Below are 57,671 nucleotides of genomic sequence, written 5' to 3'. Positions count from 1 at the left end.
GGTCATGGCCGACGACGTACGGGCGCACGGCGGCACCATCCACACCGGCTCGCACATCACCAGCCTGCGCCAGCTCGACCACGCGCGCGCCGTCCTGCTCGACACCACTCCGACCCAGCTGCTCACCCTCGCCGAAGGGCGTCTCCCGGCGGGCTACGCACGGCAGTTGAGGCGTTTCCGCTACGGGCCGGGTGCGACGAAGGCCGACTTCCTCGTCTCGGAGCCCGTCCCGTGGACCAATCCGGACGTGGGCCGCGCCGGCACCGTCCACCTGGGCGGCAGCCACACCGCGATCGCCCGCAGGGAGCGGCTGGCGGTACGGGGCGAACCCACCGACGAGCCGTTCGTGCTGCTCGTGGAGCCGGCGGCCACCGATCCCGGGCGTGCGCACAAGGGCAAGCGGCCAGTGTGGGCGTACGCGCACGTTCCGAACGGCGACCCGCGGGACCCGGTGGCCCTTCTGCGCTCACGCATCGAGAAGTACGCCCCGGGCTTCGGCGACACCGTGCTCGCGGCACGCGGCGTCGCGGCGCGCGACTACGAGTCGTACAACCCCAACTATGTGGGCGGCGACATCGGAGCCGGTGCGATGACGCTGTACCAGTCGCTGGCGCGGCCGGTTCCCAGGCTCGACCCCTGGCGCACCCCGCTTCCGGGCGTCTTCCTCTGCTCCGCCTCGACGCCGCCCGGGCCCGGCGTGCACGGCATGTGCGGTCATCTGGCCGCGCTCTCCGCGCTGCGGAACCGCTTCGGCGTGCGTGAGGCACCGGCGCTGGGGCCGACCGCGCCGGGCGTACGGGCCTGAGACCGGCGCCGGGCCCCCGTCCCGGAGGGGGAGCGACAGCGGCGCCGGCCCCGCCGCCACCGCCTCCGGCCCTATGAACCACCCGGCGAACCGGCCCCGACGCGACCGCCCGTCAGACCCAGCCGCGCTCCCGCGCCAGCAGCGCCGCCTGCGGACGGTTGCCGGCGCCGAGCAGCTGCATCAGGTCCGCGATGTAGCGCCGGTAGGTACGAACCGAGACACCCAGGTCGCGCGCCCCCGCCTCGTCCTTGCCCCCGGAGCACATCGCTCGCAGAACCATCCGCTCCAGCTCGGAAGGCGCGTCCTCTTCGGATCTCCACTCCCCCAGCAGCGTCGCCAGGTCCTCCGACTCCGCCCAGATCGACTCGAAGAGGGCGAGGATGTTGGAGACCAGCCCGCTCTCCTGCGCGAACAGCGCGCCGGCGGCGGTCTCTTCGGGGTCGACGGGTACGACGGCGGTGCGGCGGTCGTACATCTGGATCTTCGCCGTGGTGTGGGTGACCAGCCGCACCCGTGCCCCGTACGACTCCAGTTCACGCAGATACGCCACTGTCGGCTCGTGGTCGAGGGCCTTGCGGACGAGAACGGTGCGCACCGTCAGCCCTCTTCGCAGGCAGCGCAGCACACGCGGGCGTGCCTCGTCGATCTCCTCCTGCCGCAGCGCGACGGCCGGCTCCACGAGAGCGACCTCTTCGCGGGCGAAGAAGGCCAGGTCGTCGATGCGGTCGCGGATCTTCGCGGGGTCGGTGACCTGCTCGATGCCGAGGGCGGCCGGCTCTCGCTCCTCGCCGCGCTCCGCGCGCAACGACGCCACCAACGGCTGGAGCTGCGTGACGCGTTGCAGCTTCTCGTGCAGTTCGTGCAGGCGCAGGTCGAGCAGCCTGGCCACTGCCACGTCCGGGTCCGCCGCGGCGAGTCCGTCGGCCTGTCTTCGCAGCAGGCCCAGTTCACGCAGCCTGCGCAGCTCCCTGCGTGCCGCGTTGGGCGGCAGCCGGAGCTGGTCTATGAGGCCGTCGAGTCCTATGCCGGGCTCACGCAGACAGAGCCGGTACATGTGTTCCTGCTCCTCGGTGAGGCCGAGATAGGACATCTCGTTCGTACCCAAGGTGAATTCCCCCTGTCCGGTCACCCCGCCTGGACCCCTGCACATGGGCGGTGGTCAGAACTTGGGCACCCACATGCGGAACAGGTCTCCGAGCATAGAAAAAACGAAGGCGACGAACACCCCTCAAAGGGAGACCTTTTCGAAAGGGCCCTTCGTATGGTGCGCATCTGCCCCCGTATGCACCGTCCCGGACGGAGGATTCAACTCCGGAAATCGCGCCTCGCGTTCGGCTCGTGGATCACGACGGGTCTTCCGGCGGCCCGCACCGGCGCGTCAGCGCAGCGGCCAGAACCACTCGAGCCCGGTGAGCATCCGGTACGCCTCCGCATACTTCGTGCGGGTCTGTTCCACGATGCTCGCCGGCAGCGGAGGCGGAGGCTCCTCACCGCTCCTGTCCCACCCGGACTCCGGCCCGGAGAGCCAGTCCCGGACGAACTGCTTGTCGAAGGACGCCTGCGCCTGCCCTGGCTCCCACTTGTCCGCGGGCCAGAAGCGTGACGAGTCGGGAGTGAGCACCTCGTCGCCGAGGACCAGGCCGACGTCCGACTCGGCCTGCACGCCGATGCCGTCCTCGTCACCCGTCCGGTACCCGAACTCGAACTTCGTGTCGGCGAGGATGATGCCCCTGTCGAGGGCGACGTCGCGGGCGCGCTGGTAGACGGCGAGCGTCAACTGCCGCAGCTGGGCGGCGGTCTCGGCTCCGACCTCGCGGGCGACCTCCTCGTAGCTGACGTTCTCGTCGTGGTCGCCGACGGCCGCCTTCGTGGCAGGCGTGAAGATCGGGCCCGGCAACTCCGAGCCGTCGGTGAGCCCTTCGGGCAGTGCGAGTCCGCAGACCGTACGGGTCTGCTCGTACTCCGCGAGACCCGAACCGGTCAGGTAGCCGCGCGCGACGCACTCCACCGGGATCATGCGCAGCGAGCGGCACACCATGGTGCGCCCCTCCCAGTCGGCAGGGGCGCCCTCGGGCACCTCGGTGCTGACGACGTGGTTGGGGACGAGGTCCGCGAGCTGCTCGAACCACCACAGGGACAGCTGGGTGAGGATCCTGCCCTTGTCGGGGATCTCGGTCGGCAGCACCCAGTCGTATGCGGAGATGCGGTCGCTGGCCACCATGACGAGGTCGCCCGCCTCGTTGCGGTACAGATCGCGCACCTTGCCGGTGTGCAGATGCAGCAGGCCCGGGACCTGCACGGGGTCGGGCTTCTCCACGAATCCGGACACGGGTCCTCCGGGGTCGGTCAGGGTCTCCCTCCGGTGCCCCCGGCGAACAGTGGGGGAAAGGGGGGAGCGCTTCAGCTCCCGATTGTCCCGTACGAGGGGTTCGCACACCTCTCGGGGGCGGGTGGAACGCGGCGGGCCAGGGCCTCTGCCTGCGGCTCCCTCAGCCCTTCTTGCTCACCCGGTCGAGGAGGTTGGCCGTCGCCCGCTGGATGCGGGGGTCGACGTGGCCGGGACGGTCGAGCGCCGGCGACCAGGCGAAGGTGCCGGAGCAGAAGACCAGTGCCCCGGAGGGAGCCCGGTAGAGCGACGTCTCCTGGTGGCGGTGGACGCCCCGCACGTCGCTGTACGGGGAGTGCGCGAGCAGCGCACGCTCGGAGTGCTCCGGCAGGCTCGTGCGGGGGAAGTAGCAGTCGGCCTCACCGGCGACCAGGCCGGGCAATTCGTCTCCGTCGGCCGCACCGGTGGACTCCCACAGCCAGTGGTCGCTGTTGCGCACCACCAGCGGGTACGGGCGGGGCACCTGCCCGGTGTACTGGATGCCCAGCACGAGCTGTTCGGGTTCGCCCATGGTGCGCCACTGGGCGGCGCGGCCGGGGCCCCGGCGCTTGCGGCACGTCAGCAGCCGGTCGGGGGAGCCGCCGGGCAGCGGGTCCAACTGGACCTGCCAGAACATGGTGTTGGCGGACAGGAAGACCAGCGAGGTCCCCGAGTCGCGCGCCCGTTCCACCGCACGGCGCATGGGCACCGTCCAGTACTCGTCGTGGCCGGGGAAGATGACGCCTCGGCAGCGGGACGGATCGACGCGGCCCGCATGCAGATCGCGGGCATCGGCGTATGCGAGCTCGTAGCCCTGGCGCTCGGCCCAGCGGATGAAGTCGTAGGCGTGGCCGACGTGCAGGGGCAGGCCGGCTCCGGCATAGGGGCGGTCGAAGGAGACCGTGACGGCGGCGTCCTCCTCGCCCAGCAGCCGGCCCTCCTCGTCCCACGCGTGGTACAGGCTCGCGCCGGTGCGACCGTCCTCGGGGAAGAGGTTGTAGGCCTGCCAGGTGATGTCCGGCATGACGAGGAGCAGGTCCCCGGGCGTGCGGTCGCGGACGGTGAAGGGGATGTGCGAGCGGTGGCACCCGTCGGCGGTGGTGAGGACGGCGACGTAGGCACCGGTTGACCAGTCTTCGGGGATCTGCAGGCGCCAGGAGAGCCACCAGTGGTGGCAGGAGACCGTCTTCCCGGCGGTGAGCGGGGCCGGCTGGCGGATGCCCGACAGACGCGGGCTGGTGGTGATCTTCCTCGCGCCGTCGCCGTCGTAGTGGCCGATGCGGTAGATGTCGACGCCGAAGGACTGCGGCGGGTCGACAGTGATGCGGAAGTCGAGCGACTCACCCGGGGCCGTGCCGCCGTCGCTGCCCGCGAAGCCCTTGATCTGGCAGTGCAGGTCGTCAGCGGTGCGGGGGCGGCCCACCCCTGGGCTGCGCGGGATCCGCTCGCCGGAGAGCACATCCTCGAGGCCGGTGTGGTCCACGTACCAGGGGACCATGCGGCCGTTGTCGAAGTACTGCTCGCCGAAGCGCAGCCAGGGCAGCGGCCCTTGGCCGAACGGGTCCGTGACCGCGTGCGCAAGCGCCCCGGACTCCCAGCGCCGGATGTCTGCCTGGCCCACTTGTGACTCAACCCCCCTGCTCGTCGACACCCCCGACAGAGCCACACCATCACATTACGCGAGCGGTGCGTCACCGCCCGGCATCATACGAGGCGAACGGGCTTGTCCGGCCGGACTCCCACCGCGGCCATCCACTCCCGGAGCGGCTGGGGGTCGCCTGCCTCGACGAGTTCGAGCACGGGGCTCGTCAGGTCGGCCGCGCGCGCACCGTCGACGAGGAGCGCCGGGCCGTCGAGCCAGTCGAGACCGGGGACGGCGCCGGCCGTGTCCACGGCCGCGCAGCAGATCACGGCGGTGATGTGCTCCAGCATCAACTCGCGCCCGCTGCGGGGAGCCTGGAGCGGGAGGCCCATGGGCGAGACGCCGGCTCCGTCGCCCACGCCGGCTATGAGCGGCGCCACGAGCGCGTCCTCCCACGATTCGGGCGAGGTCTCACGGGCGACGGCGGCACCTATGCGGGCCGCGAGCTCTTCCGTACGGGCCACCGGGCCGCCCGTCAGCCACTCCATGATCCGGGCCGGGGTCGCTCCGCCGTCCACAGAGCCGCTGCCGGGACGGTCGAGCGCGGTCAGGTGCGTGAAGAGCCGGGAGGCGCGGGTGCGCCAGATGCGGTCGACGACCTCCTCCGGGTACTCCTGCCAGTCCACGGGCGCCCAGTCGGGCCCCGGCTCCGGCGGTCCTCCGTGGAAGAGGCGGGCGGCGAGCAGCGAGACCGCTTCGTCGACGGTGCCCGGCTCGTCGAGCAGATCGCAGGCGGGGCGCTCGCCCAGGCGCGAGGTGAAGCCTTCCGCGAGCCTGTCCCGGTGTGAGAGGTCCGTCAGCGCCGAGACCACCCCCGCATCGAGACGGGCCGGCCACCGGCCGATACGCCAGGCGGGCAGGGCGACCCGCGTCAGCAGCCTGTCCCAGCCCGCGTATGCGAGGCCGACCTGTTCCTGCGCCGCCGTACGCAGCGCGTGATCCACACCCTGTGCACGGGCGGCGGCCGCGGCGGCGACCCCGCGCTCCATCTCGGCCGCGTGCGGCCCGCACGCGCGGAGCATCAACCGGGAGCAGCCGCCCGCGAAGCGGAGACCGGCCCGGCGCACCGCCGCACCCGGCCCTGACGTGCCGGACCGCCCGGCGCGTGCCTTGTCGGCCACGGCGACCGCCGCGTCCAGCCCCCGGACGAACCGGCGGGCCGCGGCTATGTCGGGATGCAGGGAAGGTCCGGTGCCCGCGACCACGGGTGCCAGCAGGGCGCGCAGTTCGGCCACCCTCATCCACCACAGGAAGGGCGAGCCGATGACCAGCACGGGAGCCACGCGCCCGCGGGTGCGGTGCGAGCGGTCCTCGAGCCAGCTGTCGCAGTCCGGGGTGAGGGCCACTGCGGAGGGCACCGGGACCTCCAGCCGCTCGGCCAGATCCCGCACCAGGTCGTACAGGTCGGTTGCGGAGCTCTCCTCGACGGGGACGGTGGGAGAGACGGCAGGGCGCGACCGTGCGATCACGGCAGCGACGCCCCCGGCCACCGCCAGGGCCAACAGCGCGACACCGCTGACGGCGAGCCGCACGCCCGCCCAGTCGGAGCCGATGCGGCCCGTCGTCTCGGCGGCGAGGAGTATCACGGCGGCCGCGGCGGGCAGCAGCGCGAGTGCGAGCGCCGTGCCGCGGATGCGGAGCACGGAGAGAGCGTGCGAGCGCGCGGAGCGCGTCCCTGCCTGGCGGCCCACCACGAACTGCTCACCCCCATCATGACGTGTCCGGTTTCCCGGGTTTCGGTGGTCCCACTGTGGCACCGCGCGCCGACACCGCAACGTGCGCAGGGCCACTCGGGACACAGCCCGGCACAGGGCCGCGGACGCCCATGCGGCTTGCGCGGAACCCTAGTTGGGGGCCGTTCAGCCGTCAGCCGCTCCGCTGTCCGGTCACTCGATGGAATGGCTTTGGGTAGAGCTCTTGCGTCATAGGGGGGTGAGAGGAGTGTCCGTCCTGTCCCCCTGTGTCCCTTATGGGTGCGCGGTCCGGCCGGCCGCCGGCCGGGCCCCCAGGCGGGCCACCGGGACCGCGACACCCGAATCGCCTACTCGGCCGCCCTGGCCGCGATGTCCGTGCGGTGGTGGGAGCCGTCGAGCCGGATGCGTCCGAGCGCCTGGTACGCCCGTTCGCGTGCCCCCGAGAGCCCCGGTCCCGTCGCGGTGACGGAGAGCACCCGGCCGCCCGCGCTGACCACGCGGCCCTGCGAGTCCCGCTTGGTGCCCGCGTGCAGTACGTACGCCTCGGGAGCGTCCTGTTGCGCCACCGCGTCGAGCCCTTCGATCACATCGCCGGTGCGGGGCGCCGCCGGGTAGTCGTGCGCCGCGACGACGACGGTGACCGCGGCCTCCTCGCTCCAGTTCAGCGGCGGGAGGTCGGCCAGCCGTCCGGTGGCCGCGGCGTGCAGCAGCCCGGCCAGCGGCGTCCGCAGGCGCGCCAGCACGGCCTGGGTCTCCGGGTCGCCGAAGCGGGCGTTGAACTCGATGACGCGCACGCCGCGCGACGTGATCGCGAGCCCCGCGTAGAGCAGCCCCGAGAACGGCGTCCCGCGGCGCCGCAGTTCGTCGACGGTCGGCCGGAGCACCGTCTGCTCGATCTCCTGCACCAGCTTCGGGTCGGCCCACGGGAGTGGTGAATAGGCGCCCATCCCACCGGTGTTGGGCCCCTCGTCGCCGTCGTAGGCCCGCTTGAAGTCCTGCGCGGGCTGGAGCGGCACGACGGTCTCGCCGTCCGTCACCGCGAAGAGCGAGACCTCCGGACCGTCCAGGAACTCCTCGATGACGACCCGCTCACAGGCGTGTGCATGGGCACGCGCCACCTCGATGTCGTCGGTCACGACGACTCCCTTGCCGGCGGCGAGCCCGTCGTCCTTCACCACGTACGGAGGACCGAAGGCGTCCAGCGCCTCGTCGGCCTCCTGCGGTGTCGTGCACAGGTGGCTGCGGGCCGTGGGCACGCCGGCCGCAGCCATGACCTCCTTGGCGAACGCCTTGGAACCCTCGAGGCGTGCCGCCTGCGCCGACGGCCCGAACGCGGCGATGCCGCGCGCCCGTACGGCGTCCGCGACACCCGCGACGAGTGGTGCCTCCGGCCCGATGACGACGAGGTCCGCGTTCACCTGCGGCGTCTCCGCGAGCGTCGCGACGGCGGCGCCGTCCGTCGCGTCCACGGCGTGCAGCGTGGCGACCTCGGCGATTCCGGCGTTGCCGGGCGCGCAGTGCAGCGCGGTGACCTCGGGGTCGAGCGAGAGAGAGCGGCACAGGGCGTGTTCGCGGGCGCCGCCGCCGATGACCAGAATCCTCACGGGAGCAGCCTAGACGTCGGGCTCCGAGCGCTTCGCGGGGCACTCTTTCGAGTGAGAGCGGAATCCGTCCTATACCTGAGCAGTGCACAATTCGGTGGTAGTTCGGCCGCAAAGTGGCGTTGCGCCCCCACTTATGGCGGTAGGAAGGGCCCTTCGAAACGGTCGTCGTCGTGGCGCGTGTGTTGTGGGGTGTGGCGGTGAGCAAGCCGAAGATGCGACCCGGGGCGGGACGGGCGTTCCCGCTCGGTGACTGGGGCGAGCCGGGGGAGCGCCTCGACGAGCTGTACGTATGGGTGGAGCAGCGCGCGCTGTTCATCGCCGACTGGTATCTCTCCGACCGCACCTTGAAGCAGTGGGGTGCGCGTGCCCTGCGCACCGGTGTGTCGCTCGGGGCCGCCGGCGCCGCGGTGCTGCCGCTGCTGACCCTGACCGGGACGCTGCCGGTGCGGCATGCCGTGTGGGGCTACTTGGCGCTGCTCGGCGCCCTTGCCTGCATCTGCGCGGACCGGTACTTCGGGCTGACGTCGGGCTGGATCCGCGACGTCGCGACGGCGCAGGCGATCCAGCGCAGGCTGGAGACGCTCCAGTACGACTGGGCCTCGGAGTCCGTGCGCGAGATGCTCGGCCCGACGGAGGGCGGGGCGAGTGAGGCGGCCGAACGCGGACTGTCACTGCTGCGCCGCTTCACCGAGGACGTCTCGGAGATCGTCCGGAGCGAAACGGCAGACTGGATGCTGGAGTTCAGGCCCGGCCCGTCACCGCTGGCCTCGCAGCCCGTGGCCGTTTCGGCGGCACGTCCCGCGGAGATCTGCGCCGCCGGGCACAACGTGCACCGCTTCCCCGCGCCGCCCGGCTTCCGCCCGAGCATGCCCCGCCAGCGTCCGCCCGAGGGGCCTCTGTGACGTCGCGTTGCGGTCCCCGTCCTGACGGCGGGCGCCGTGTACCTCCCGTCAGCTGAAGACGATCATCGATCCCTGGGCCAGGCTCCGGGTGGCCGCCGCGTGCAGCCCGAGCCACACGTGCCGCTCCCGCGCGAACGGCCCGTCCTCGGGAGCCACCGGCATCTCCGCCGGCTCCTCCAGATCCGTGGGGCGCGAGGGGGACTGCGGGGCCGGCGGCGGTGCGGCCGGGTCGATGCCCAAGTACGGGGCGACGGCCTCCAGTTCGCGCAGCAGACCGTGGCTGGAGCCCAACGGCCCGCCGCCGTCGATCAGTTCGTCGTTCGCGAGCGGCACGGGGAAGTCGAGGGGGACGTACGCGCCCGCGTGGTCGTAGTGCCACACCAGATGCGACTGCTGCACCGTCGTCTCGAACATCTCCAGCAACTGCTCGTAGTCGCCGCCCAGTTCGTCGACGGGCGTGACCTCGAGATTGCACATCTGCAGGATGTGCGCGCGGCGCAGGAAGTGCAGCGCCTCGTAGTCGAAACCCGCGACCGGCGCGACCTCTCCCGAGAGGCCCGGCATGTAGTTGTAGACGGGGACGGGCGGCAGCCCCGCTTCCGTCAGGGCCTTGTCGTACGCAGCGATCTCCTCGGCGAAGGGGTTGTCGGGGCTGTGGCACAGCACGTCGACGAGGGGAACCAACCAGAGATCACATGCCAAGGGATTTTCTCCAGCCTCGCTTCGCCGGGGGACACCCCCGGCCCGGTCGCAACAGCGTAATGCCGCCTGCCGGGGCCGTGTTGAAGAGTGCGGGACGCACGGCGCCGGTCACCGTGCCTGTCAGCGTGCCGGTCACTGCGCGGGACGGGCTCACGGGCCCGACCGCATGGGCTTCTCCGCGAGCGCCAGCGCATGCTGGTGGTAGTCGGTAACGAGCCGCTGCGTGGCCTCCGCGTCGTCCCGCTCCACCGCGTCCACCAGCTCCCGGTGCCCCGACCACAGCCGGTTCGCCAGGTCCCGCTCGGCGCGCAGGCAGGGCACGCTGAAGACCCAGCACTGCACGCGGAGCCGGTCGAGGAAGTCGCAGATGTACCGGTTCCCGATGACGTCGCCCAACTCCCGCCAGTAGCGCAGGTCGTAGCCGATCAGCACATCGAGGTCGCCGGCCCGGGCCGCCCTCACCGCGGCCTCCGCCCGGCGCCGCACGGAGGCGAGGACGGCGTCGTCGAGCGTGAGCATCGGCACCGGCCCGTCGTCCGCGAAGTAGCCGTGGAAGAGCCCGTCGAGGACCACCATCCGAGCCTTCACCATGGCCCGGTAATCGTCGATGGTGAATTCGTGGACGCGGAAGCCCCGGTGCTGCTCCACGTCCAGCAGACCCTGCGCGGCCAGGTCGACCAGCGCCTCGCGCACGGGTGTGGCGGACACCCCGTACTGCTCGGCGATCTCCTTGACCGTGAAGTGGCTCCCGGCCGGGAGTCTCCCGGCCAGGATCTCGTCCCGCAGGGCGCTGGCGATCTGCGCCCGCAGCGTACTTCGCTTGATCATCGGCTCGACTCGAATCTGCTCGCGAGACGAACTCGCCCGGACCCGGCCTCAGCCCCGCCCCGAGGTCGTGTGCGCGTCGGCGGCGCCGAGTGCCTCGTCCAGGACCGCCAGACCCTCCTTGACCTCCGCCTCGCTGATCGTGCACGGTGGCACGACGTGGGTGCGGTTCATGTTGACGAAGGGCCACACGCCGCCGCGCTTGCAGGCGGCCGCGAACTCGGCCATCGGCGCGTTGTCCGCGCCGCTCGCGTTGTAGGGCACGAGAGGCTCGCGGGTCTCCTTGTCCCGTACGAGGTCCAGCGCCCAGAAGACGCCCATGCCGCGCACCTCGCCGACCGACGGGTGGCGTCCCGCGATCTCCCGCAGCGCCGGGCCGATGATGTTCTCGCCGATCTGCGCGGCCTGTTCGACGATGCCCTCCTCGGCCATGGCGTTCATCGTCGCCACGGCGGAACCGCACGCCAGCGGGTGCCCGGAGTAGGTGAGCCCGCCCGGGTAGGGACGCTTGTCGAAGGTGGCCGCGATCTCGGCGGAGATGGCCACGCCGCCCAGCGGCACATAGCCGGAGTTGACGCCCTTGGCGAAGGTGATCAGATCAGGGGTGACGCCGAAGTGGTCCGCGGCGAACCAGGCCCCGGTGCGCCCGAACCCGGCCATCACCTCGTCGAGGATGAAGACGATGCCGTGGCGGTCGCAGATCTCGCGGACCCCGGCGAGGTACCCGGGCGGCGGCACGAGGACGCCGGCGGTTCCGGGGACGGTCTCGAGGATCACCGCGGCTATCGTGCCCGGGCCCTCGTAGACGATCGTCTCCTCGAGGTGGGCCAGTGCGCGTTCGGACTCCTGCTCCTGCGTCTCGGCGTAGAAGTGCGAGCGGTACAGGTGCGGGCCGAAGAAGTGCACGGCGCCCGCCGAGCCCGTGTCGTTGGCCCAGCGGCGCGGTTCGCCGGTGATGTGGATCGCCGCCGAGGTGTGGCCGTGGTACGAGCGGTAGGTACTCATCACCTTCGGGCGGCCGGTGTGCAGCTTGGCCATGCGGACGGCGTTCTCGACGGCCTCCGCGCCGCCGTTCGTCCAGAAGATCTTGTCCAGGTCGCCGGGGGTGCGCTCCGCGACGAGCCGCGCCGCCTCTGCACGTACGTCGACGGCGAACCCGGGCGCCATCGTGCACATGCGGCCCGCCTGCTCCTGGATGGCGGCGACGACCTTGGGGTGCTGGTGCCCGATGTTGGTGTTGACCAGCTGGGAGGAGAAGTCCAGGTAGCGGTTGCCGTCGTAGTCCCAGAAGTACGAGCCCTCGCCGCCTGCTACGGGCAGAGGCTCGATGAGCCCCTGCGCGGACCAGGAGTGGAAGACGTGCGCCCGGTCGGCGGCCCGTACGGCCTGGCCGGCGGCCGGGTCGGGGACGACGGCGGGGGTCGACGGGTTCGTACTCGTGCTTGTCACGTGCTGGCTCCTCAGCTCGGGGAAGGCGCCGGGTGGGACGGCCACAGCCTAGGGGGTGCCCCAGCAGGGCAATCAACACCGCGGCATCGCCATGCCCTGGGCCGTTCCGTGCGACGGCCCCTCAGCACCCTCTGAACGGCTGCCCCGGGCTCGCGTTCTCATGACCCCGGCGGGCGCCGCGTCCTCGGCTCTGTCACCGTCGGCAAGGCCCGGCGCCGCCCGCACCGGGGTCCGTCTTCCGACGGATCCCGCCCACCGCACGGACGACGTATGTACTTGCCGGGGCTGCTCGACCACGAGTACGTCCTTGCTTGCGGCCGCGGGCGCGGGCGGCAGGTCGGCGGTGGGCTCGGCCAACTCGCCGAGCGTGCGGGCCGAAAGCGCGCTCTCCGGCAACATGCCGCGTTCCTCGGCGTCGAGTCCGGCCGTCACCGGGGGCGACCCGCAGTGCGTCCACGCCCTGGTCGCCATCCTCGTGCCATGCCCGCACGCCGGGCAGGTCATCCGCCATGGCAGCCACGTCAGCGGCACCGCGCAGTGGCCACCGAACACGACGAACTCGCCGTCCGGACGCCCTCAGGAAGGGATGGTCTCCCCCGGGGACTCCCGCGGTCCGCGCGGCCGCGGCGGCCGCACCACCGCGCGCAGCCTGCGCCCTCCACCGTGACGCGCGTTGCCCGGACGCCGGTACCGCACGTCGACGACTGTGAGGTCACGTCCGTAGTCGACCTCCTGGATCTTCCACGAGAGGGGTTCCCCCAGCCGTTCGCGTACGAAGGTCTCGATGGCCGCCGGTTCGGTGACCGCCTCGTCGACCGTGACGAGGGCACGCAGCGTACGGGCGAACAGCCGCGGGTGGCCTGCGATGTAGACCACCACCAGCGGCAGCGTGCACAGCAATGCGGCGAGCATCAGACTCACGTTCGGCAGGCCGGAGATGAGGCCGAGGACGAGGGCCGTGAAGTAGTAGGCGATCTCCTCGCTCTGCATGGAGTCCGAGCGCAGGCCGACGATGGAGAGCACCCCGATCAGACCGAAGCCGAGGGCGATGCCGCCTTGGTCGCCGCTGCGGCCGAGCACCGCGGCGAGCGCGAACAGCGCCACGTTCAGCGCCAGATACCCGGGGATCAGATCCCGTCGCCGGTGCCGCGGATAGTAGATGGCGAACGTCAGCACGCAGACGGAGACGAGGTCCAGTGCGAAATGGATGAGGATCTGGCTGATCGGGTCCATAGCGGGAAAATAGGGGAGCCGGTCAACGGCGGTGCCTCTACGCCCCTCACCCCACCGATAAGGGCGAATTGAGAGCTTGTCATCTCAATTCAGGCCCTCGAGGTGCGCCCCCGTGCCGGGCGTACGGGCGTTATCGGATCGGATTCGGGGCTCCGATCCATCCGCGACGCCCGCCACTCTATTCTCGTGGCAGCCAAGCACCCGGGGGGAAGAGGTACCAAGATGAAGCGGCTCAGCGCCGAGGACCCACGCTGGATCGGTGACTACCGGTTGCTCGGCAGGCTCGGCGAAGGGGGCATGGGCCGGGTCTATCTGGCCCGTTCGGGGCGCGGCCGCACGGTTGCGGTGAAGGCCGTGCAGGACGAACTCGCCCGGCAGCCCGACTTCCGGCGCCGCTTCGCCCAGGAGATCACCGCGGCCCGCAAGGTCGGCGGCGAGTGGACGGCACCCGTTCTGGACGCCGACACCGAAGCCGCGACGCCGTGGCTCGCCACCGGTTACATCGCCGGGCCCTCCCTCTCCGAGGTCGTGGACGACCAGTTCGGGCCGCTGCCGCACCCCACCGTGACGGCGCTGGCCTCCGGGCTCGTGCGCGCGCTCAGCGACATCCACCGTGCCGGGCTCGTCCACCGCGACCTGAAGCCGTCCAACATCCTCATCACCATCGACGGTCCGCGCGTCATCGACTTCGGCATCGCCCGCGCCCTCGACTCCGCCGTGCAGTCGGCGGGCGGGCTGACGCGGACGGGCGCGCTCGTGGGCTCCCCCGGCTTCATGTCGCCGGAGCAGGTCCGCGGCATGCAGGTCACACCCGCGAGCGATGTCTTCTGCCTCGGTGCGGTACTGGCGTACGCGGCGACGGGGAGGATGCCGTTCGGCACGGCGGACAGCGGTGTGCACGCGCTGCTGTTCCGCATCGCCGAGGAGGAGCCCGAACTGTCCGGGCTGGAGGGTCCGTTGAGGGACCTCGTCGCCGCCTGCCTCACCAAGAACCCGGCGGACCGGCCCACGGTGGAGATGCTGCTGCAGCAGACCGAGGGCGAACTGAAGGGCACCTGGCTCCCGGGCGAGGTGCTCGCCGAGCTCGGCCGCCATGCCGTGCAACTGCTGGACAGCGAGGACCCGGAGAGCGTCGAGCAGCCACGCGCCGAGGCCGTGAGCACCGCTGGGCCCGTGGTGTCCGGTCCCCTCGCGCAGCCCACGCCGTCGACGCCGCCGCCCTCCGCACCCCAGGGACCCTCGACGCCGCCGCCTTCTCCTCAGCAGGGGCCGTCGACGCCGCCACCCTCGGGGCAGTCGGCCCCGTCCACCCCGCCGCCGCCAGGGCTCTACGGCCCGCCCTCCGGCTCCCCGTACTCACCGCCACGGCAGCAGCAGTGGCAGCCCGGCTTCCCGGGGCAGCACGCCGGTCCGGCCCCGGCTCCCGGTCCCGCTCCTGCAGGTCCGGCCCCGGCTCCCGGTCCCGCTCCTGCCGGTCCGGGCGGGCCCGGCGGCGCGCGGCCCGCACAGCCGCTCCGCCCGACTGCCTCTCCCCGCAGGAGCGCGCAGGCCCTCACGGTGCTCTTCAGCCTCCATCTGCTGATCGGGACGATCGCCGTGGTCGTGGACGGCCTCGTGATCAACAAGCTCGACAGCGTGCAGGCGAACACCGGCTTCGCCGACGAGCTCGAGGACATCAACGGCTACGGCCGCCTGCAGGGCGCCACGGTCGGAGTGGAGGTCATCGAATCCCTGCTGGGGATCAGCGTCATCGTCCTCTGGCTGATCTGGTTCTGGCGGGTCCGGGTCAACTCGGAGCACTTCGCGCCCGGCCGCATCCGTTACAGCTCGGCCATGGCGGTCGGCTCGTGGTTCATACCGGTGTGCAACCTGTTCATGCCCAAGCAGGTCCTCAACGACGTGTGGACGGCGAGCGATCCGGCCGCACCGCAGTGGCAGGGATACGGGCCGAAGCCGCGCGTACGGCGGGGCATCGTCAACGGCTGGTGGACGATGTGGCTCGTCTATTTCTTCTTCTTCCTGCTGGACTACGAGAGCTGGTACGGCGAGGACAGCCTCGAGGCGGCCCAGCAGACCATCTCGGTGGCCGTCTTCACCGACTTCTTCGGCATTCCTGCCACGATCCTCGCCCTCGTCCTCGTCAGCCGGCTCACCTCCATGCAGGACGGCCGCCTCGCCGGCCGGCTCAACTGAAGGACCGGCGCCCGTCATCGGGCCGCGACCATCAAACGGGAACGTGTTGGCAGCCGGGCTGTGACCTTTGCGAAAGAGAGTGAGAGGGTTCCAGCGCACCGGCTGGAACGACCGACGTGGGGGATGCAATGGCGGAGCTGGCGGCGGACGACCCGCAATCCATCGGCCGTTACCGGCTGTTGAGCAGGCTCGGCTCCGGCGGTATGGGCCGGGTCTACCTGGCGCGGTCCGAGGGCGGACGTACGGTCGCGGTGAAGCTCATCAAGTCGGAGCTGGCGGCCGAGGCGGAGTTCCGTACCCGCTTCCGCCTGGAGGTGGAAGCGGCACGGCGCGTGGGGGAGCGCTGGACGGCACCCGTGCTGGACGCGGACACCGAGGCCGAGAACCCCTGGGTGGCGACCGGTTACATCGCCGGGCCCTCCCTCGAACAGGTCGTGTCCACCCGGATGCAGCGCGGGACCTCCACAGGCTCGACCGGCGGTGCCGGAAGCGGGGGAGGCGGCCCGCTCCCCGAGAACTCCATCCGCACGCTCGCCTACGGACTCGCCAGCGCCCTCCTCGACATCCACGGCGCCGGGGTCGTGCACCGCGACCTCAAGCCGTCCAACGTGCTCGTCACGATCGACGGCCCGCGCGTCATCGACTTCGGCATCGTGCGCGCCCTGGACGCGCTTCCCGACTCGACGGTGACGGGGACCGGCGTGATCGTGGGCTCCCCCAGCTACATGTCGCCGGAGCAGATCCGAGCACAGCAGGTCACCCCGGCCAGCGACGTCTTCTCCATGGGATCGGTGCTCGCGTACGCCGCGACGGGCCGCACGCCGTTCGGGAGCGAGGGCGGCGGCATGCACGCCGTGATGTTCCGCATCGCCTCCGAGGATCCCGATCTGGAGGGGGTCGAGGAGCCGCTGCGCGGTCTGATCGCCTCGTGCCTGGCCAAGGACCCGGCGGAGCGGCCCGCGCCGGAGGACGTCATCGCGGGAGTGCAGCCCATCTCCACGGGCACCGCCGCCGCGCCCTGGCTGCCCGCCACGCTCATCGCCGAACTGGGCCGTCACGCCGTGCAGTTGCTGGACACCGACACCCCGCCCTCGGGGTCCGGGGCCCCGGACGTGCCCGGTGGCGGTGGGTCCGGGGAGTCGCACACGTCCGCGCTGCCCCCGCCGCCGGCCCAGCAAGCACCGGAGCAGCAGGCGCCGCCTGCTCCCGCTCCCCGGCCGCGCAGGCGGCTGGCGATCGGCGCGCTGGCGGCGGTCGTCGTGGCGGGTGTCGCCTTCGCGGCGTCCGGGGCCGAACTCCCGCTGCTGAACTCGGACAAGACCACGGGCACCGGCGAGTCCTCGGACATCCCGGAGAGTTACGTGGGCACCTGGAGCGGCGAGGTCGAGCGGGACGGCGAACCCACGGGCCAGTACCGGCGCTTCGTCGTCACGCGCGGCAAGATCGGCGAGGTCGTGGCCAACAGCATCAGCCTCGGCAAGACCTACGAGTGCAAGAGCGACGGCAAGCTCGTCTCGGCCGGCGATTCGGTCGAGCTGGACACCAAGGTCGTCAAGAGCGTGCCCGAGGGCAAGTGTTCCGCTCTGGGCTCCCACAAGCTCAGCAACGCCTCCGACACGACGCTGAAGTGGGAGGCGGCGGGCCGCAGCGCCACCCTGCACCGCGTCACGGAGCCGGAGAAGCTGGCCGAGGAGTATCTCGGCACCTGGCAGCGCCAGTTGCCCGCTGGCGGCACCCAGCGGATCACCGTCAAGCAGGTGGCGGCGGGCGCCATGTCCATCGGCATGGTCTCCGAGGCCCCTGACGAACACTGCGAGGCGAAGGCCGATGTGGTCTCCGTCGGGGGGCGGGACGAGCCCGTACGCCTGGGCCCGCCCCGCCTCGACAGGACCGCCTCCTCCGGGGCCTGCCGTACCGGGCCGTCCGCGACGCTGAGTGTCGAGAACGGGGTGCTGGAGCGCGGTTTCGCCACGGGGTCCGTCAAGTCGTTCACGTATCAGCGCGTCGACTGACCCGGCCCCGCCCCGGCCGCACCGCGGTCGCCGGGGTCACTTCGTCTCCAGGTCCCTGCGCCGGAAGCCGGCCAGCCCCGCGGCGATGAGCGCGGCCGCGACCGCGGTGAGCACCGCCATCGGCGTCCAGTCCATCTCCTTGGCGGGCAGCTGCGGAACGTGCCCGAAGGGGGAGAGGTCGTTCATCCAGTCCGGGAACTGCAGGATGCGGCCCAGGTATCCGACGAGGAACGCGTACACCGGCACGAGCCACGCCGCCGCCGTGGCGCGCGGCAGCCACCCGAAGAGCAGCGCGGCGACGCCGGCCGTGACCCACAGCGCGGGTGCGTACGCCAGTGCCGCACCTGTCAGCGCCAGCACCAGACCGCCGTCACCGGTTGAGGCCGCGCCCGCGATGCCGAAGCCGAGCCCGGTCATCAGCAGCGTGAACGTGCCGCCGACGAGCGTCACCGACAGATGGCTCCAGGCCCACCGCGTACGGGAAAGGCCCGTGGCCAGCAGCGGTTCGGCCCGGCCCGCGGTCTCCTCGGCGCGTGGACGCAGCGCCGCGAGCACGACGTAGACGCCGGCGATGACCGCGTTGACGATCATGACGATCGAGGCGAAGGACTCCACGAACGAGGATCCCCCGGCCTTCGCCAGGACCTGGTCCATCATCTCGACGTCCTTCAGCATGTCGTCCACGTCGCCGAGGATCGACCCGTACATCGTCCCCAGCAGGATCACCCCGGCGGCGAAGCCCGCGATCATGCCGCGGTGCAGCCGCAGGGCGAAGCCGAAGGGCCGCACCAGCGCCGCCGAAGCCGTCCGGCGTCCCGCGGGCGGAGTGCGCAGACCCTCGCCGACGTCGCGCCGCACGCTGAGCGCATAGCCCGTCCCGCCGGCCGTGACCGCGGCGGCGAGCGTGAGCAGCAGCGGCCACCACAGGTCGTCGACGAACGGATAGCTGCGCTGCGCCCAGCCGATGGGCGACAGCCACGACAGCGTGCCGTCGCCGACGTCGCCGGCCGCCCGCAGCACGTACGCGAGCCCGATCACGCCCAGCGCCATGCCGGAGGCGCCGCGCGCGTGCTCCGTGATCTGCGCGGTGATGGCCGCGACGCCGGCGAAGACGATGCCGAGGCCCGCGAACACCGCCCCGTACAGCAGCGATCCCTCCCAGTTGACGCCCGTCATGCCGGACCCGCCGAGGCTGACGGCCAGCAGCGCGCCGAGCGTGAGCGATGCGGCCACGGCGACGGCGAGGGCGGCGGTCAGCGCGGCGTGCCGGCCGACGACCGTGGAGCGCAGCAGCTCCGCGCGGCCGGTCTCCTCCTCGTCACGCGTGTGCCGCACGACGATCAGCACCGCCATGAGGCCGGTGAGCACCCCGTAGAAGCCGATCACCTGATGCCCGAGCATCGCGCCCAGGCCGTAGCCGCCCTCCAGGTAGTGACGCGGCCCGGTCATGGCGAGCGCGGCGGGGCTGCCCATGGTCTTCGCGACGGAGACACGCTCGGCCGCTCCGGAGTAGAGCCCTTCGAGCTTGGCGACCGTCGACAGGTTGGCCATCAGCAGTGCCGCGATCCAGACGGGGATGCGGATGCGGTCGCGGCGCAGGGCGAAGCGGATGAGCGTGCCGGTGCCCGCCAGCAGGCGGTGGGGAGCACGCGGGCCACCCGCGCCGTCCGCCGCCGGTGCTGTGCTCCGCGGCCTCTTCCGGGACTCTTCCGTGGAGCCTCGCGTGGGGCTTCCCGCGGCTCCTGAGCCGGTCTCGGTCCTCATCGTGCCGCTCCCCCGGCGCCGTTGAGGTGCCCGTTGGCGGCGAGCTCGTCGCCGTAGTGCCGCAGCATCAGCTCTTCGAGCGTCGGCGGATGGCTGGTGAGGCTGCGGACGCCGAGCCCGCTGAGGTGGCGCACGGCCTCGTCGAGGTGGGCGCCGTCGACGGCGAAGTGCACCCGCGCGTCGTCGGTGCGTACGTCGTGCACGCCCGGCAGCGCTTCGAGTCCCGTCACGGGCCGCTCGGTCTCGGCCTCGATCGTCGTGCGCGTCAGGTGCCGCATGTCGCTCAGCGTCCCGGACTGGACGATCCTGCCGAGCCGGATGATGCTCACGCGGTCGGCCAGCTTCTCGACCTGGGCGAGGATGTGGCTGGAGAGCAGCACGGTCTTGCCCGCCGCCTTCGCCTGGAAGACGACGTCCTGGAAGACCACCTCCATCAACGGGTCGAGTCCCGCGGTGGGTTCGTCCAGCAGCAGCAGCTCCGCGTCGGAGGCGAGAGCCGCGATGATGGCGACCTTCTGCCTGTTGCCCTTGGAGTAGGTGCGGCCCTTCTTCGTCGGGTCGAGGTCGAAGCGCTCGATCAACTCGTCCCGGCGTGCGGTGTCGAGGCCGCCCCGCAGGCGGGCGAGCAGATCGATCGCCTCTCCGCCGGTGAGGCCGGGCCACAGCTCGACGTCGCCGGGGACGTAGGCGAGACGGCGGTGCAGGGTGACGGCGTCGTCCCACGGGTCGTGGCCGAGCAGCCGGGCGGTTCCGGCGTCGGCGCGCAGCAGGCCGAGGAGGACGCGGATGGTGGTCGATTTCCCGGCTCCGTTGGGCCCGAGGAAGCCGTGCACCTCGCCGGTGCGGACTTCGAGGTCGAGCCCGTCGAGTGCACGTACCCGGCCGAAGGTCTTCACGAGACCGGTTACCGAGATCGCGGTGGCGGATGTGTCCATGGACAGGAAGCTACGCTTGTTTCATAAATTTGTGAAGTTAAGGAAGCGTTAGGATCTGCGGTACGCAGCTGAGCAGGGAGGGAGCCGAGCCGGTGACTGGAAACAGACCGGACCCCGCGTCCGGAACCGCCGGAACCGCCGGAACCGCCGAGGACGACGCGGGATACGACGCAGCGGCATCCGCCTTCGTCGAGCGCTTCGCCGGCGACATGACGGAGGCGGGCATGCAGCGCATGGCCGCCCGCGTCTTCGCATGCCTGCTGGCCTCCCGTGACGGATGGCTCAACTCGGCACAGCTCGCGGAGCGGCTCCGCATCAGCCCGGCCGCGGTCTCGGGCGCCGTCCGCTACCTCTCCCAGGTACACATGGTCAGCCGCGAGCGCGAGCCGGGATCGCGCCGCGAGATCTACCGCGTGCACGAGAACGTCTGGTACGAGGCACTCCTGGACCGCGACCAGCTCCTGAGCCGGTGGACGGCCACGCTGCGCTCGGGCGAGGAGGCTCTGGGGCCGGAGACTCCCGCCGGACGCCGGGTGAGGGACACCCACGACTTCCTGGAGTTCATGCAGGGCGAGCTGGAGGGAATGCTGGAGCGCTGGCGCGCCCACCGCGCCGCCCGCAACGGCGAGGGCCCGTAGGCGTATTGACCTGTCCGGCCGCCCCACGAGCCATCGGAACGCGGGGGTCTGCGGGCGAGGACGGCGTGAGGCACGTACAGGTTCGACGCGACCGAACGCGCACCGGCGGAACGGTCAGGCCTCCGGCAGCGCCCCGCGCAGGCGGACCTGGGCGCGGTGCATCCGCTCACCCTCGATCGCCAGGTCGGGCGCGAGCAGCGTCTGGATCAGCAGTCCGTGGAAGAGAGCCAGCGCCAGACCGGCCGCGTCCCGGCCCTCCTCGTCGTCGCCGAGCCCCAGGAGCGCGGCGACCTCGGGACGCGTGCGCCGGAAGCCCTCGGCGAGGGTGTCCTTGATCGCGTCGTCGTGCTGCGCTCTGGCAAGGGCGGTGACGTAGTGCCTGGCGAGGCCCGAATGGCTGTCCCGAGTACCCGTGACGGCCTCGGACGCGGCTCGGTAGCGCTCCTCGGGCGTCCGGTCGGCCAGGTCGCCGAGCGCTGCCGCGACTTCGGCGAGCCACCGGTCGAGGCCCGCGATCGCCGCCTCGGTCACCAGGGCGTCCTTCGAGCCGAAGTGGTAGGCGATCGACGCGAGGTTGGCTCCCGACTCGTCGGCGATCGCCCGCGCGGTGATCCGCTCGGGGGGCAGCCGCTTCAGGCAGCGCAGCGTGCCCTCGATGAGCTGTGAACGGTTGCTGCGCTGCGGACTCATGATCTCCCCGACCCTGTCGATTGCCAGGGAAACTATACAGATGTTTAGATTGGAGCTCAGCCAGACGGCACGTCATGCTCAGCGCTTCCAGCGCTCCGGCGTGCCCGGGGAGGTGCCCGTGTTCACAGCCACAGCCGTCGTCTCCGTCCTGCTCGCCGCCGTGCTGGTCTTCTCGGCGACGCAGAAGCTCAGCCACAAAGAGGCCGTCGTACGCAGCTACGCCAAGGTCGGCGTGCCCGAGGGCAGACTCAACGCCCTGGCGCTCCTCCTCCTCGCCGGAGCCGCCGGACTGCTCGGCGGTCTCGTCCGGCCACCCCTGGGTGTGGCCGCATCGTGCGCTCTCGTCGGCTACTTCCTCCTCGCGGTCGCGGCCCACGTGCGGGCCGGCGACCGGGCCCGTCTGGCCACGCCGCTCGCGCTGCTGATCCTGGCCGCGGCAGCACTGGCTCTGCGCCTCGCGTCGGCGTGAGGCGAACGCGCCGCTGCCTACCGGCCGTCGGCGCCGAGAGCGGGCGAAGCCCGGTCCCCGTCGTCGTCCAGGAAGCGGAGCAGCACCGCCGCCTCCGCGCGGAGCCGCGCGACCCGGTCGGCGTGGGCAGGCGCGGTCAACTGCTCGGCGACCCGCAGTCGTTCGGTGGCCTCGGCCCGCACGATGTCCGCCACACCGCTCTCGCTCAGCTCACACCGCGCGGCCTCGGTGGCACCGGCACCGACGGGTGACTCTTCGAGGGCCAGGCCGCGCACCTCGGCGGCGTCCACGCGCACGGCTTCCGCATTGTCCAGTGCGGCGAGCGTTGCGCGCAGGGCGCTGACCGTGGCCTTGTCGCGGGCACGCATCGCTTCCGGGAGGGCTTGGCGCATACGAACGCGTAGGGACATGGCCGGACCTTATGGCCGTGCTCATGCCCCGGCAACGGGGTTTCCCGCGGACCGGAGTACCCGACGGGCGCCCCGCCGGGCAGGAACCGGCACGGCGGACCCGTCACGCGGGGAGAGTGAGGCTCCAGGCTCCGGCGAGCGCCGTCCACGTCCGTACGCGCACAGGCCCGCCGTCGAGCACGTCCGCGCGGTAGCGGAAGTCCGGTCCCGAGACCGTCACCGCCTTCGCCCGTGCCTGGACACGGTCCGCTCCCTGCGGCAGCACGGTGACCTGCGCCAGGCTGGGTTCCCTCGCGCCCTCACCGCCGGAGCCGGCGTCAGGATCTCCCCGGCACGAAGACCGAGGGCCCGGGACCGCACTGCCCGAGGAGGAGGGCGAGAAGACCGACACCTCCGTCACAGGCCGGTCGAGATCCGCCAGCAGCTCGCCGTCCGCCTCGACGCGCAGCCGCTGCGCCCCCGCCCGCGGGCGCCGCGCGCGCGACAGGGCCGCCTTCGCCCTCAGCGCGCCTGCACGCCCCGGGAGTTCGCCCGAGCACGGCGGCCCCGGAATGCGGATACCGCCCAGCACCACACCACCGCTGTCGTCCATCAGCAGTCCCAGCCGCCGCTCGGCACCGTCGAGAACGGTGCGGGCGGCCGAGACCGCGTCCACCGGCACCCCCAGACCGCACATCAGCGCCACCGTCTCCTCACGGCCGACGGGGACCACCGACAGCGCCGCCTCCTCCAACTCCCGCTCGCGGTGCAGCAGTCGGACGGCCCGCAGCAGCGCTCTGTCGTCCCCCACGACCACCGGGCGCCGACTTCCCCGGCGGGCCAGGGCACGCTCGGTCTCCTCCGGGCTCTCCGGCAGGCACACCTTCACGCCGGACGCGCCCGCACACAGCACGTCACGCGCGATGCGCACGGATTCTCCGTCCCAGAGCTTGGCGACGGGGTCGATGACCAGGAGCAGCGAGGGCTGCGAGGTCCCCGCGGGGTCTGGAGCCGACACCTTGTTCCTCTCTCAGGTAACCTCTCGGTGCAAGAGCCCCTGTCGCTGTTGCGTCAGGGGCTTCCTCTATCTGGGGCACCGGTCCGCGGCTCTTGCGATGGCACTCGCCACGCACGTGGGACATGCCCCGCCTGGAAGGGGTGTACGCCTGTGCCCGCACTTGTGCTGCTCGGTGCTCAGTGGGGTGACGAGGGCAAAGGGAAGGCCACCGATCTCCTCGGCGGTTCGGTGGACTACGTGGTGCGTTACCAGGGCGGCAACAACGCCGGCCACACGGTCGTCGTGGGCGACCAGAAGTACGCGCTGCACCTGCTCCCCTCGGGCATCCTCTCGCCGGGCTGTGTGCCCGTCATCGGCAACGGCGTCGTCGTCGACCCGTCGGTCCTGCTCTCCGAGCTGAGCGGGCTGAACGAGCGCGGCGTCGACACCTCCAAGCTCCTCATCAGCGGTAACGCGCACCTGATCACGCCGTACCACACCGAGGTCGACAAGGTGACGGAACGGTTCCTCGGGAAGCGGAGGATCGGCACGACGGGCCGCGGCATCGGCCCCGCCTACGCCGACAAGATCAACCGGGTGGGCATCCGCGTCCAGGACCTCTTCGACGAGTCGATCCTGACGCAGAAGGTCGAGGCCGCCCTCGACTTCAAGAACCAGGTGCTCGCCAAGCTCTACAACCGGCGTGCCGTGCGTACCGAGCAGATCGTCGAGGAGCTGCTCGGCTACGCGGACGCCCTGCGCGGCTACGTCGCCGACACCACCCTGATCCTCAACAACGCGGTGGACGAGGGGAAGGTCGTCCTCTTCGAGGGCGGCCAGGGCACGCTGCTCGACGTCGACCACGGCACGTATCCGTTCGTGACGTCCTCCAACCCCACGGCGGGCGGCGCCTGCACGGGGTCGGGCGTCGGCCCGACGAAGATCAGCCGTGTCATCGGCATCCTCAAGGCGTACACCACCCGGGTCGGCGCGGGCCCCTTCCCCACCGAACTCCTCGACGCCGACGGCGAGGCGCTGCGCGAGATCGGGGGCGAGCGGGGCGTCACCACCGGCCGCGACCGGCGCTGCGGATGGTTCGACGCGGTGATCGCCCGCTACGCGACCCGCGTCAACGGCCTCACCGACTTCTTCCTCACCAAGCTCGACGTGCTGACCGGCTGGGAGCGCATCCCCGTATGCGTCGGCTACGAGGTCGAAGGCAAGCGCGTCGACGAACTCCCCTTCAGCCAGAGCGACTTCCACCACGCCACCCCGGTCTACGAGTATCTGCCGGGCTGGTCGGAGGACATCACCCAGGCCAAGACCTTCTCCGACCTGCCGAAGAACGCGCAGGGCTATGTGAAGGCGCTGGAGGAGATGTCCGGCGCACCTGTCTCCGCGATCGGGGTGGGCCCCGGCCGGGACGAGACCATCCAGATCAACTCCTTCCTGTAGGAGCGGATCTCCCGGGAGACGCATCTGCCGGGAGCCGTATCTGCCGGAGACCTATCTGCCGGGCGACAGGCCCGTTCCGCGCGGGCGGGCCTGTCTCACCCGGGGCGCCGTACCGGCGCCCAGCCACCGGACGACGAAACGAGGGACACCCGCTCATGCCGGACGACCGCCAGCAGTCCCGTGCAGCCCCGCCGCTCGTCGAAGCGCTCGGGCTGCAACCGCACCCGGAAGGCGGCTGGTTCCGCGAGACGTGGCGCAGCGGCATCGCTCTGCACCCCGAGGGCTACGGCGGAGAGCGGGCCAGCGCCACCGCCATCTACTTCCTCCTGGGGCCGGGGGACGAGTCGCGCTGGCACGTCGTACGGTCCGCCGAGATCTGGCTCTGGCACTCCGGTTCGCCCCTGCACCTCCAGCTCGGCGGCGACGGCGAAGCCCCCGGGCAGGAACCGGAGACGCTCACGCTCGGCCCGGACGTCGCAACCGGCCACGCACCGCAGGCAGTTGTGCCGCCCGGCGTCTGGCAGCGGGCCCGTCCCGTGGACCGCGAAGGGGAGACGCTGGTCAGCTGCATCGTCTCGCCGGGCTTCGACTTCGCTGACTTCCGCATGCTGCCCTGACCGAAAGCGCGCCATCGCGGGCGCTGTTGACCTCAGCGCGGCTCGCTGCAGCGCCGTTCACCTCAGCGCGTCGACGAGCACGCCGAACGCGGGCGTGCCCGGCGTGAACGGTGCGTAGTGACCAACGCCCGTGAGGAGGTTCAGCCGTGCGCCCCAGTCGTTCGCGTAGTTGCGCGACAGCTCGACGGGAACCACGTCGTCGGCGGTGCCGTGCAGGACCTCCACCGGCACTCGCGGCGGCAGGCGCATCGGGTCCGCTTCCGGCAGCCGCTCAGCCAACGCCCCCTCGCCGCCCAGGAATTCGCTCACCGCTCCGGCGCTGAGCCGGAGCCGGTGCGCACGGGCGAGATCGGCCACGGGCGCTACGGCGACGACCCGGTCCGCGGCGCGGTCGGGCCCCGGCGGAAGCGCCGGCCCGCCGGACTCCGACGCCGCCCACAGGGCAAGCTGGCCGCCGGCCGAGTGCCCCAGCAGCACGTCCGGGGGGCCGAGGAGAGCGAGGGCGGCGGCCACGTCCCGGGCCGTCTCCGGCCAGCCGCCACCGCCGCCCACACGCCGGTACTCGACGAGTTCGACCGCCGTGCCCCGTTCCGCCAGGGCGGCGGCGAAGGGGGAGAGGTGCGTGCGGTCGTACGCCTCGCGCCAGAAGCCGCCGTGCAGCACGGTGATGCGCGGCCCCGGCGCACCCACCCCGTACAAGTCCACGACCTGGGACGGGTGTTCGCCGTAGGCGACCGTGCGTTCCGGTGGCACCGGCTCGAGACCCAGCAGCGCCGACTCCTCCGCAGCGGTCAACGCTCCACCACCGCTCACGCCTCCCCGCGTGCGAGCACCAGTTCCGCGAGCACCTTCGCCGCGCGATCGGCGTTGCCGAACGAGGTGTAGAGCGGCGTGAATCCGAAGCGCAGCACGCCCGGGCGGCGGAAGTCACCGACGATGCCGCGCTCGTGCAGCCGCCCCATCAGCTCCTCCGCCACGTCGGGCCCGCCTGGGGCGTCGGCCGTCCGTCCACCAGGGTCCGTCAGTCCATCGGCATCCGCCCGGTCCTCCTCGGCCTCGCACAGCAGCGAGATCTGGCTGCCGCGCCGCTCGTGCGCCTCCGGCGTCAGCGAGCGCAGCCGAAGGCGTCCGGCCCGGCCGCCGGGGAGGTACGTGCGCACCTGCTGGAGGAAGAAGTCCGTCAGCGCGAGGCTCTTGGCGCGCACCGCGGAGATGCCGACGCCGTCCCAGACCTTCAGCGCCTCCTCCAGCGCGAGCATGGAGAGGATGTCCGGCGTGCCCACCCGCCCGCGTACCGCGCCGTCCGCCGGCACGTATCCGTCGGACATGGCGAACGGGTCCGCGTGCGAGGTCCAGCCGGGCAGGGGCGTGTCGAAGCGGGACTGCAACTCGCGCCGTACGTACAGGAACGCGGGCGAGCCGGGGCCTCCGTTGAGGTACTTGTAGGTGCAGCCGACGGCGAAGTCGGCGCCGTGCGCGTCGAGTCCGACGGGGAGCGCACCCGCGCTGTGACAGACGTCCCACACGACGCGGCCGCCGGCGCGGTGCACATCGGCGGTGAGGGACGGCAGGTCGTGCAACTCGCCGGTGCGGTAGTCGACTTGATTGACGAGCACGGCGGCCGTGCCCGGACCGGCCTCGGCCCCCATCTCGGCGACGGGAACCGCCCGTACGGTCGCTCCGGTCATCCGTGCCGCCGAGCGGGCGATGTAGCCGTCGGTCGGGAAGGTGGCGGCGTCGACGAGTATCTCGTCCCGGCCGCCCGAACCGGACCCGGAGGAGGAGACCCCTCCGTGCTCCTCGCGGGCGATACGCACGGCACCCACGACGGCCTTGAAGACGTTGACGCTGGTCGAGTCCCCGACCACGATCTGCCCTTCGCCCGCTCCCACGAGGGGTGCGATGCGGTCCCCGATCCGCTCGGGCGCGCTCCACCAGCCGGACTCGCTCCAGGAGCGGATGCGCAGCCGCCCCCACTCCTGTTCAACGACCTCGGCGAGGCGCGCGGGCACCGAACGCGGCAGCGCGCCGAGGGAGTTGCCGTCGAGATAGACGGTGCCGCCGTCATCGTCGAGGAGGAAGTCCTTGCGCCGGTGGGCGAGTTCGTCACGCGCGTCGAGCTCTTCGGCGGCGGTGGAAGCCCCCGCCCCCGGCCCCGCCGCGTCAGACATGGCTGCGCGCCGTCCACAGCTCCGGGAAGACGTTCTTCGCGGCACGCTTCTCCAGCCATGCCACGCCCGCCGAGCCGCCGGTGCCGACCTTCGAGCCCATCGCCCGCCGGGTTGCCACGAGGTGATCGTTGCGCCAGCGCCACACGAGTTCGGCGACCTCGGTCAGCGCCTCACCGAGGCGCACGGCGTCGTTCTCGCCGCCGGCGGCTTCGTCCGCCTGACGTGCGTACGCCCGCGCCCATACGGCCTCCACCTCTGGATGCGGCCGGTACACCTGCGAGACGTCCCTGGTCAGAACCTCCTGGGGCACGGCCTCGCCCCGGCGCGCGAGGTGGTGCAACACCTCGTCGTACAGGCTCGGTTCGTGCAGCGCCTTCTCCAACTCGTCGTGCACGCGCGGCGCTCCGCGGTGCGGTACGAGCATCGACGCGGACTTCTCACCGAGCAGGAACTCCATCCGCCGGTACATCGCCGACTGGAAGCCGGAGCCGTCACCGAGCGCGGAGCGGTAGGAGTTGAACTGCGCCGGTGTCAGATGGGCGAGCGGCTCCCACGACGCGTTCAGCGACCGGAGTTCGTACGTGGAACGCTTCAGCGCGGCAAGAGCGCCGGGAAGGTCGTCCTTGCGCAGCGACTTCGCGGCCGTCTCCCACTCGTGCACGATGACCGTGAACCACAGCTCCATGACCTGCGTGGTGACGAGGAAGACCATCTCGCCGGGGTCCTCGGACAGCGGGTGCTGGAGGTGGGTGAGGACGTCCGCCTGCACGTAGTCCTCGTACGGGGTGGTGCCTTCGAAGTCCAGATCAGGGGCCTGCAAACCGGCCGCGGGGTCCTCGACGTCGTGAGACATCGCTTCTCCTCAACGTGGTGTCCGGGTAGCGGTCCGCTCCAATCTCTCGATCGGCAATGGAGCCCCGGTCCCCTCAGGCCCGCCCCCGGATCGCCGGGAAAACGGGCCTGCCATTCATCATCGGGGAGGCGGCCCGCCGGGACAAGGGCACCTGGTCAGCGCCTTGGTCATATGCCCGACGGGTCCGCGAGTGCCTCTCCACCCGCGATCCGTGACCGCGGTCGAGTGCGTCTCCGCCCGCGATCCGTGATCGCCACGTTCGGCCGCGGTCTCCCGACCTGCCTGGACCCTGTTGGGCCTAGGACAGGGTCGCCGCGGCGGTCGGCGAGCTCTCCTTGAGGAACGTCGAGCAGCGCTCGTGCTCCTCGTGCTCCCCGATCGACTGCGCGGCCCGCGCGAGCGCGTGCAGCGCGCGCAGGAAGCCGCGGTTCGGCTCGTGTTCGAACGGCACGGGCCCGTGGCCCTTCCAGCCGTTGCGCCGCAGCGCGTCGAGACCGCGGTGGTAGCCCGTACGCGCGTAGGCGTAGGACTCGACGACCCGTCCCGCCTCGAAGGCGTCGTCCGCGAGCAGCGCCCACGCCAGCGAGGACGCGGGGTACTCCGCGGCCACCTCGACGGGGGCGGCCCCGGAGGCGAGCAGCTCGCGCGGGCCGGGGTCGTCGGGCAGGTGGGTCGGGGGCGGGCCCCCGAGCAGATTCTCGTGAATGCTCATGTTTTCCAGTCTGCCTTGTCGGTACGGAACGCAGTTCGGGTTGGAGGGAACCGTTCGGCTCCCCCGCGGCCCCGAGCGGATCCGGTCCGGCGCGCGGGAGGACCGGCCGCTGCGGCGCGGTCCGGTCCTCCTCGAACGGGACGGGCCTGTACTGCCCGGGCTCCCTGCGTCCCTGCGTCCTACTTCAGCCGCGTGCCGGTCGAGCGCAGGTTCGCGCACGCCTGCTGCACGCGTTCGGCCATGCCCTTCTCGGCGGCCTTGCCCCAGCTGCGCGGGTCGTAGGTCTTCTTGTTGCCGACCTCGCCGTCGACCTTCAGCACACCGTCGTAGTTGCGGAACATGTGGTCCGCGACGGGCCGCGAGAAGGCGTACTGGGTGTCGGTGTCCAGGTTCATCTTCACGACGCCGTTCTCCAGCGCCGTGGCGATCTCCGTGTCCGTGGAGCCGGAGCCGCCGTGGAAGACGAAGTCGAACGGGTTCTGCTTGCCGGTCTTGGCGGAGACGCCCTCCTGGAGGTCCCGCAGCAGCTCGGGACGGAGGACGACGTTGCCCGGCTTGTAGACGCCGTGCACGTTGCCGAACGAGGCGGCCAGCAGGTAGCGCCCCTTCTCGCCCAGCCCGAGGGCCTCGGCGGTGCGCAGCGCGTCGTCGACCGTCGTGTACAGCTCGTCGTTGATCTCGTGGGTGACGCCGTCCTCCTCGCCGCCGGTCGGGGTGATCTCGACCTCGAGGATGATCTTCGCGGCGGCGGCCTGGGCGAGCAGCTCCTGGCCGATCTCCAGGTTGTCCTTCAGGTTCTCGGCGGAGCCGTCCCACATGTGGGACTGGAAGAGCGGGTTCTGCCCCGCGTCCACGCGCTCCTTGGAGATCGCGAGCAGCGGACGCACGTAGCCGTCGAGCTTGTCCTTCGGGCAGTGGTCGGTGTGCAGACCCACGTTCACCGGGTACTTCTTCGCGACGGTGTGCGCGAACTCGGCCAGCGCGACCGCGCCGCTCACCATGTCCTTGCTGTACTGGCCGCCGAGGAACTCGGCACCGCCGGTGGAGATCTGGACGATCCCGTCGCTCTCCGCCTCCGCGAAGCCGCGGAGGGCGGCGTGCAGGGTCTGCGTCGAGGTGACGTTGATTGCGGGGTAGGCGAACTTGCCCGCCTTGGCCCGGTCGAACATCTCGTTGTAGACCTCGGGGGTCGCGATGGGCATCTGTCCGCTCCTTGGGTGCGTATCGGCTCTGCTGCGGAGTCCGGATCCGGATCGACGGGGAGTCCGTGGCCGGATCGACGGGGATCAACGAAATCAACGGAACGACGTCATCGTCACCCCCATACTCCCAGACTGACCGCGGTGCCTCAGCCACCGGAGGTCATGGCCCCCGTGCACCGCCGGCCGGCCCGGCGCGGGCCCCCGGCCGCGGGGGCCGCGGCCCTCAGACCAGCCCGAGGTCGGCCAGGTCGTACGCGTGCAGATACCTCAGGCCCGCCCGCTCGATGGCCGGCGCCGCCCCGCGCTCGACGATGGTCGCCACCGCCACGACCTCCGCGCCCGCCTGCCTCGCCGCCTCGACGGCGGTGAGCGGCGAGTTACCGGTGGTGGAGGTGTCCTCGACGATCAGCACCCGCCGCCCGGCGATGTCGGGCCCCTCGATGCGGCGCTGCAGGCCGTGCGCCTTGCCCGCCTTGCGTACGACGAACGCGTCCAGGCTCCGGCCCCTGGCGGCGGCGGCGTGCAGCATCGCCGAGGCCACCGGGTCGGCGCCCAGCGTCAGGCCACCGACCGCGTCGAATTCGAGCCCGTCCGTCAGATCGAGCATGACCTGGCCCGCGAGCGGCGCCGCCTCTCCGTCGAGGGTGATGCGGCGCAGGTCGATGTAGAAATCCGCCTCCTGCCCCGAGGAGAGCGTGACCCTGCCGTGCACGACGGCCTTTTCCTTGATCTGCCGCAGCAGCGCGTCTGCAGTGCTCATGTCCCGGAGCCTATGCGGGCGGGACCGGGACGCTACGGGAGGGGCCGCCAGGTCCAGGTCGTGGAGATCTCCAGCGGCTGGATCGGCGTCACCAGATGCGGATGCGAGTTGAGGCCGTTGGGCGGGCCCGTCTGCGGCTCGACGCACACCGCCTCCGGCTGCTCGTCGTACACGACGACCCACTCGGCCCGGCTCGCCACCTTCAGCTCCAGCTCTCCCGGCCAGGTCAGGGTGACGTCGACGCCCTGCGGCATGCCGAAGCAGTCGTCCCAGGGCCCCGGGCGGGGAGCGACGCGCTTGCCGGTGGGGAGGTGGTCGACGCCGCGCTCCTCCTGCCACTCCGGTTCGAAGTCGATCCGCACGTCGCCGCCGCGCCCGCCGAGGTTGCGCAGGAACCAGGGATGCCAGCCGGCCTGAGCGGGGAAGCTGGCGTCCGCGGCCTCGACACCGAGAGTGAGCGTGAGTCCCTGGCCGGACTCGTCGAGCTCGACGATCTGCGTCACCTGGCCCTCCCACGGCCAGGGGTCGCTCAGCTCGTAGTTGAAGGCCGCCGAACGCTCGTCGTGCCGGAGGGTGCGCCACGCGCCGTCGCGTGCGGTGCCGTGGATCGCGTGCGGGCCGCTGTCCAGGGGGAGTTGGTACAGCTCGCCACCGCTGCGGAAACGGCCCTGGTCGGTTCGTCCGCACCAGGGCACCATGACGAAGGCTCCGTACCGGTTGCCCTGCCGCAGCAGTTCCTTACCGCCGGCCTTCAGCGAGGCGAGCCGGCAGCCGCGGTGCGGTTCGACCGTCAACTCGGCGTCTCCGGCGCGCAGTGTGACGTCGGCGTCAGTGGTGGCGGTGTCAGTCATGACGCGACCTTAAACCTCGGTACTTCCCGGCAGAGCACGACCCGGCCGTACACCCTGGCCTGCACCTTCAGCGGCGGCGGCGCAGGGCACGCCCGATCACGACGGCACCGGCGACGACGGCAGCGGCGGCCGGTGCGACCCAGCGCAGCGCCGCCGAGTTGGCGATCGGCTCCGGCACCGGGATCGGGGCGTAGCGGCCGCGCGGCGGCGCGTGGTCGACCTCCTCGGCGCTGCGCCCGATCATCGTGCGGCGTGCGTGTGCCGCTTCGGCCTCGGCCGCGGCCTCCACCTCGGCCTCGTCGAGGGGTTCCTCGTTGAAGGGGTCGAGGGAGGACGGCGGGACCTCCGTGCCGAAGATGCCCTCGCGGCCGGGGATCTCCCCCTCCCGGGCCTTGCCGTCCTTGTCCTCGGCGGCGTCCTTGTCCTCGGCCTTCTCCTGGCTCTTGTCCTCGTCCTTGGCGTCGTCTCCGGCCTTCTTCTTGCCGGTCTCCTCGGCGGTGCTCTCGGCGTCCCCGGCCTTCGCCCCGCCCTTGTCCTGGCTCTTGTCCGCGCCCCCGGGCCCGGCCTTGCCACCGGCCTTGGCCTGGCCCTTCTCACCGGCCTTGTCCTTGGAGGCGTCCTTGGCGGCGTCCTTCGCCTCGCCCTTGGGGGACTTCTCCTCCGACGGGGTCTCGCGGTTGTCGGGGCCCGGGATGCCGGGGATGACGCGCTCGTTGTCACCGGGCTCGCCGATGCCGCCCGTGGGCCCGGCCGTCGCCGGTTCCGCCGCGGGCGCGTCCGGGGAGTCGAGTTCCTTCGGCGGGTCCTCCTGGATGCTCTCGCCGAGTGCCGAGCCGAACCGTTCCAGCAGCCGGTGTCCGGCCGTCGTCGCCGTCTTCTGCTCGACCTCCTTGAGGCGCCCGTCGGCCTTGACCGTGCCCGAGAAGACCAGGCGCGTTCCCTCGCCGTCCTTCGCCCGCCTCGGTACGACGGTGAGGTTCAGCCGCACGGAGCCGCTGCCCCGCGCCTCCGTGCCGGTGCCCTTCACGGTGAACTCCTCACCGACGGGCGTGAGGGTCAGGCTGCCCCGGTAGGTGATCGTGGAGCCGCCGACCCGGACGCGCAGGCGTCCCTCGACGGTGCTCCCGGTGCTCTTGGCGTTCGCGCTTCCGCCGCTCTTGCCGGTCCTGGCAGGCTTCACGCCCTCGGCGCTGTCGAGTTGCAGACCGGGCACGCAGCGCGCCACGCGCTCGGGCTCAGCGAGCGCCGCCCGTACCGATCCGACGGAAAACGGAACGTTCACCTCGTGCTCCATAGGGCGGAGCCTACCCACGACTCCCCGTACATGTGACCGGTCGGCGCTGTTCCGCCCCGCAGCGCACCCGCCTGGGCGCGGACCCGGGGCTCAGTAGCGGGGGTGCGTGAGGGTCGAGGGCGGAAGGCCCGTCACCCGGGCCCGCTCGGCCCGCAGTCCGGCGGAACGCAACTGATGCGCAGTCAGCGGGTACGGCGTTGACGCGGCGGAGTCGCCCGCACCGGTGGCGCTGCCGCTCACGGCCATCAGCTCCGACGCTCTCGCGGGCACCTCGGTGCGGGGCGCCGCCGGGCCGCCGGGCGAGGCGAGCACGAACCCCCAGTCGCGCGGGCTGCGCACCGCGTACGGAGAGGTGCGCAGACCGGCGGACCGCAGCGTCGCCTCCACCGTCCAGTACGTGCGCGGGTCGGCGGCGGCGGGGCCGGCGTGCACGACGAGACGGCCGTCCGCCGCGAGCGCGCGGTCCAACAGCCCGTAGAACTCCTGCGAGTAGAGATTCGCCATGTCACGGACTCCGGGGTCGGGAAGGTCGGAGACGACGACGTCGTACGGCACGGCATCCGCGTTCCGCGCCCGCTCCCGCAGCCGTTCGAAGATGTCGCCGTCGTGCACCACGCGTACGCGCGGGTCGCCGTAGGCGTCCTCGTTGAGCCGCCGCAGTCCCGGGTCCGTGCGGGCGAGCCGCACCGCCTCCGCGTCACGTCCGAGCACGGTCACCTCCCGCACGCCCGGGTGACGGAGGACCTCGCGCAGCGCCAGTCCGTCCGCGCCGCCCAGGATCAGCACCCGCTCGTGCCTGGGGGTCCCCCCAGGCCCCCCAGGGCCGAGGGGGACCGTCATGGCGGGGCGCACGAGGGACGCCTGGTAGCGGTCGCCGTCCGCCGACGAGGCCCGCATCCGCCCGTCGAGGAAGAAGCGCAGCGGCTCGGCGCCGTGCCGGTAGGCCTCGGGGTCGGGGTCGCCGGTGAGTACGGCCTCGCGGTCGCCGTCGCTGACGGCGACCCGCACGTCCTGCCCGTACACCGCGTGCCGCGCGGCCCGTTCGAACGGGGCGACGAAGGCCGTGGCGGCGACGAGCAGCACGATCACGGCGCAGTTCGCGGCGAGCAGGCCCCAGCGCGTGCGGCTGCTCACGTCGTGACGGAAGAGCCACAGCACGACGACTCCGCCGGCGCCCGCGTTCACCACGCCCGTCAGCAGCGCCCCCGTCAACTGGCCGAAGAACGGCAGCAGAAGGAAGGGGAAGGTCAGCCCGCCGACGAGTGCGCCCACGTAGTCGGCGGCGAAGAGGTCGGCGACGGCGCCGCCCGCGTCCTGGTGCCGGATGCGCTGGATGAGGGTCATCAGCAGCGGCATCTCGGCACCGATCAGGATCCCGATGGCGAGCGAGAAGCCGACGAGCGCGACCTGTGCGCCGCCGAACCACGCGAAGCTCGCGTACAGCGCGATCGCCGAACCGCCGCCGACGACGGCCAGCACCGCCTCGACCGCGGCGAATCCCGTCGCCGCGCGGCAGCGCAGCCTCTTGGCGAGCAGCGAGCCGATGCCCATCGCGAAGACCATCACGGACAGGACGACGGACGCCTGCGTGACCGAGTCGCCCGCCAAGTAGGAGGCGAGCGCCATGAGTTCGAGCTCGTAGACGAGACCGCAGGCCGCGCAGACGAAGACCGACGCGAGTACGAGCCCGCGCCCGAGCCCTGCGGGCACCGGCAGCCGCGCGTCCTGGGGCGGGGCGAGAAGGCGGTCGGTCATGGCGCGAACGCTACGTGACGGCTTCTGCGCTCTTCGTCACCCACACGCGCGCCAAGGCGTCAAACCACGCGCAATGAAGCGGACGGAAGCACGGCGTGCACGGAAGTTGTGGTGCGTGCCGGTCAACTACCGCACCGTCGCGGATCGTTCGGCCGCCCGGGTGCGCGGCGAGGCCGGGGAGCGCCGCGTACGTACGGCCGAACGCGCCACGCATGTACGGGTGGAGACCAGCCGGCCCTCCTGCGGATAGGAGTGCCAGGTACGCCAGCGCACCTGGCCCGCCGACCGCTGCACCATCAGCGCGGTGAACGCGTGCGGTGCGCCCGGGAACGTACCCGCGAGACCTCCGGGATGGCCGGAGACGAGTTCGAGCAACTCCTGCGCGCGGCCCGCGAACGAGCCCGGCGTGAGCGTCTCGACGCGCGCCGCGAAGTCGTAGTCCCACGCGCCGGTGCGCCGTGAGACGCCGAGCGGCAGCGGCGTGCTGCCGGGCATGCAGGCGACGGTTTCGGAGCAGGTGCGGCCGTCCTCATCGAGGATCACCTGGTGCGATGCGCCCAGGAGCCTCAACTGCACCGTGATGCCGTCGAGTTCGAGTTCGCGGCAGGCGAGCGCGGGCAGCGGCCCACGGCCGAGGGCCCACGCGAGGTCGCCCGCGCGGGTATCGGTGTACGGGGTGGACAGAGTGGTGAGCATGGGTCGGCTCCGCAGGCACACAGTGGAGGGGTGAGCCCGGCGCGCTCTCGTCGAGTGACCAGGGGTCGTGCGCCTCCGGCTCGTACCCACGCCAATCCGGGGATACAGAATCACCGAATCATGAAATGTGTACCACCACAGCTCTATGGCCCAAATTCTCCGGGTTTCCATCCCCCCGGGGGCCAGGCAGTTCAGATGTTCAACTGCCGGACGCTGGACGGAGGGACGGATTCCCGGTAAGGCGAGCCGCGCAATGGAGCGTGCTCGCGCGGCCGTTCATACGCGAGCGGTCAGACGCGGCCGTTCAGACGCGAGCGGTCAGACGCGGCCGTTCAGACGCGAGCGGTCAGGCGCCGCCGCCCCCGCAGCCGCCACCTCCGCCGCCGCCACCTCCGCAGGAGGAACCGCCGCCACAGGACGAACCCCCGCCGCAGGACGAACCGCCGCCGCAGGACGAGCCCCCGTGGCCTCCTCCGGCCCACCAGCCGCCGCCCCCGGCCGCGCCGCCGGAGTAGCCGCCGCGGCGCTTGCGTCCACCTCCCGAGGACCTCCTCGAGAAGGTCGCGACGATCCCTATGACGATTACTACGAACACGACGAACACGACGACTTCCGTGAAGTTGATCATCGGCGGGTCCCCCATATCTCTCCGCAGTGCCGCCTCGCACTGCTCTGCACCCGGGCTCGGGCCGTCCCCCGGACGCCCGAGCCCGCCGGCACCTTGCCGGTGTGTGTGGCGCTCCTGCCCCCGAGTTCTGCACCTCAAAGCACAGTTGAGCAAGACGAGAGGTTCGGGCCGGCTCCTGGCACCATCCCCTCCTGGATGCGTGCCGTGCGCCGAATGCCCGGTGCGGATGCGAATGCCCCATGCCGCGAATAGCGTCATCCCGACCGCCATGTACGGAGTGTGCTTGATCTTTCACTCCACGTGACAGGAAGAGGAGCATCCGCATGCGCGTATCCACTGCTGCCACCGCGGCCGCGCTCGGCGCCGCCGCCCTGCTGGCCTCGACGGCCGGCACCGCAACCGCCACCCCCCAGGCCGATCCCGCCGGCGGCCACGGCAGGCCGCACGTAGTGAATCTCGACGGTGCGCAGGAGGTCCCCGACCCGGGCGACCCCGACGGCACCGGCCGGTTCGTGTACCGCATCTCGCACGGCAAGCTCTGCTACAGGCTCAGCGTCCAGGACATCGCCACCCCCACCGCGGCCCACATCCACATCGGGCAGCGAGGCGAGGCGGGCCCGGTCATCGTCACCCTGAACACGCCCCCGGTGGACGGCTCTTCCCAGGGCTGCATCCGCGCGCAGCGGACGCAGACCCCGGCCAACCAAGCGACCGTGCTGACCTACTGGGAGCTGGAAGGCATCAAGCGGAACCCGTTCTTCTTCTACACCAACGTCCACAACGCGGAGTTCCCCGCAGGCGCCATCCGCGGCCAGCTCTGACCGCACACACACCCTGACCCCGCGGTGCCGCGACCGGATCCTCGCGGCACCGCGGGGGGCGTGCGTCCCGCCGCACGGCAGATGGGCTGCCGCCGCCAGGTGACCGTCCAACTGCCCGAGAGCGGGAGACGGTCATCGCGTCGCAGGTGAGCGCCGGTGCCGTGATCACCGCGAAGGGGGGCGATCCGGCCTGCTGCGGCCGTTCGGCGGTCGTGATCCCGCGCGGGCGCGGACGGCCGCGGCGCGGCGGGCGCCCTGCGCTACGGACAGGGAGTTGAGGAACGCGGACGCTTCCCTCAGGATGACCGCCATGACAGCTGATCAGGGAGTCCCGGGTCGCCCGCTGCTCAACCGGCGCCTCGCGGAGTTCGGCACCACGATCTTCGCGGAGATGTCCGCTCTCGCCGTCCGCACGGGCGCGATCAACCTGGGACAGGGCTTCCCCGACACCGACGGCCCCGAAGCGGTGCGCGAGGCCGCCGTACGGGCGCTGCGCGACGGACGCGGGAACCAGTACCCGCCCGGCCCCGGCATCCCTGAGCTGCGCACGGCAGTCGCCGCCCATCAGCGGCGCTGGTACGGGCAGTTGGGCCTCGACCCCGACCCGGAGACCGAGGTTCTGGTCACCGCCGGCGCCACCGAGGCCATCACCGCGGCACTGCTCGCGCTCCTCGAGCCCGGCGACGAGGTCATCGCCCTGGAGCCCTACTACGACTCCTACGCCGCCGCCATCGCCATGGCCGGCGGCACCCGCGTCCCCGTGACGCTGCGGCCGTCCCCCTCGGAGGGCGGCGCGCAGGGTGAGGGCACCTTCCGGCTGGATCTGGACGAGCTGCGCGACGCCGTCACCGACCGCACGCGACTGATCCTGCTCAACACCCCGCACAACCCCACCGGCACCGTGCTCAGCCGCGACGAGCTTGCGGCGATCGCGGAACTCTGCGTCGAGCGGGGCCTGCTGGCGGTCACCGACGAGGTCTACGAGCATCTCGTCTACGAGGGCGAGCACATCCCGATCGCGTCGTTCCCCGGCATGCGCGAGCGCACCGTCACGATCAGCTCGGCCGGCAAGGCCTTCTCCTTCACGGGCTGGAAGGTCGGCTGGGTGACGTCGACGCCGGAGCTGGTGAGCGCGGTGCGCTCCGCGAAGCAGTTCCTCACATATGTCTCGGCCGGACCGTTCCAGTACGCGGTCGCCGAGGCGCTCGCCCTGCCCGACAGCTACTACACGCAGCTGCGTGAGGACCTGCGCGCCCAGCGTGACCTGCTCTCCGAGGGACTCGCGGAGGCCGGGTTCGGCGTCTTCCGCGCACCGGGCACCTACTTCGTCACGACCGACATCCGCCCCCTGGGTGAGAGCTCCGGCATCGACTTCTGCCTCGCGCTGCCCGAACGCTGCGGCGTCGTGGCCGTACCGACGCAGGTCTTCTACGACCACGAGGCGGCGGGCGCCCCCTTCGTCCGCTTCGCCTTCTGCAAGCAGCAAGACGTGCTGGCGGACGCCGTCAGACGGCTGAAGGGTGCGCCCGGCTGAGGGTGCCCGCCCCTGTCCCCGTAGCCGCTCGTCACGGGTTCACGGGGTGATCCCGGGGGCGGAAGCCGAGCGGTCCGGCGTCGACGTGACCGCCGGGCGGGAGCGTGATTCGGCCCATACACTACAAAAACGGGCAATTCGTCCACCACCGTCATGGAAGAACATGCCTAGAGCCTCGTTCACTCTGGATCACGCGGCGCACGTGACTTCATGGAGCCCCGCTGCCGCCGCATGGTTCGGCAGGCCGGCCGCCAACGTGCTCGGCCGCCACTGCCGCGTGCTCTTCGCGGAGACGGCCCTGAGCGCGCTGGCCGAGGCCAAGGGGCGCGCGGCGGCCGGGAAGGACTCCAGCCGGGTCGTGCCCATGACGTTCGGTGACGGCGCGCAGCAGGACGTGCTGCTGACCTGTTCCCCGCTGAGACAGGGCGACCCGACGGGCAAACCCGGAGGAAAGTCCACCACCGGCCTCCTGTGCGAGGTCAGCGACCTCGCACAGGACGACGGCCAGGGAGAGGCCGAGGGAGGCGGCGTCACGCGGGTCCCGAACGGCGACCATCCGGACTTCATGGACGCCTTCGTCCAGACCTCCCCGCACGGCATGGGGATCCTCGACACCGATCTGCGGTACGTCATGGTCAACGACGTGCTGGCCGACTTCAACGGGATCCCGGCAGAGGAGCACGTCGGCCGCAGCGTCAGCGAGATCGTCCGGCCCGCGGACCGGGGCGAGTACGAGAAGCACCTGCGCAAGGTCCTGGAGACGGGCGAACCGCTGCACAACGTCCTGATCTCCGGCCGTACGGAGGGTCACCGGGACCGTGACCACGTCTGGTCGGTGACGTTCTTCCGTCTGACCTCCGGGGACGGCCGCGTACTGGGCCTGGGCGGTCTGATCGTCGACGTCACGCAGCGGCAGACCGCCCTGCTGGAGGCGTCCGCCGTGCGCCAGAGGCTCGACATGGTCAACCAGGCCGGCAACAAGGTCGGCACCACCCTGGACATGACGAAGACCGCCCGCGAGCTGACCGAATTCGTCGTGCCGGACTTCGCCGACGTCGCCACGGTCGAGATACGCACCGATTTCCTCGACGGCAGCGCGTTCGCCGACGCCGGCAGGCCGGTGACCACGGTCCTGCTCGCCGGACGCGCCGCGCCGGACGACCCCTCGGGCCTGCCGCGCTCCGCCATATCCGGCGGAAGGCATGTGCACCCGGTGGGCTCGCACGCGCACACGAGCCTGTTCTCGGGGCTCTCCTGGCACGCCGAGAAGCTTCAGGGAGAGCAGGCCGCCGCACTCTCCTCCGAGGAAGCCCTGCCGAGCCTCCGGGAGATCGCCCCGGGTTCGGTGGTGATGACGCCGCTGGTGGCACGCGGCCGGTGCCTCGGACTCGTGACCTTCGGCCGGTCCGCGGACCGCGACCCCCTCGACGAGGACGACAGGCGGGTCGCGGAGGAACTCGCCGCGCGCACGGCGCTGAACCTGGACAACGCCCGGATGTACGACGACGAGCGCCGGACCGCGCTCGCGCTCCAGCGCAACATGCTGCCGGGCGAGAAGGACATACCCGCACGCCAGGGCCTGGAGATCGGCTACCACTACTGGTCCACGAGCCGTTTCGCCGACGTCGGCGGGGACTGGTTCGACGTCATCCCGCTCTCGGGCCACCGCGTCGCGCTGGTCGTCGGCGACATGATGGGCCACGACATCCACGCGGCGGCCGGCATGGGCCAGCTGCGCACCGCGATGCACACGCTCGCGAGACTCGACCTGGAGCCGGTCGACCTGCTGACGCGGCTCGACAACATCGTGGAGATCAGCCCCGCGATGCAGCACGCCACATGCGTGTACGCCGTGTACAACACCGTGACCCGGGAGTGCAGCATCGCGAGCGCGGGCCACCCGCCGCCGATGCTGCGGCACCGGGACAGCTCCACCGGGCTGATCCCCGTGGAGCCCGGGGTGCCGCTCGGCATCGGGCTCGGGGTGCCCGACTACCCGGTCACCGACCTGGTGCTGCCCGAGGGCGGCACGCTGGCGCTCTACACGGACGGACTGATCGAACAGCGCGGCAAGGACATCGACGAGGGCATCGAGTCCCTGAGGTCCACGCTGGCCGCACCGGGTCCGTCCATCCTCTCGGTGCAGGACTGGTGCGACAACGTGGTCGGCAAGCTCGCCCCCTGGTCGGCGGGCGACGACCTCGTGGTCCTCATGGCACGGGCCACGCCCATGCCCGGACACCGCAGCGTCCGCTGGACCCTCCCGCCCGAGGCCGCCATGGCGTCCCGCGCCCGCAGGCTCATAGACCGGACGCTGGTCGACTGGGGGCTCGAAGACCTGCGGGACACGACACGGCTGCTGGCGAACGAGCTGATCACGAACGCGTTCCGGCACGGACGGGGAGACGTCGGGATCCAGCTGGCCAAGGGCGGAAGCCTGGTGGTGGAGGTCTCGGACGCCGACGAGCGCCTGCCGCACCGTACCGAGCTGACCTCCGACGGCCAGTGGGGACGGGGACTGGTGCTGGTCAACGAGCTCGCCGGGAAGTGGGGAGCGCGGTCCGTGACCTCCGGCAAGGTGGTCTGGTTCGAGCTTCCGATCAACGGCTGACCTCGGGAGCCCGTATCCCGTACCGGAGTTGACCGGGTACCTCCGCGCGTCGGCGCATATGCTGGAGGTACGTGAGTGCAACAACCTGGCGCCAGGGACCGGGACCGGACCGCAGACGTCCGATCGTGACCGGTCCGATCGGAACTCGGGGGCCGCGTGGCCAGGGTGAAATACGCCGACCCTGCGAGCATCCGCCATGACACAGCAGGCAGTCACCCCCAGGACACAGTCGGGCACGGACACGCTGCTGCGCCGCTTCGACGCAGCAGCGGAGCGTGACCCGTCGGCCATTGCCGTCCGGTCCGGCGCGGCCGAGGCGACGTACCGCACGCTCAGCGATTCCTCCCGCGCACTCGCCCGGCAGCTGGGCCCGCTCGTGGAGGACCGCCCCGGTCCCGTCGCCGTACTGATCGAGCCCGGCCCTGACCAGGTGAGCGCCGCCCTCGCCGCGATGCGCTGCGGCAAGCCGTATCTGCCGGTCGATCTGTCCTATCCCCGGCAGCGCATCGACAGCATCCTCGCCGACGCCGCCCCGGCCGCCGTGATCGGCGGACCGGACCCGCATTCGCACGTCTCCGCCGGGGCGTGGGGGGACTCGGCGCGGGTGACGTCCGACGACGCCTACGTGATCTACACGTCCGGCTCGACGGGAAGTCCCAAGGGGATCGTGATCCGGCACGAGGGCATCCTGAATCTCCTGGACGAGTGCGTGGCCAGACGCGAACTCGCACCGCGCACCCGGTACAGCACGTGCGCGAGCCCGGGGTTCGACGCGGCAGTCCTGGAGACGTGGACGTCGCTGACCACCGGTGGCGAACTCGTCGTCACGCCGGACAGCCGTCGCTGGCACCCGGCGGAGTTCTCGCAGTGGCTGGCCGAGGAGCGCATCGGGCACGCGTACGTCCCCGCCGCCTTCCTCCCGGCCCTGGCCGAGGGGCTGCGGTCCGGGCTCGACCTGCGGTCGCTGGAGCGGATCATCGTCGCCGTCGAGCCCATACCCCGGGGTCTGCTCGGCGAGATCAAGCGGGCCCTTCCCGGACTCACGCTGATCAACGGTTACGGCCCCACCGAGGCGTCGGTGTGCGTGTCGATGTACGAGGTGACGGAGGCCGACGAGGGGCCGGAACGAACACCCATCGGCACGGCGATACGGGCGACCGACCTGCTCGTCGAGCCGCTGGAGGCGGAACCTGACGGCACGGCGGTCCAGGCAGCCGAGGCGACGGACGGACACGGGCCGGGCCTCGCGGACGGCGCCGAGGGCACACGAGGAGAACTGCACATCGGCGGCGTGGGAGTCGGGCGCTACATCCACCCGCAGGACGGGGACCGGCCCGCCTTCTACACGCGCACCGCGGAGGACGGCACGCAAGGGACCTACTACCGCACCGGTGACATCGTCCGGGTGGACGGCGACGGCGTGCACACCTTCCTCGGCCGGGTCGACCACATGATCAAGATCCGCGGTCACCGGGTCGAGCCGGGGGACGTGGAGCACGCGTTGCTCGACCAGCCCGGTCTCGCGCAGGCCGTCGTGCTCAAGCGGCCGGCGGCCGGGGCACCTGCCGAAGGCACGGACGGCACAGGCGAAGGCACGGACGGCACAGGCGAAGGCGCACGCGGCACCGGCGCCGCCGCCGCGGCGGACGGCACCGGCACCGGCGGCGCTTCCGGCGCCGATCAACTCGTCGCGTACGTCGTCCCCGCCCCCGGACCGGCCGGCCAGTCGCTCGACCTGGCACGCGTGCGCAAGCAGCTCCTCGAGCGGCTGCCCTGGTACGCGGTGCCCCACCGGATCGTCGTGCGCGAGAGGTTCCCGCTGACCGAGCACGGCAAGATCGACAGGGCGGCCCTCGCCGCCGACACCCACATCCCGGACCTCGCCCCCGCGGCCGGCGAGCACCCCCAGGACACCTCGGTCGAGCCCGAACTCCTGCGACTGTGGAACGAGGTGCTGGGCGGCACGTCCGGCGCCGCGGACCCCCGGCTCTCCTTCCTGGCGAACGGCGGGGACTCGCTCGCCGCGGGCCGGATGGCGGCCACCCTCACCGAGCGCCTGGGCAGGCCGGTGCCGGTGCTCGACATCCTGCTGACGGACGACCTCGGCGACCTCCAGGAAGTGGTGAGCAGGACGCTCGCCGAGACGTCGCCGCCGAGCGCCGTGGCAGGCCCCGCCCCTGCCGAGCCTCCGCAGATACGGGCCGCACAGCCCGGCGAACCCGTCCCGGCGACGTACGGGCAGCGCGGCCTCTGGTTCCACGACTCGCTGCACCCCGGCAGCACCGTCTACAACGAACCCCTCGCGCTGCGCCTGCGCGGTCCCCTCGACCGGGACGCGCTCTCCTACGCGCTCGACACCGTCGTCGAGCGGCACGAGGCCCTGCGTACCGACCTCGTCATGAGCGACGGCGCGCTGCGGCAGATCGTCCGCCCGGCGGAACCGGTGGAGCTGACCACCGAGGATCTGAGCACCGCGGCGGACAGGGACCGGGACGCCGAACTGCGGCAGGCCGTACGGGACTCGGTGCACATACCGTTCGAGCTCTCCCGCGGCCGGCACCTGCGCGCACACCTGGTGCGGTGCGGCGACGAGGAGCACCTGCTGGTGCTGACCCTGCACCACAGCGCGTTCGACGGGGCGTCGGCGGACATCCTCTTCGACGAACTCTCCACGCTGTACACGCAGTACACGACCGGTTCCATGGAGGGCCTCGGCCCGCCCGAGGGACAGTACGCCGAATTCGCCCTGTGGCAGCACGAGATGGTCGCCGGCGGCCATGTGGACGAGGACGTGGCGTACTGGCGGGAGCAGCTCGCGGGCCTGCCGGACAGGATGGATCTGCCCACCGACTTCCCGCGCCCGGAGACGGCCTCGGGGAACGGGGCGCTCGTACGCGGCCACCTGTCGCGCGAACTGGTCGAAGATGTGGAGGAGTTGGCCCGGTCCGGCGGGGCCACCCGCTACAGCGCGTTCCTGGCGGCCCTCCACGTGCTGCTCTCCCGGTACTGCGGCACCGACGACGTGGCCGTCGGCACGCCCTTCTCCGGCCGCGACCGGATACGGACGGCCGGAGCCGTCGGCTACTACCTCAACATGCTGCCGCTCCGCGCCGATCTCGGCGGCGCCCCCTCGTTCCGGCAGCTGCTGACCCGCACCCGGCAGACGGTCACCGGTGCCTACGCCCGCCAACAGGCGCCCTACGGGCTGCTGATGGAGGAACTGCGCCGGACCTCCGGGGTGGAGAACCCTTATCTCCAGGTGTGCCTCGTCCCCGAGGACATCTACCGGCACGAGATGACGTTCGCCGGGATCGAGTCGGCCTTCGAGTACTACGACACGGGCATCGCCAAGTTCGACCTCACCGTCAACCTCATCCCGGACGCCGGGGGCGGCCTCCGCCTGACCGCGGAGTACAGCACCGACCTGTTCCGGGCGGCGACCGTCGAGCGCCTGCTCGGTCACTTCCGGACGCTCCTGGAGTCCGCGACCGCGGAGCCGGACATGCCCGTGCAGGAGCTGACGATGCTGACGGGGGCCGAACAGGCACAGATCCTCGGCACGTTCGCGGGCGGCCCGCCGGAGGCGGCCCCGCACGGCACGGCCGGCGCGGCTGTCTGCGTGCACGAACTGGTCGACCACTGGGCGGAGTCCACGCCCGGGGCCGTCGCACTGGTGACGGACGAGGAAGAGCTCACCTACCGGGAACTGGTGCGCCGATCGGACCAGTTGGCCCACTATCTCGCCGAGCGGGGTGCCGAGCCCGGTTCACGGGTGGGCGTCTGCCTGCCACGCGGCAGCGACGCGGTCGTCTCCTTCCTCGCCGTCCTCAAGACCGGCAGCGCGTATGTGCCCCTCGACCCGGCCTATCCCGAGCACCGGCTCTCGTTCATGGCCGAGGACGCGGATCTCGTCGTCACTCTCACCGAGGAACTCCTCGACGAGGACCGGGCGGCGATCGCGGCCGGCCCGGCCCGCGCGCCCGCCGTCGCCATCACCGGCGAGGACATCGCGTACGTCATCTACACGTCGGGATCCACCGGGAAGCCCAAGGGCGTCCAGATCCCGCACGGCGCCGTCGTCGACCTCGCGCTCGGCGCACCGCGCTGGGCCGGGCTCGGCACCGGAACGCGGCTGCTGCTCGTGGCGTCCCTCTCCTTCGACCTCGTCACGTTCGACATGTGGGGCACGCTGGGCAACGGCGGGCGGCTCGTCCTGCCGCCGTCGGGCGTGGTCACCCCCGACGGGCTGGCCTCCCACATGGCGCGGCACGAGGTCACGCACGCCGACATGCCCACGGCGCTCTTCCACCGTCAGGCGGAGGCGGCGCCCTCCTCGCTCTCCGGGCTCGACACGCTCGTGGTGGGCGGTGAGGTTCTCAATCCCGCGCTCGCCGCGGCCGCCCTCGAAGCGGCGCCGGGCATGCGGCTGATCGACGCGTACGGGCCGACCGAGGCCACGACGTACGCCACGTACCACGTCATGAACTCCCCGGACGAGGTCACAGCACCGGTGCCGATCGGCCGCCCCACCCCCAACACCCGGGTCCGCATCCTCGACGGGCACCGGCAGCCGGTGCCGGTCGGCGTCGTGGGCGAACTCCACCTGGGCGGGCCCGGGCTCGCCCAGGGTTACCTGGGCAGCCCGGAGCTGTCCGCCGAGCGCTTCACGGACGATCCGTACGGTCCCCCGGGTGAACGGCTCTACGCGACCGGCGACCTCACCCGCTGGCAGCCCGACGGCACCATCGACTACGTGGGCCGCGCCGACGAGCAGATCAAGCTGTACGGCTTCCGCGTGGAGCCGGGCGACATCGAGGCAGCCCTGCGCACGCACCCGCACGTCACGCACGCGGTCGTCACCAGGCGCGAGGACCGGCCCGGCAGCCCCTATCTGGCCGCGTACTACACGACGGCCGCCGGCCAGGAGGTCTCTCCACGGGAGCTGACCGACGTGGCCGCCGCCAGGCTGCCCGCGTACATGGTGCCGCGCGTGCTCATGGCCCTGGAACGCTTCCCGCTCACCGAGGGCGGCAAGATCGACCGTACGGCGCTGCCCCTCCCGCCGGCCGCGGGCGGTGTGCAGGACGCGGGCGGTCAGCAGGGTGAGCCGCAGGCGGTCGGCGAAGGCGCCCCGGAGGCCGGGCGTCAGGCGGAGGCCCCCGAGCCGGGCGCGGAGGCGGAGGCGGAGGTGCCGGCGGCCGAACCGGGGGCCGCGGTGCCCGATCCGGCCTCGGTGCAGGAGCAGATCACCGCGATCTGGCGCGACGTCATCACGGTCGACTCCCTCGACCCGGACGAGCGTCTCTTCGACATCGGGGGTGCGTCCCTGCACGTCACGCTCATCCACCAGCAGGTGGCCGAGCGCTTCGGGCTGGCGCGGCTCCGCATGGTCGACGTCTTCAGCCATCCGACGGTCCGCACGTACGCCGCGCATGTCCACAGGCTGTGCATGGAGGAGAAGGCGGGTGAGGGGAGTTGAACACCGGCACCCCGACGGCACCCGGCACGGGAAGTGCGCGAACGGCGATCGTGGGCATGGCGGGCCGCTTCCCGGGTGCGGCTGACATCGACGCCCTGTGGTCGATGCTGTCATCGGGCACGGAAGCCGTGCGCCGCTTCTCGGACGCCGAACTCCGCGCCGCCGGCGTCCCCGAGAGCCAGTCGGACGACCCGGACTATGTGCCCTTCGGCGCCGACCTGCCGGGCATCGAGGAGTTCGACGCGGACTTCTTCGGGATCACCCCGGCCGAGGCCCGGCTCATGGACCCGCAGCACCGGATCTTCCTCGAATCCGTGTGGGCCGGGCTGGAGGACGCGGGCACGCCGCCCACCGCACACGGCGGACGCATCGGCGTCTTCGGCAGCGCCAGCCTCAGCTCGTACCTGCTCCACAACGTCCTGCGCTCGGCGGAACACCGCGACCAGGCGTTCACTTATCCCGTACTGCTCGGCAACGACAAGGACTTCCTCGCGACCCGCGTCTCCTACGCGCTGAATCTGCGGGGCCCCAGCGTCACCGTGCAGTCGGCCTGCTCGAGTTCCCTCGTGGCCGTGGACCAGGCGTGCGCGGCGCTGCAGTCCGGGCGGTGCGACGTGGCGGTGGCGGGCGGGGTCAGCGTCTTCACGCCGCAGACCGTGGGCTACCGCCATCAGGCGGGCGGCACGTTCGCGCGCGACGGACACTGCCGTCCCTTCGACGCCGCGGCCTCGGGCATGGTGCGCGGCAGCGGCTGCGGAGTGGTCGTACTGAAACGCCTGGACGACGCGCTCGCCGACCGGGACCACATACACGCCGTCGTCGCCGGCAGCGCCGTCAACAACGACGGCTCGGCGAAGGCGGGTTACAGCGCGCCGGGCGCGATGGGCCAGGACGAGGTCGTCCGCGCCGCCCTGGACGTCTCCGGTGTTCCCGCCTCGGCCGTCGGCTTCGTCGAGGCGCACGGCACGGGCACCTACCTCGGCGATCCCATAGAGGTGGCGGCGCTTCAGCTCGCGTACGAGAGCACAGGCGACCCGCCCGGCGAGTGCGCCCTGGGCAGCATCAAGGCGAACATTGGGCACCTCGACGCGGCGGCCGGCGTCGCAGGACTGATCAAGACGGCCCTGGTGCTCCACCACCAAGTGGTCCCGCCGCAGATCAACTTCACCGAGCCCAACCCCGAACTGCGGCTGCCCGAGACGCCCTTCGTCGTCCACCGCCGGCCGACCCGGCCCGAGCGCTCCATCGACGCCGCCGCCGTCACCTCCCTCGGCATCGGCGGCACGAACGCGCACTGCGTGCTGGAGAGGGCGCCGGTTCCCCCGCCCCGTGCGGCCCTTCGGCCGGACCCCGGTGACGAGGGCCACGTGCTGCTGCTGTCGGCGCCCGACGCGGACCGCCTCCGCGACACCGCGAGCGATCTGCTCGCCCACCTGGAGGGGAACCCGCAGACACGGCTCGACGATCTCGCGTACACGCTGGCCCACGGCCGGCTTCCGCTGCAGCGCCGCACCAGCGTGACCGCCTCCGACCTGGAACAGGCGAAAGCGGAACTGCGCGCGGTGAGTGAGAGCGACCTCGGCGGGACGGCGGCGCAGGGCGAACGAGGCGCGCACGGCGCCGAGGACCCGAACGCCGTGCCGACGGGCAGCGCCGGCGATCCCGGCGATCCCGGCGACGCGCGGAAGATACGGCTGCCGGGACTTCGTCTGCGGCGCACCCGCCACTGGATCGAACCGGAGCCCGAGGACCGGCGGCCGGAGAGCCGCGGGGAGGAGCGGGAACGCACCGGTGCGGAAGAGGCGACGGGTCCCCTGGAGGCCGCCACCGGGATCTTCCGGGCTCACCTGGGCATCGCATCGGCGGGCCCCGACGACGACTACTTCGCGCTCGGCGGTGACTCGCTGCATGCCATCGGCCTCGTCGACGCGCTGCGCGGGCAGCTGGGCGCCGACCTGACGCTGGAGGAGTTCACGAGGCTGTGCACACCCCGCCGGGTGGCCGAGTGGTACGCGGCGCCGCACGACGAGGACGGCGACGCCGGCGACACGATGGTGCTGATCAAGGAGGGCCGCCCCGACCGCTCGGGGAAGGACACCCCGGTGTTCCTGATCCACCCCTCGGGCGGCTCGGTCTCCTTCGCCCAGGCCCTCGCCGCGCACAGCGGCGACGCGAGCCCCGTGTACGGCATCGGCTACCCCTCCGCGCTCGCCGGCACGCTGACCACCGTCCCGCGCATGGCACGGCACTACGTCCGCCTGATACGCCGGGTGCAGGGGCACGGCCCGTACCGCGTCGGCGGCTACTCGCTGGGCGGGGCGGTCGCGTTGGAGGCCGCCCAGCTGCTCACCGAGGCGGGCGAGGAGGTCGAGCGGGTGCTGATGTGGGACACGCCGCCACCGCAGCCGGGCGACCGCGCGCTGAGCGAGCAGGAGTTCCTCGATCTCTATCCCCAGCTGCTGCGCCTGATGTTCGGGCTTCCCGCCCCCGAGCCGGACCCCGCGCCGCGCACGGCCGACGAGGCCATCGAGTCGGTCCGCCCGTCGAGTTGGAGCGAGGCCACCGTCCGCGAACTGCGCACCATGTACGAGGTATGGCGCGTGTGCGACCGAGCCCTGGCCGCGTACCGGCCGCGCAGGTACAACGGTCCCGTCCACCTCTTCACGGCCGAACAGCCGCTCCCGGACGGGCTGTTGAGCGCGGCGGCCGGCGCACCCGCCGCCGGCTGCACGATCGAGGACTGGCGGCATCTGCTCACCGGCGAGCTGCGGGCGACGCCCGTCTCCGGCCACCACTTCAGCATGTTCGACGCACCCCGGCTGCCGAAGCTGGCGTACGCCTACGACCAGGCGCTCGGCGCGGGCAGAACAGGACGCACCCCGGCACCGGGCGGCGGGCAGCAACGCCCCTCAGCGCTGCTCTTCCCCGGCCAGGGCAGCCAGTTCGAGGGAATGGGACGTGAACTCTTCGCCCGCTACCCCGAGTTGACGGCGGAGGCCGACGATGTCCTCGGGTACTCGATCGCGGAGCTGTGCGCCGGGGATCCGCAGCGCCCGCTCAAGGACACCGCGTACACCCAGCCGGCGCTCTACACCGTGGGCGCGCTGGCGCTGCGGCAGCACCGGGAGGAGAGCTCGGATCAGCCGGCCGTCGTACTGGGGCACAGCCTGGGCGAGTACAACGCGCTGGAGGCCGCAGGGGTCTTCTCGTTCGCCGAGGGCCTGCGGCTCGCCGCGGAGCGCGGCGCGGCCATGTCACGCATCACCGGCGGCGGAATGATCGCCGTCAGCGGTCTCGCGGAGGAGGAGATCCGGGCGATCCTGGACGAGCGGGATCAGACGGGGGTGGACCTCGCCGCCGCCAACGCACCCCGTCTGCACACCCTCGCGGGCCCGGACGAGGAGCTCGACGACCTGACGTCCGTGCTGCTCGGCAGGGGCGCCCGCTCGGTGCGCAGGCTCGACGTGGGCGGACCGTTCCACTCGCGGCTGATGCGTCCGGCCGCGCGCGAGTTCCGCACCGTGCTGGAGCGGACCGCGTCCCGGTGGGCGCCGCCGTCCGTCCCGGTCATCGCCAATACGACGGCACGGCCGCACTCCGCGGACGGGGTCGCCGAGGAACTCGTCGCCCAGATCGACCACCCGGTCCTGTGGGGCCGCTCGGTCGAGCGGGCCATCGAGGACCACGACCCGGAGTTCCACGAGATCGGCGGCCGCCGCGTCCTCACTCCCATGATCACGCAGGTGAGGAACGCGCTGCGGAACGCCTGAGACAGCGACGGGCGCCCCGGAAGGGGGCGCCCGGCCGCCCGGCGTACTCGTGCGTCACGCGGAGCCGTCGGGCCCTTCTTCGCCGGACTCGGCGTCCTTCTCCAGACCGAACTGCTCGACGAGCCACCTGTCGAACTCGATCGACGCCCGCACCCAGCTGACGACGCTGGAGACGAAGTGCTCGAGCGAGACGCCGGTGCCGATCAGCAGCTGGGCCTCACCGATCAGACGGACGGTGCCGTCGTCGTGCGTGTGCGTGTAGACCTTCGGCCACAGCGTCCGCCGGTTCCAGTCGTCGATGGACTCCAGCAGCTTGGGCTTGTCCTCGATCGGGTGGGGACGGTCGTAGAACGTACGGACCGAGAAGACCTGCTGCTCCTCCTCGCCCCGGAACATGAAGTACGTGCGGAACTCTTCCCACGGCGCCGCGAGGTCTCCCTCTTCGTCGACGACGTACTTCAGCTCCATCTGCTCCAGCAGCTGCTTGACCAGCTCCTGGTCCGGGATGACCGGGCCGGTCGGGCCGGATTCCTCCGGGTCGGGCTCCTGGCCCCCGAAGTTCGGAATCGAGGACGGATCGATGCTCACCGTGTATTTCCCTTCGTACGGATGTCGCCATCCTCCACCATGCCGGGCCCTTCCTGGCAAGCGACGCGGGACCGGCCCGCGTCGCCGCCGGTCAGGCGCTCACAGCGTCCGCCTCGCTTCCCGGATCGCGCTCGGTGCTGCCGACCATCAGGCCGTCCCAGCCCTCGACGTGGTCGACGCGCACCGTGTCACCGTCGCGCACCTCGCCCGAGAGGATCTCCCGGGCCAGCGGGTCGCCGATCGCCGTCTGCACCAGACGGCGCAACGGCCTTGCCCCGTAGGCCGGATCGTTGCCCTCGCGGGCCAGCCAGGACAGTGCCTCGTCGGTGACCTCCAGCTCCAGCCGCCGGTCGGCGAGCCGCCGCCGCAGCGCGTCGATCTGGAGCCTGGCGATACGGCCCAGCTCGTCCCCGCTGAGTGCGGAGAAGACGACGACGTCGTCGAGGCGGTTCAGGAACTCGGGGCGGAAGGACGAGCGGACGGTCGCGAGCACCTTCTCGCGCTTCTCCTCCTGCTTCTCCAGAGGGTCCATCAGGTACTGGCTGCCCAGGTTGGAGGTCAGGACGAGGATGGTGTTGCGGAAGTCGACCGTGCGGCCCTGGCCGTCCGTGAGCCGCCCGTCGTCGAGGACCTGGAGCAGGATGTCGAAGACGTCGTGGTGCGCCTTCTCCACCTCGTCCAGCAGCACGACGGAGTACGGGCGCCGGCGCACCGCCTCGGTGAGCTGGCCGCCCTCCTCGTATCCGACGTAGCCGGGGGGCGCACCGACCAGGCGGGCGACGGAGTGCTTCTCCCCGTACTCGCTCATGTCGATGCGGATCATGGCGCGCTCGTCGTCGAACAGGAAGTCCGCGAGCGCCTTGGCCAGTTCGGTCTTGCCGACCCCGGTCGGGCCGAGAAAGAGGAACGAGCCGGTGGGGCGGTCCGGGTCGGCGACGCCGGCGCGCGTGCGCCGGACGGCGTCGGAGACGGACCGTACGGCCTCGGTCTGACCGATCAGGCGCCTGCCCAGCTCCTCCTCCATGCGCAGCAGCTTCTGGGTCTCGCCCTCCAGCAGCCGGCCGGCGGGGATGCCCGTCCAGGAGGCGACGACGTCCGCGATGTCGTCCTGGCCGACCTCCTCCTTGACCATCGTCTCGCGTTCGGGCTGGGACGCGGCCTCCTCCTCGGCGGCCGAGGCCTCCTCCAGCTCGCGCTCCACCCCGGGGATCTCCCCGTACAGCAGCTGCGACGCCGTCTCGAAGTCCCCTTCGCGCTGGGCGCGTTCGGCCTGGCCGTGCAGCTCGTCCAGGCGCTCCTTCAGCTCACCGACGCGGTTGAGGCCCTGCTTCTCCTTCTCCCAGCGGGCGGTCAGACCGCGCAACTCCTCCTCGCGGTCGGCCAGTTCGCGGCGCAGCCTCTCCAGGCGCTCGACGGAACCGGGGTCGGTCTCGTTGGCGAGCGCCATCTCCTCCATCTTCAACCGGTCGACGGCACGCTGGAGTTCGTCGATCTCGACCGGCGAGGAGTCGATCTCCATGCGCAGCCGGGACGCGGCCTCGTCGACGAGGTCGATGGCCTTGTCCGGCAGGAACCGCGAGGTGATGTAGCGGTCGGAGAGCGCCGCGGCCGCGACGAGCGCGCTGTCGGCGATCTGGACCTTGTGGTGCGCCTCGTAGCGCCCCTTGAGCCCGCGCAGGATCGCGATGGAGTCCTCGACCGTCGGCTCGGAGACCAGCACCTGCTGGAAGCGGCGCTCCAACGCGGCGTCCTTCTCGATGCGTTCGCGGTACTCGTCGAGCGTCGTGGCTCCGACCATGCGCAGCTCACCGCGGGCCAGCATCGGCTTGAGCATGTTGCCCGCGTCCATGGCGGAGTCGCCGCCGGCGCCCGCGCCGACGACGGTGTGCAGCTCGTCGATGAAGGTGATGATCTGGCCGTCGCTCTCCTTGATCTCAGAGAGCACCGTCTTCAGCCGTTCCTCGAACTCGCCCCGGTACTTGGCGCCCGCCACCATCGCGCCGAGGTCGAGCGCGACCAGGCGCTTGTCGCGCAGCGACTCGGGCACGTCACCCTTGACCACGCGCTGGGCCAGACCCTCGACCACTGCCGTCTTGCCGACGCCTGGTTCGCCGATGAGCACCGGGTTGTTCTTCGTACGCCGGGAGAGCACCTGCACGACGCGGCGGATCTCCTGGTCCCGGCCGATGACCGGGTCGAGCCTGCCCTCGCGTGCGGCGGCGGTCAGGTCCGTGCCGAACTTCTCCAGCGCCTTGTAGGTGCCCTCGGGGTCCGCGTTGGTGACCCGGCGGCTGCCGCGCGAGGACTGGAAGGCGTCGAGCAGCTTCTTGTCCGTGGCCCCCTGCTCCTTGAGCAGGTCGGCCGTCTGGCCGCCCTTGGCGGCGATGCCGATGAGCAGGTGCTCGGTGGACACGTAGGCGTCGCCGAGTTCCTTCGCGCGCTGCGTGGCGTCCGCGATGACGGCCAGCAGCGGCCGGTCGGGCTGCGGCTTGCCCACCGTCGATCCCTGGACGCTGGGCAGCGCGGCGATCTGGCGCTCCGCGCCCGAGCGGAGCGCCGCCTGGTCGGCCTCGACGGCTGCGATCAGGTCGGAGATGTTCTCGTTGTCCTCACCCTGGAGCAGCGCGAGCAGCAGATGGGCGGCGGTGATGTCCGGATGCCCGTCCGTCACCGCCCGGTCGCTGGCCGCGCTGATCGCTTCACGGCTCTTGTTGGTCAGCTCCGCGTCCACTGGCGTGCGTGCCTCCTTCGTATGCGGCTACTTGCTCGCTGCTAGCTTCAGCATCCAGCAAGTTGAGTCTATTCCACTCAACTATCACGGCACTAGATTCGTTCCCATGACGAGCATGGAAACGCACCCGCCGGAGCCGTCCGCCGCGTCCGCTCACGCCGCCTTCTGGACGGAGCGCCGCTACGCGACCCTCACCACCCTCCGGCCCGACGGCACACCGCACGTGGTGCCCGTGAGTGTGACGTACGAACCCGCCCCGGCGGGCCCGACGGACGGCCCTGCGCGGCCGGACGGGACACCCGGCACGGGCGTCGAGCGGGCAGTCGTGGGCACAGCGCGCGTGGTCACCCGCCGAACCAGCAGGAAGGCGCGCAACATCGCGGCGGCGGGCACCGGCGGCATGCGCGTCGCCCTGTGCCAGGTCGACGGCGGACGCTGGTCGACGCTGGAGGGCACCGCACGGATCCTCACGGACGCCGAATCGGTCGCCGACGCCGAGCGCCGTTACGAGGAGCGGTACGGGAGGCGGCCCAGCCCCAACCCCGAACGCGTATTGATCGAGATCACCGTCGACCGGACGCTGGGCATGAGCCGCGAAACCTGAACCACCGGCCGCCGAGCAGGAGTCGGGTCCCGGACGCAGGAGCGACGGCGGGCCCCGCCCCCGCCCGCCGGACCCGGGAGGCTGTGCCTGATTCGTCCGGACTCGGCGTCCGTGCCCGGCGTCCCGCTCAGTGCCTGTGCCCGACGTCCTGCTCAGCGCTCGTGCTTGGCGCCGAACTCCTTAAGGAGCCCGCGGGCCGACTTGGGATACGGCCTGCCCAGCAACTCGTTCTCGGAGCCGACCGAGGTCACGGCCACCAGCGTCCCCGCGCCCCGCTTCTTGTCGAAGCCCCGCAGCCAGGGACCGCCGCTCACCCCCTGCGTGAGCCGGCACGGGGTGAGGGACAGGGCGCCCACGTTGGCGGCCGGGATCTCACCGCCCCGGTAGCGATGTGCCTTGCCCGCGCAGTAGTTGAGCGTCTCCCCGTCGTAGGGCGAGGAGGCGGGGTAGCCGAGCGTGGCGGTGGTGCCGCCGGGCACGGGCTCGGTCTTGAGCTTGTTCGCTCCGTACACCTGCTGGATGGTGCGGCCGTTGCGCTTCTCCATCCGCAGGAACGCCCAGTCGTTGGGGAGGACGGACTCCAGGTCCTTGTGGGTGTCCCAGCCCGGCGCCGTCTTCCACGACTCCACCTTCCACCCGTGGGCGATGACGGCCTTCGGGGCGTCACCCGTGCCGCCGCGCCTGCCGCTCTTGTCGGCGTCCTTGCCCCTGTAGGCGGGCTGGAAGTACATCGCCACGGGCTTAACGGGGCGCTCCGGGCTGGAGATGCAGTGCGCGGCGGTGGCGACGACGCTGCCGCTCGGTGAGTCGATGATGGCGCCGGAACACGACTCCGCCTGATGACCCGGCAGCTTGGCGACGAGCTTCCCGACCGTCCGCACCGTTCCCTGCGGCCAGCGCTCCCCCTTCGAAGAGGGCGGATACGGCGCGGGCGCAGCCCCCATGAGAGCCAGCGACGTGGAGCAGGTCAGGAGGGCGGCGAGCGCCGCACGTGTCGACGTCATGCATATACGCTCTGCCTCCGCTTCCCCGGCGGCCAACCGCACACACCCGATCGGGTCATAGGCGCGATTCACGACCCGACCGCGCCCGGAACATGAGCACCACCCGCCCCGCCCTCTCGCCGCCCCGCCCGACGATCCGCGCCGTCACGGCACGCACCGTCCGGAACCGTCACGGCAGGCACCGCCAGCAGATGCCCGCCAGGACAGAGGCACGCGTCAGGACATGCGCCGACGGGCCTCGCCCAGGTCCCTCACCGCCTCCAGGATGTCGGCCTCCGTCCGCGCGGCGTACCCGAGGACGAGCCCCGGCGGACCGTGACGCTGACGGTGCCAGGACAGCGGCTGCACCTTGATCCCCCGCTCGAGCGCCGCCGACGCCAGAGCGGTGTCGGCGAACCGCCCGTCGTCGAAAGTGACCGTCAGATGCAGGCCGGCCGCGGCGCCGTGCACGGTCGCGTCCGGCAGATGCGCCCCGACGGCGCCGATCATCGCGTCCCGGCGACGGCGGTGCCGCCGCCGCATGAGCCGCAGTTGCCGCTCCAGCTCCCCCGACTCCATCAGCTTCGCCAGCACGAGTTGCGGCAGCACGGCGTTGCCGAGGTCCGTGTGCCGCTTGGCGTCCACCAGGGCCTCCCGGTAGCGCGGCGGCGCCAGCACCCACCCCACCCGCAGCGCGGGCGCCAGGAGCTTGGAGACGCTGCCGGCGTAGCAGACCCGCTCCGGCAGCATCGACCGCAGCGCCGGAACGGGAGGACGGTCGTAGCGGTGCTCCGCGTCGTAGTCGTCCTCGACGACCAGTCCGCCCTCGTCCGCCCAGCGCATCAGCTCACGGCGCCTGTCGCCGCCGAGCACCACGCCGGTGGGGAACTGGTGTGCCGGGGTCAGCAGCACGGCCGCGGCTCCGGAGGCTCGCAACCCGCCGACGTCGACGCCGTCCCCGTCCACCTCGACGGGCGGTGTGCCCAGTCCCCATCTGCGAAGCACCTGACGGCCCCCGAGCGAGCCGGGTTCCTCCACGGCCACCTCGTGCAGACCGTCCTCGCGCAGCAGTTGGGCGAGCAACGCGAGCCCCTGCGAGACGCCCGCGACGACGACCACCTCGTCCTCGCCGGCCCCGATGCCTCGGTTACGGGCCAGCCAGCGGGCCACCGCGCGGCGCAGCTCCGGCTCCCCGCGCGGGTCCCCGTAACCGAGCCCGTGGACCGAGAGCTCTCCCAGCACGGAGCGCTCGGCGCGCAGCCAGGCCGTACGGGGGAACGCCGCCAGGTCGGGCACGCCGGGCGTCAGATCGACGCGGGCGTGGACGGCCCGGAGCGTCTCGAGGATCTCCGTACGGGGTTCGGCGTCGAAGACCTCCCCACGCGCCGGGAGCCGCCGCGGCCCTGTCACCGCGGGGGCCGGAGCCGCGGCCGCGGCGACCACGACCGTCCCGCCCCGGCCGCGGCCCGCGACGTGCCCGTCCTCGCTCAGCCGCTGGTACGCCTCGGTGACCACGCCACGCGAGACCCGCAGCTCCGCGGCCAGCACCCGCGAGGCGGGGAGCCTGCTGCCCACCGGGAGCCGTCCGTCCGAGATCGCGAGCCGGAGCCGCCGGGCCAGCCAGCCGGCCAGCCCTCCCCGCGGTGCGTCGGCGATGTCGAGCTGGAGGAAGTCGGAACCCACCGCGGCCGACGCCGATACGGACCTGTCAGTTGCACTCTCTTTGGCCCTGTCCACAGGTCCATGGTCCCAGCAGAGTGAGGACGGACAGCGTCGACGACGGGTGCGGACCGCCCGGGAGGGAGGCCGACCAGTGACATCGGCCCGCTACGTACACGGCTACTCGGCGCGCGAGGCAGGCCGCCTCAGCGACCAGGCGAACACCCTCGCCGCGCTCCTGCACCAGGGCACGGCCTACCCGCCGGGCAGCCGTGTGCTGGAGGCCGGGTGCGGAACGGGCGCTCAGACCGTGCACCTCGTCGCCTCCAGCCCGCAGGCGCACATCGTGGCCGTCGACACCTCGGAGAGCTCGCTGGCCCTTGCCCGCGAACGTGTGACGGCACGGGCGCCCGGGGCGAATGTGGAGTGGCGCCGGGCCGATCTGTTCGATCTCCCGTACGGGGACGGGGAGTTCGACCATCTCTTCGTGTGCTTCGTGCTGGAGCATCTGCCCGAGCCGCGGCGCGCGCTGGCCGGGCTGCGCAGGCTGCTGCGTCCCGGAGGGACCGTCACCGTGATCGAGGGGGAC

The 57,671-nt window shown here is 71.9% G+C and carries 43 protein-coding genes (2 of these 43 cut by a window edge); 15 read left to right on the top strand and 28 right to left on the bottom strand.

Annotation, left to right across the window (positions count from 1 at the left end):
* On the top strand, window positions 1–805 hold the 3' portion of the coding sequence (locus G4Z16_RS17675; RefSeq protein ID WP_197351727.1) for a phytoene desaturase family protein. 662 nt of this gene lie to the left of the window's left edge; the window shows 805 of its 1,467 coding nt (coding positions 663–1,467); the start codon falls outside the window, past its left edge; its stop codon occupies window positions 803–805.
* Between the two features lie 112 nt (window positions 806–917).
* Here G4Z16_RS17675 and G4Z16_RS17670 read toward each other — a convergent pair whose 3' ends face one another.
* The 5 genes from G4Z16_RS17670 to purD all read right to left on the bottom strand — a co-directional run bounded on the left by G4Z16_RS17670 (window position 918) and on the right by purD (window position 8,110).
* Window positions 918–1,910 carry a response regulator transcription factor gene (locus G4Z16_RS17670; RefSeq protein ID WP_197351726.1) on the bottom strand — a complete coding sequence of 331 codons (993 nt, stop codon included), beginning with the start codon at window positions 1,908–1,910 and terminating at the stop codon, window positions 918–920.
* Between the two features lie 273 nt (window positions 1,911–2,183).
* Window positions 2,184–3,134, bottom strand: a complete 951-nt coding sequence (locus G4Z16_RS17665; protein WP_197351725.1) for a phosphoribosylaminoimidazolesuccinocarboxamide synthase — start codon at window positions 3,132–3,134, stop codon at window positions 2,184–2,186.
* A gap of 160 nt (window positions 3,135–3,294) precedes the next feature.
* Entirely contained in the window at window positions 3,295–4,791 is a 1,497-nt protein-coding gene (locus G4Z16_RS17660) for a N,N-dimethylformamidase beta subunit family domain-containing protein (protein WP_197351724.1), read from the bottom strand.
* A gap of 83 nt (window positions 4,792–4,874) precedes the next feature.
* Window positions 4,875–6,455: a hypothetical protein gene (locus G4Z16_RS17655; protein WP_246530918.1), complete on the bottom strand. Its 1,581-nt coding sequence runs from the start codon at window positions 6,453–6,455 to the stop codon at window positions 4,875–4,877.
* A 398-nt stretch (window positions 6,456–6,853) separates the two neighbouring features.
* Complete coding sequence (gene purD, locus G4Z16_RS17650; protein WP_197351723.1) at window positions 6,854–8,110, bottom strand: phosphoribosylamine--glycine ligase; 1,257 nt, start codon at window positions 8,108–8,110, stop codon at window positions 6,854–6,856.
* A 212-nt stretch (window positions 8,111–8,322) separates the two neighbouring features.
* Between purD and G4Z16_RS17645 the strand changes: the two genes are divergently transcribed.
* On the top strand, window positions 8,323–9,012 hold the full coding sequence (locus G4Z16_RS17645; RefSeq protein ID WP_197354714.1) for an SLATT domain-containing protein: 690 nt from the start codon (window positions 8,323–8,325) through the stop codon (window positions 9,010–9,012).
* 48 nt (window positions 9,013–9,060) lie between these two features.
* On the opposite strand, the gene G4Z16_RS17640 is transcribed toward G4Z16_RS17645, so the two are convergent.
* The 4 genes from G4Z16_RS17640 to G4Z16_RS17625 all read right to left on the bottom strand — a co-directional run bounded on the left by G4Z16_RS17640 (window position 9,061) and on the right by G4Z16_RS17625 (window position 13,221).
* Window positions 9,061–9,714 carry a hypothetical protein gene (locus tag G4Z16_RS17640; protein WP_197351722.1) on the bottom strand — a complete coding sequence of 218 codons (654 nt, stop codon included), beginning with the start codon at window positions 9,712–9,714 and terminating at the stop codon, window positions 9,061–9,063.
* Between the two features lie 150 nt (window positions 9,715–9,864).
* Complete coding sequence (locus tag G4Z16_RS17635; protein ID WP_197351721.1) at window positions 9,865–10,542, bottom strand: GntR family transcriptional regulator; 678 nt, start codon at window positions 10,540–10,542, stop codon at window positions 9,865–9,867.
* A gap of 48 nt (window positions 10,543–10,590) precedes the next feature.
* A complete protein-coding gene (locus tag G4Z16_RS17630; RefSeq protein WP_197351720.1) occupies window positions 10,591–11,988 on the bottom strand; it encodes an aspartate aminotransferase family protein in 1,398 nt (465 codons plus the stop codon).
* 576 nt (window positions 11,989–12,564) lie between these two features.
* On the bottom strand, window positions 12,565–13,221 hold the full coding sequence (locus G4Z16_RS17625; RefSeq protein WP_197351719.1) for a DUF4956 domain-containing protein: 657 nt from the start codon (window positions 13,219–13,221) through the stop codon (window positions 12,565–12,567).
* Between the two features lie 222 nt (window positions 13,222–13,443).
* On the opposite strand from G4Z16_RS17625, the gene G4Z16_RS17620 reads away from it, so the two are divergent.
* Together G4Z16_RS17620 and G4Z16_RS17615 are read left to right on the top strand one after the other, a co-directional pair.
* Complete coding sequence (locus G4Z16_RS17620) at window positions 13,444–15,414, top strand: protein kinase domain-containing protein (protein ID WP_197351718.1); 1,971 nt, start codon at window positions 13,444–13,446, stop codon at window positions 15,412–15,414.
* A 128-nt stretch (window positions 15,415–15,542) separates the two neighbouring features.
* Complete coding sequence (locus tag G4Z16_RS17615; protein WP_197354713.1) at window positions 15,543–17,426, top strand: serine/threonine-protein kinase; 1,884 nt, start codon at window positions 15,543–15,545, stop codon at window positions 17,424–17,426.
* A gap of 36 nt (window positions 17,427–17,462) precedes the next feature.
* On the opposite strand, the gene G4Z16_RS17610 is transcribed toward G4Z16_RS17615, so the two are convergent.
* Together G4Z16_RS17610 and G4Z16_RS17605 are read right to left on the bottom strand one after the other, a co-directional pair.
* Window positions 17,463–19,190 carry an ABC transporter permease gene (locus G4Z16_RS17610; RefSeq protein ID WP_246530917.1) on the bottom strand — a complete coding sequence of 576 codons (1,728 nt, stop codon included), beginning with the start codon at window positions 19,188–19,190 and terminating at the stop codon, window positions 17,463–17,465.
* Window positions 19,187–20,125: an ABC transporter ATP-binding protein gene (locus G4Z16_RS17605; RefSeq protein WP_197351717.1), complete on the bottom strand. Its 939-nt coding sequence runs from the start codon at window positions 20,123–20,125 to the stop codon at window positions 19,187–19,189. Before G4Z16_RS17605 ends, G4Z16_RS17610 begins: the two co-directional genes overlap by 4 nt.
* 92 nt (window positions 20,126–20,217) lie before the next feature.
* Between G4Z16_RS17605 and G4Z16_RS17600 the strand changes: the two genes are divergently transcribed.
* The gene (locus G4Z16_RS17600) at window positions 20,218–20,763 is read left to right on the top strand and encodes a GbsR/MarR family transcriptional regulator (RefSeq protein WP_425508092.1); all 546 of its coding nucleotides are present in this window, start codon (window positions 20,218–20,220) and stop codon (window positions 20,761–20,763) included.
* Between the two features lie 114 nt (window positions 20,764–20,877).
* On the opposite strand, the gene G4Z16_RS17595 is transcribed toward G4Z16_RS17600, so the two are convergent.
* Window positions 20,878–21,453, bottom strand: coding sequence for a TetR/AcrR family transcriptional regulator (locus tag G4Z16_RS17595; RefSeq protein WP_197351716.1), 576 nt, complete (start codon window positions 21,451–21,453; stop codon window positions 20,878–20,880).
* On the opposite strand from G4Z16_RS17595, the gene G4Z16_RS17590 reads away from it, so the two are divergent.
* Entirely contained in the window at window positions 21,452–21,922 is a 471-nt protein-coding gene (locus G4Z16_RS17590) for a DoxX family protein (RefSeq protein WP_197351715.1), read from the top strand. The two genes, G4Z16_RS17595 and G4Z16_RS17590, sit on opposite strands and share 2 nt — an antisense overlap.
* 17 nt (window positions 21,923–21,939) lie before the next feature.
* Here G4Z16_RS17590 and G4Z16_RS17585 read toward each other — a convergent pair whose 3' ends face one another.
* Complete coding sequence (locus tag G4Z16_RS17585; protein ID WP_197354710.1) at window positions 21,940–22,290, bottom strand: GatB/YqeY domain-containing protein; 351 nt, start codon at window positions 22,288–22,290, stop codon at window positions 21,940–21,942.
* Between the two features lie 145 nt (window positions 22,291–22,435).
* On the bottom strand, window positions 22,436–23,329 hold the full coding sequence (locus G4Z16_RS17580; RefSeq protein WP_246530916.1) for a diacylglycerol kinase: 894 nt from the start codon (window positions 23,327–23,329) through the stop codon (window positions 22,436–22,438).
* A gap of 150 nt (window positions 23,330–23,479) precedes the next feature.
* Between G4Z16_RS17580 and G4Z16_RS17575 the strand changes: the two genes are divergently transcribed.
* Both G4Z16_RS17575 and G4Z16_RS17570 read left to right on the top strand, forming a co-directional pair.
* Complete coding sequence (locus G4Z16_RS17575) at window positions 23,480–24,763, top strand: adenylosuccinate synthase (protein WP_197351714.1); 1,284 nt, start codon at window positions 23,480–23,482, stop codon at window positions 24,761–24,763.
* A gap of 155 nt (window positions 24,764–24,918) precedes the next feature.
* Entirely contained in the window at window positions 24,919–25,380 is a 462-nt protein-coding gene (locus G4Z16_RS17570) for a cupin domain-containing protein (RefSeq protein ID WP_197351713.1), read from the top strand.
* Between the two features lie 57 nt (window positions 25,381–25,437).
* Here the strand turns inward: G4Z16_RS17570 and G4Z16_RS17565 are convergent, their stop codons facing one another.
* The 10 genes from G4Z16_RS17565 to G4Z16_RS17520 all read right to left on the bottom strand — a co-directional run bounded on the left by G4Z16_RS17565 (window position 25,438) and on the right by G4Z16_RS17520 (window position 35,674).
* Window positions 25,438–26,193, bottom strand: a complete 756-nt coding sequence (locus G4Z16_RS17565) for an alpha/beta hydrolase family protein (protein WP_246530915.1) — start codon at window positions 26,191–26,193, stop codon at window positions 25,438–25,440.
* A complete protein-coding gene (locus tag G4Z16_RS17560; protein ID WP_197351711.1) occupies window positions 26,190–27,551 on the bottom strand; it encodes a kynureninase in 1,362 nt (453 codons plus the stop codon). The genes G4Z16_RS17565 and G4Z16_RS17560 overlap by 4 nt, the downstream gene beginning before the upstream one ends.
* Window positions 27,544–28,404 carry a tryptophan 2,3-dioxygenase family protein gene (locus tag G4Z16_RS17555; RefSeq protein ID WP_197351710.1) on the bottom strand — a complete coding sequence of 287 codons (861 nt, stop codon included), beginning with the start codon at window positions 28,402–28,404 and terminating at the stop codon, window positions 27,544–27,546. Before G4Z16_RS17555 ends, G4Z16_RS17560 begins: the two co-directional genes overlap by 8 nt.
* A 298-nt stretch (window positions 28,405–28,702) precedes the next feature.
* Window positions 28,703–29,116 (bottom strand): DUF3151 domain-containing protein, encoded by a 414-nt coding sequence (locus G4Z16_RS17550; RefSeq protein ID WP_197351709.1) that lies wholly within the window; start codon window positions 29,114–29,116, stop codon window positions 28,703–28,705.
* A 179-nt stretch (window positions 29,117–29,295) separates the two neighbouring features.
* Window positions 29,296–30,318, bottom strand: coding sequence for a class II fructose-bisphosphate aldolase (fbaA, locus tag G4Z16_RS17545; protein ID WP_197351708.1), 1,023 nt, complete (start codon window positions 30,316–30,318; stop codon window positions 29,296–29,298).
* Between the two features lie 223 nt (window positions 30,319–30,541).
* Window positions 30,542–31,078, bottom strand: a complete 537-nt coding sequence (pyrE, locus tag G4Z16_RS17540; RefSeq protein ID WP_197351707.1) for an orotate phosphoribosyltransferase — start codon at window positions 31,076–31,078, stop codon at window positions 30,542–30,544.
* Between the two features lie 32 nt (window positions 31,079–31,110).
* Complete coding sequence (locus G4Z16_RS17535) at window positions 31,111–31,929, bottom strand: aldose epimerase family protein (RefSeq protein ID WP_197351706.1); 819 nt, start codon at window positions 31,927–31,929, stop codon at window positions 31,111–31,113.
* Window positions 31,930–31,996: 67 nt separating this feature from the next.
* Window positions 31,997–33,211 carry an SRPBCC family protein gene (locus tag G4Z16_RS17530; RefSeq protein ID WP_246530914.1) on the bottom strand — a complete coding sequence of 405 codons (1,215 nt, stop codon included), beginning with the start codon at window positions 33,209–33,211 and terminating at the stop codon, window positions 31,997–31,999.
* Window positions 33,212–33,313: 102 nt separating this feature from the next.
* Window positions 33,314–34,978 carry a polyamine aminopropyltransferase gene (locus tag G4Z16_RS17525; protein WP_197351704.1) on the bottom strand — a complete coding sequence of 555 codons (1,665 nt, stop codon included), beginning with the start codon at window positions 34,976–34,978 and terminating at the stop codon, window positions 33,314–33,316.
* A 126-nt stretch (window positions 34,979–35,104) separates the two neighbouring features.
* A complete protein-coding gene (locus G4Z16_RS17520) occupies window positions 35,105–35,674 on the bottom strand; it encodes a DUF2617 family protein (RefSeq protein WP_197351703.1) in 570 nt (189 codons plus the stop codon).
* A gap of 951 nt (window positions 35,675–36,625) precedes the next feature.
* Between G4Z16_RS17520 and G4Z16_RS17515 the strand changes: the two genes are divergently transcribed.
* The 5 genes from G4Z16_RS17515 (at window position 36,626) to G4Z16_RS17495 (ending at window position 50,517) form a co-directional block, all read left to right on the top strand.
* Window positions 36,626–37,123, top strand: coding sequence for a CHRD domain-containing protein (locus G4Z16_RS17515; RefSeq protein WP_197351702.1), 498 nt, complete (start codon window positions 36,626–36,628; stop codon window positions 37,121–37,123).
* A gap of 301 nt (window positions 37,124–37,424) precedes the next feature.
* On the top strand, window positions 37,425–38,657 hold the full coding sequence (locus tag G4Z16_RS17510) for a pyridoxal phosphate-dependent aminotransferase (protein ID WP_425508091.1): 1,233 nt from the start codon (window positions 37,425–37,427) through the stop codon (window positions 38,655–38,657).
* 163 nt (window positions 38,658–38,820) lie between these two features.
* Entirely contained in the window at window positions 38,821–41,268 is a 2,448-nt protein-coding gene (locus G4Z16_RS17505; protein ID WP_197351700.1) for a SpoIIE family protein phosphatase, read from the top strand.
* A 196-nt stretch (window positions 41,269–41,464) separates the two neighbouring features.
* Window positions 41,465–46,747, top strand: a complete 5,283-nt coding sequence (locus G4Z16_RS17500) for a non-ribosomal peptide synthetase (protein ID WP_197351699.1) — start codon at window positions 41,465–41,467, stop codon at window positions 46,745–46,747.
* On the top strand, window positions 46,744–50,517 hold the full coding sequence (locus G4Z16_RS17495) for a type I polyketide synthase (protein ID WP_197351698.1): 3,774 nt from the start codon (window positions 46,744–46,746) through the stop codon (window positions 50,515–50,517). Before G4Z16_RS17500 ends, G4Z16_RS17495 begins: the two co-directional genes overlap by 4 nt.
* Window positions 50,518–50,571: 54 nt before the next feature.
* Here the strand turns inward: G4Z16_RS17495 and G4Z16_RS17490 are convergent, their stop codons facing one another.
* Together G4Z16_RS17490 and clpB are read right to left on the bottom strand one after the other, a co-directional pair.
* A complete protein-coding gene (locus G4Z16_RS17490) occupies window positions 50,572–51,105 on the bottom strand; it encodes a type III secretion system chaperone family protein (protein ID WP_028437522.1) in 534 nt (177 codons plus the stop codon).
* A gap of 91 nt (window positions 51,106–51,196) precedes the next feature.
* Window positions 51,197–53,836, bottom strand: a complete 2,640-nt coding sequence (clpB, locus tag G4Z16_RS17485; protein ID WP_197351697.1) for an ATP-dependent chaperone ClpB — start codon at window positions 53,834–53,836, stop codon at window positions 51,197–51,199.
* Window positions 53,837–53,942: 106 nt separating this feature from the next.
* Here clpB and G4Z16_RS17480 point away from each other — a divergent pair, with 106 nt between their 5' ends.
* Window positions 53,943–54,440, top strand: coding sequence for a pyridoxamine 5'-phosphate oxidase family protein (locus G4Z16_RS17480; protein WP_197351696.1), 498 nt, complete (start codon window positions 53,943–53,945; stop codon window positions 54,438–54,440).
* 152 nt (window positions 54,441–54,592) lie between these two features.
* On the opposite strand, the gene G4Z16_RS17475 is transcribed toward G4Z16_RS17480, so the two are convergent.
* Together G4Z16_RS17475 and pdxR are read right to left on the bottom strand one after the other, a co-directional pair.
* Window positions 54,593–55,444, bottom strand: a complete 852-nt coding sequence (locus tag G4Z16_RS17475) for a trypsin-like serine peptidase (protein WP_197351695.1) — start codon at window positions 55,442–55,444, stop codon at window positions 54,593–54,595.
* Between the two features lie 216 nt (window positions 55,445–55,660).
* Window positions 55,661–57,160: a MocR-like pyridoxine biosynthesis transcription factor PdxR gene (pdxR, locus tag G4Z16_RS17470; protein ID WP_197351694.1), complete on the bottom strand. Its 1,500-nt coding sequence runs from the start codon at window positions 57,158–57,160 to the stop codon at window positions 55,661–55,663.
* 76 nt (window positions 57,161–57,236) lie between these two features.
* On the opposite strand from pdxR, the gene G4Z16_RS17465 reads away from it, so the two are divergent.
* Window positions 57,237–57,671: the 5' portion of a methyltransferase domain-containing protein gene (locus tag G4Z16_RS17465; RefSeq protein ID WP_246530912.1), read on the top strand. The gene runs 390 nt beyond the window's last position; the window shows 435 of its 825 coding nt (coding positions 1–435); it begins with the start codon at window positions 57,237–57,239; its stop codon lies off the right edge, out of view.

Origin of the sequence: Streptomyces bathyalis (genome assembly GCF_015910445.1) — a bacterium.
GTDB classification, from domain to species: Bacteria; Actinomycetota; Actinomycetes; order Streptomycetales; family Streptomycetaceae; genus Streptomyces; species Streptomyces bathyalis.
The sequence above is the reverse complement of the archived record's forward strand: the minus strand, read 5'-3'. Positions and strand labels throughout refer to the sequence as shown.

Bases quoted from the DNA above. Each gene is read 5' to 3' on its own strand.
- pyrE (WP_197351707.1), bottom strand. From the start codon at position 31,078: ATGAGCACTGCAGACGCGCTGCTGCGGCAGATCAAGGAAAAGGCCGTC.
- G4Z16_RS17645 (WP_197354714.1), top strand. From the start codon at position 8,323: ATGCGACCCGGGGCGGGACGGGCGTTCCCGCTCGGTGACTGGGGCGAG.
- G4Z16_RS17480 (WP_197351696.1), top strand. From the start codon at position 53,943: ATGACGAGCATGGAAACGCACCCGCCGGAGCCGTCCGCCGCGTCCGCT.
- G4Z16_RS17525 (WP_197351704.1), bottom strand. From the start codon at position 34,978: ATGACCGACCGCCTTCTCGCCCCGCCCCAGGACGCGCGGCTGCCGGTG.
- G4Z16_RS17605 (WP_197351717.1), bottom strand. From the start codon at position 20,125: ATGGACACATCCGCCACCGCGATCTCGGTAACCGGTCTCGTGAAGACC.
- G4Z16_RS17535 (WP_197351706.1), bottom strand. From the start codon at position 31,929: ATGACTGACACCGCCACCACTGACGCCGACGTCACACTGCGCGCCGGA.
- G4Z16_RS17510 (WP_425508091.1), top strand. From the start codon at position 37,425: ATGACCGCCATGACAGCTGATCAGGGAGTCCCGGGTCGCCCGCTGCTC.
- G4Z16_RS17585 (WP_197354710.1), bottom strand. From the start codon at position 22,290: ATGCGTGCCCGCGACAAGGCCACGGTCAGCGCCCTGCGCGCAACGCTC.
- fbaA (WP_197351708.1), bottom strand. From the start codon at position 30,318: ATGCCCATCGCGACCCCCGAGGTCTACAACGAGATGTTCGACCGGGCC.
- G4Z16_RS17610 (WP_246530917.1), bottom strand. From the start codon at position 19,190: ATGAGGACCGAGACCGGCTCAGGAGCCGCGGGAAGCCCCACGCGAGGC.
- G4Z16_RS17620 (WP_197351718.1), top strand. From the start codon at position 13,444: ATGAAGCGGCTCAGCGCCGAGGACCCACGCTGGATCGGTGACTACCGG.
- G4Z16_RS17505 (WP_197351700.1), top strand. From the start codon at position 38,821: ATGCCTAGAGCCTCGTTCACTCTGGATCACGCGGCGCACGTGACTTCA.
- G4Z16_RS17475 (WP_197351695.1), bottom strand. From the start codon at position 55,444: ATGACGTCGACACGTGCGGCGCTCGCCGCCCTCCTGACCTGCTCCACG.
- G4Z16_RS17520 (WP_197351703.1), bottom strand. From the start codon at position 35,674: ATGCTCACCACTCTGTCCACCCCGTACACCGATACCCGCGCGGGCGAC.
- G4Z16_RS17595 (WP_197351716.1), bottom strand. From the start codon at position 21,453: ATGAGTCCGCAGCGCAGCAACCGTTCACAGCTCATCGAGGGCACGCTG.
- G4Z16_RS17625 (WP_197351719.1), bottom strand. From the start codon at position 13,221: ATGGACCCGATCAGCCAGATCCTCATCCATTTCGCACTGGACCTCGTC.
- G4Z16_RS17570 (WP_197351713.1), top strand. From the start codon at position 24,919: ATGCCGGACGACCGCCAGCAGTCCCGTGCAGCCCCGCCGCTCGTCGAA.
- G4Z16_RS17550 (WP_197351709.1), bottom strand. From the start codon at position 29,116: ATGAGCATTCACGAGAATCTGCTCGGGGGCCCGCCCCCGACCCACCTG.
- G4Z16_RS17500 (WP_197351699.1), top strand. From the start codon at position 41,465: ATGACACAGCAGGCAGTCACCCCCAGGACACAGTCGGGCACGGACACG.
- G4Z16_RS17615 (WP_197354713.1), top strand. From the start codon at position 15,543: ATGGCGGAGCTGGCGGCGGACGACCCGCAATCCATCGGCCGTTACCGG.
- G4Z16_RS17515 (WP_197351702.1), top strand. From the start codon at position 36,626: ATGCGCGTATCCACTGCTGCCACCGCGGCCGCGCTCGGCGCCGCCGCC.
- G4Z16_RS17560 (WP_197351711.1), bottom strand. From the start codon at position 27,551: ATGTCTGACGCGGCGGGGCCGGGGGCGGGGGCTTCCACCGCCGCCGAA.
- G4Z16_RS17635 (WP_197351721.1), bottom strand. From the start codon at position 10,542: ATGATCAAGCGAAGTACGCTGCGGGCGCAGATCGCCAGCGCCCTGCGG.
- G4Z16_RS17590 (WP_197351715.1), top strand. From the start codon at position 21,452: ATGATCTCCCCGACCCTGTCGATTGCCAGGGAAACTATACAGATGTTT.
- G4Z16_RS17555 (WP_197351710.1), bottom strand. From the start codon at position 28,404: ATGTCTCACGACGTCGAGGACCCCGCGGCCGGTTTGCAGGCCCCTGAT.